This window comes from Collinsella sp. AF14-35 (assembly GCF_003464565.1).
In the GTDB taxonomy this organism is placed as follows: Bacteria; Actinomycetota; Coriobacteriia; order Coriobacteriales; family Coriobacteriaceae; genus Collinsella.
On record NZ_QRZD01000020.1, the window covers coordinates 1 to 42,281 of the forward strand.

Below are 42,281 nucleotides of genomic sequence, written 5' to 3' on the forward strand. Positions count from 1 at the left end.
TTACTATTTAACCAAATATCAATTCTTTGGTTAACCATATTTACGCATTTCAATTAACGAAACAGATTAAACATGTACTGTTTGAGTTGGCACTTGGGAAATCTCTCGCTGGGCAATCCGTTGCTACGGCTGAGGCCTCTTCGTCGAACCGACACCCCCGGCGAGCAACTTATGCCCGCCGGGCGCCTTGTTAAAAGAAGTGAAAGAAAGCAAAAGAAGTTAAAACTTGCAAAAGAAATTAAAGCGGGGGTGAGGGGCGTTTTTAGCTGTTTTGGGCCGCCGCGGCCAGCGGGGGCGGGTCGCGGCGGCCCAAACATCCTTGACGAGGGTGCCGGTGAAGTTACAGCAGCTCGCCGTGGCGGGCAATGTAGCGGCGCTTTGCCAGCTGGGTGAGCGCGATGTAGGCGGAGACGATGCCGATGAGCAGCGCGAAGAAGCTCGTCGGCAGCGGCATGAGGCCCAGTGCATCGGCGATGGGGCTTGCCGGCAGCCAGGTGACGAGCGCCAGGCCCAGTACGGTGAGAACGCACAGCGCCGGCGCGGCGTGGTCTCGCAGGCTCGGCAGGCGCGGGGAGCGCAGCATGTGGATCACGAGCGTCTGTGACCACATGGACTCGACAAACCAGCCGCTCTGGAAGAGCGCCGTAAAGGCCGTCATGCTTGTGACGTCGCCCGCGGCGGCAAGCTCGGACCAGCTTGCGCCCACGGCGGCGGGGCACACCACAAAGAAGAGCGCAGCAAAGGTTGCGATGTCAAACAGCGAGCTCACGGGGCCCAGCTCGAGCATAAAGCCCTTGATGGACGCAGCGTCCCAGGCGCGCGGGCAGGCGGTCCAGGCATCGTCGACGGTGTCCCATGGCAGCGCGATGCACACGATCTCGTAGACCAGCGACAGCAGCACCAGCTGCAGGGCGCTCATGGGCAAAAACGGCAAGAACAGGCTCGCGACGGTCACGGACAGCACGTTGCCAAAGTTGGAGCTCACTGTGGTCTTGAGGTACTTAAGCAAGTTGCCGTAGGTGCGGCGGCCTTCGATGATGCCGCGCTCGAGCACGCCCAGGTCCTTCTGAAGCAAGATGATATCGGCGGATTCCTTGGCAATGTCGACGGCCGAATCGACCGAGATGCCGCAATCGCTCGCACGCATGGCGGCGGCGTCGTTGATGCCGTCGCCCATAAAGCCCACGGTGTGGCCGAGCAACTCGCGCATGACGCGCACCAGGCGCGCCTTCTGCAGCGGCGAGAGCTTGGCGAAGAGGTGGGTGTTCTCGGCGCGCTCGGCAAGCTCGGCGTCGTCGAGCGCATCGATCTCGGAGCCCAGCAAGACGTTGCTTGCGTCGATGCCGATCTGCTCGCAGACGGTGGCGGCGACACGGTCATTGTCGCCGGTCAGGACCTTAACGGCGACGCCCTTGGCCTCGAGGGTGGCGACGGCGCCCGCGGCACTTGCTTTGGGCGGATCGAGGAAGGCCAAAAAGCCCATCAGCACCATGTCGCACTCGTCGGCGATGCCAAACTCGCCCACGCAGCGCGGATCGGTCTTCTGCGCCACAGCAATCACGCGCAGGCCCTCGGCGTTAAGCCCAGCGACCTGCTTGCGAATCTGGGCGAGCTTCTCGTCGGTGAGCGGCTGAGCGATGCCATCGACCTCGACAAAGGAGCAGATCTCGAGCATTTCCTCTGCAGCTCCCTTGGTGACCATCTGGGTTTTGCCTTGGACGTCGGCGACAACTACGCTCAGGCGACGGCGCGAGAAATCGAAGGGCACTTCGTCGACCTTGGTATAGCGGTCGCGCAGGCTCTGGCCCAGCATGGAATCGGGTGCTGCGGCCGAGGGCGTCACATCGGAGCGGTCGATGACGGCCAGGTCGATAAGGTTCTTGAGGCCGGTCTGGAAGAAGCTGTTCAAAAACGCATGGCGCAGCACGCGTGCGTCTTCGTTGCCGTCGGTGTTGAGGTAGCGCTCGAGCACGATGCGGTCTTCGGTGAGGGTGCCGGTCTTGTCGCAGCACAGGACGTCCATCGCGCCCAGGTTTTGGATTGCTGGCAGCTCCTTGACGATAACCTGGCGACGGGCGAGGTCCTTGGCGCCCTGCGACAGGCTCGTGGTCACGATGACGGGAAGCATCTGCGGCGTGATGCCCACGGCCACGCTCGTGGCGAACAACAGCGCATCGATGACGTTGCCCTTGGTGGCGGCGTTGATGGCAAAGACGGCCGGCGCCATAACGAGCATGAGGCGTACGAGCAACATGGAGACGCTCGAGACGCCGCGGTCAAACGCGCTCTTCTCGCCGCGCCCGTTGAGCATCTTGGCGATGCCGCCCAGGTAAGTGTCCGAGCCGGTGGCTACGACAAGTGCCATAGCGGTGCCGTTTTGCACGGAGGTGCCGGTAAAGACGATGTTTTTGCAGGCAGAGGGCGGCAGTGCGGAGTCGTCGGCGCCCTCGACGACGGTGATGGCAGCGGTCTTCTCGACAGCCTCACTCTCGCCGGTGAGTGCGGACTCGATCACAAACAGGTCGCGCGCGGTGATGATGCGGGCATCGGCCGGCACCATGTCGCCGGCAGAGAGGCGGATCACATCACCGGGGACGAGCTCGTCGAAGGGAATCTCGATGCGCTCGCCGCCGCGCAGGGCACAGCAGGTGTTGGAGACCAGGTCCTTGAGGGCCTCGGCCGCATTGCCGCTGCGGGCCTCCTGGATAAACTTCATGCCGCCCGATACCAGCAGCATGATGCCGATAACGATGACCGTGGAGGGGTCGCGCTGGGGCTCGGGCACGGCGAGCACGTCGATGTAGAGCGAGACCAGTGCGAGGGCGGCGAGGATGCCAGCGAAGGGATCGACGAACGCGTCGGCGATGCGGCGGGCGAGCGTCTTGGTCGGCGCTTCGATGGTGTTGGGGCCGACGGCGCTCAGGCGCTCGGCGTCGCGCTCGGCGGTGAGGCCGTTTGCCGTGGCGTCAAGCAGTACGAGAGTGTCCTCAGCACAATGGGTGGCGGCGAATATGGTGTTCTTGGGCAGGCCGGCGTGGGCGGCAGGGCGCGCCGTGCGGCGGCGCTTGGAGATAGCTTCGAGTACCGTAGCGGTTTTGAGCATCAGCATAGGGTCCTCCTTGTTGAAGGGAGTTAGCGTACGTGTCGTATTTGCTTCAAAAAACCTAGATGTCGCTCACGTCAAGCTCGCGAACCGCCACAAAGGGGACAGGCACCTTTGTGGCGGTTTTGACGATCGGTTCGTGACGCTTATGCGAATACGGAATCCTCGCGGCGTGCCGAGGGCGACATGCAGGTTTTTCGACTATGACTGCCTTCCATGGCACACCTCCTTATGGACGGGCGCAGCGCGCTTTGGGTATCTCGTACCCGTTTTAATCCGCTCGTATTCTTGATGAGGGGGTTTGTCGTGTCAACCCCTTTGTTTGGAAAACCATTGCCCCTGACAAAGCCTTTACAGAATGCCGAGGCCCCAAAGCGCGCCCGCAACGCGCCCTGCCTGCGCTAAACTGGAAGGCACGTACGCGATTACGAGAGGAGCCCGCATGGAGGCTTACAAGCAAGAGTTCATCAAGTTCATGGTCGAGTCCGACGTTCTTAAGTTCGGTAGCTTTACGCTCAAGAGTGGCCGTCAGTCCCCGTTCTTTATGAACGCTGGCGCTTACGTGACGGGCTATCAGCTCAAGAAGCTGGGCGAGTATTACGCCCAGGCCATCCACGATAACTTTGGCGACGACTTCGATGTGCTGTTTGGACCGGCCTACAAGGGTATTCCGCTGGCCGTCGTGACCGCAATTGCCTACCACGAGCTGTACGGCAAGGAGGTCAAGTACTGCTGCGACCGCAAGGAGGCCAAGGACCACGGCGCCGATAAGGGCAACCTGCTGGGCTATGAGCCCCAGGACGGCGACCGCGTGGTCATGGTCGAGGACGTCACCACCAGCGGTAAGTCCATCGACGAGACCTATCCCAAGGTTAAGGCTGCTGCCGATGTCGAGATCAAGGGCCTCATCGTGTCCCTCAACCGCATGGAGGTCGGCAAGGGTGGCGTGACCACCGCGCAGAAGGAGATCGAGGCCAAGTACGGTTTCCCCGTCGCGAGCATCGTTTCCATGGCCGAGGTCGTCGAGACTCTCTACAACCACGAGATCGACGGCAAGGTCGTCATCGATGACGAACTCAAGACCGCCATCGACGCCTACTACGAGCAGTACGGCGTCCGTTAGTTACGCGGTTTTACCAAACCGCGTAACGGCTCGACGCTGCGCGCCGCCCAGGGCGACAATTTGTCATTCAAAAGGCGAGGCATGACCAGAAGGTCAATGCCTCGCCTTTTTCATGCCAACTTGTTCGCCCTGGACGTCGCTCGCTGTCCGTCCTCTACATGCGGCGTTGTCTTGCTCCGGATGCGGTGGTCATTGGGGACGTTCTTAAATGACTGCTCGAGATGAGCGTCCAAAAAACCGCGCTCGTTCGATTGGCGCATGTCTACGCAGCGTAGGTTGTCGAGCCTGGCCTTCAAATGGATACTGACTGTCGAACCGGTTCACTCCATTTCTTCAATTTGATTGGACAGCCCATGAACCAGACACGGCAAACCAATGCCTCCCATACTTTTTTGGCAGCGCATGCCATCAAGCAGCTGCGCGAAGAGCGCGGCCTCACCCAGCGCGCCCTGGCGGAAAGCCTTGGCGTGACCGATAAAGCCGTCAGCAAGTGGGAATCCGGCCGCGGCCTTCCCGACATTTCCCTCGTTGAGCCTTTGGCCCAGAGACTCGGCATAAGCGTGGCTGAGCTTTTGGCTGGTGACATTCGGGCCAACGCCAACCGTGCAGGCAATATGCTCAAAGGCGTCTTTTACGTTTGCCCTATCTGCGGAAACGTTGTGCACGCGCTCGGAGAAGGCAGCTTTAGCTGCTGTGGCTCCACGATGTTTCCCCAGGAGGCCGAAGAGCCGGACGCGGACCACGCCTTTTCCATCGAGCGCATCGAGGACGATTGGTACGTCACGCTCGATCATCCCATGACCAAGGATCACTACATTAGCTTTGTGGCATATGCGACTATGGACGGCATCTGCTTTAAGAAGCTCTATCCAGAGCAATCGGTGCAGCCGCGCTTCCATATTACCGGGCGCGGCAGGATATATCTTTACTGCAACCAACACGGACTCTTTACGTCGCTGACGCCTCGCAAATAACGGCTGTCTATCCGCCCTCCTCACGCGTTCCCGGGGGACCCAAAATGAGCGTGGATAATCTCCCGGTTTTGGCCTGTGTGCGGGCTCAAAGTGGGAGATTATCCACGCTCGTTATCTGAGTGTCCAAAAATCCACGCTCGTCGCTACTTGAGCCCGGGGAGGCGAGTGTAGGGAAACGAGCGCTCTAAGAACTCGGAGCAGCGGGCGTAATCTTTGGCAAAGTAGCTGCTATAGAGCGAATCGAGTACGTATTGCACGGCGATATGGCTGGCGAACTGCGTGATGCGGTGCGTCATGCTCTCGTGGTCGCTCACGGTGAGATAGGCGGCAAAGCCGGGGTGAATGCGGGCACAGTATGGTGTGCCGATAACGATAACCGGGACATGCCGACTGCAGAGGATCGGCAAGATCTCCTTGAGGTTGGGGGCAAGGCCGCTGTAGGAGATAACGATTGCCACATGGTCGGGGCCCGAGGCGAGCGCCGTACGCACCTGGGCTTCGGCATTGTCGTGGCACGTCGCACTTTTACCGTCGGAGAGTAGGCGATCGCGGAACATTCCTGCTGGATAGAGGTTGTGCGAGCCCGTGAAAATATCGACCTGTCGGGCGTTCGCGATGAGCTTGGCGGCGTAGTCGAGCTGTGCGGGGTCGAGCAGCTCCTGCGTCTCGGCCAGCGTAGTCTGGTAGAGTCCTTCCATACGCTCCATGACCTGCGCGGGGGTGGACGTAGCATCGAATGGAAAGTCGATGTCCACGTCGCGACGGTTTCCCGCCTCAGTTGTCAAGCGAATAAGCTCGACCTTGAGATCCTTGAAGCCCTCGAGGCCGAGCTTTTTGCAAAAACGGTGCACGCTCGCAACGGAAACGTTGGTGCGCGCGGCAAATTCCTTAATAGAAAGCCCGCGGATGTCCTCGCCGATGGCAAGGGCCGCAATGCCGGGTTGTTGCTCGGTGGAGGTGAGGCCCTGCGCCTCGGTAATCTTGCGTTTGATATCCATGCGAACTCCCACACTTGCCAAACCTGGCAAAAAGGAACGGGTTTATTTTGGCACGTTTCGGTCGGTATCAGGAAGTGTCAGGGACGGGGCGGCGGCGGTCCGTGGGCGCGAAAAGAAGTGTCGGGTTTGGCGCGCCCGCTTCTGCCCGTTCCGTGCGCAGACGATACTCGGCTTATCGAGGGTTAATCGACAATATGAGAACCACTGGGGAAAAGGTTTTGGGAAGGGCTTGAAAGGGCTTGCGATTCGAGCCCTCGCCTTAGTATTTTGGCCATTTGGCACTATAATCACCATAGGCATGCGCATAACGTTGCGCTGAATCAAGAGGAGAAAACGTATGGGTCTGTTTGACATGTTCAAGAAGAAGGCTGAGCCCGCGGCTGCCGCTGCTCCGGCCTCCATCTCTGCTTCTGCCGGCGCCGACGTGCTGTGCTCGCCCGTCAAGGGCAAGGTCATCAAGATGGCCGACGTGCCCGATCCCGTCTTTGGTGGCGAGGTTCTGGGCAAGGGCTGCGCCGTGTGGCCCGAGGACGATCTGGTCTACGCTCCCTGCGACGGCAAGGTGACCGTCACCATGGGTCACGCCGTGGGCCTGCAGTCCGATAGCGGCATCGAGGTTCTGGTGCACGTTGGCGTCGATACCGTCAACATGAACGGCGACGGCTTCGAGGGCTTCGTCAAGGCCGACGATGTCGTTAAGGCTGGCCAGCCCATGCTCAAGATCGACCGCGCCAAGATCGCCGCTGCCGGCTACAAGGACTGCGTCGTCGTGGCTGTGTCCAACACCGCCGAGTTCGCCGACGTCGAGCTCGCCGTCGAGGCTGACTCCGCTGTCTCCGCTGGCGATGCCATCGTCAAGGTCGTCCGCAAGTAGTCTGCGGCAACATAAGGGTGTTTTGGGGTGGTCGGGTTATCCGGCCGCCTTTTTTTATTGCAATGCGGCGGAACGTTTTATTGCGCGTTGGGCGGACCGGTAAACCGTTCGGACGTTAAATCGAGCCGGCTGCGCCTTTGCTTTGCCGGGGGTGTTCGTTATCGGCTAGTATGGCCTTATTGTTACGACGCGCACCGCGTCGGGAAGCGCGGTGCCGCTTGTTGGGAGGAATGTCATGAAGAAGAAGCTGCTGCTTGCGCCCCTGATGGCTGTTCTGGTCGCGTGCGTGGTTGTGCTTTCCGGCTGCGGAGGTCCTTCGGTTGAGGAGCTCATCACCGAGGATCTTACGACGCAGTTTGACGAGGTCAAGAACGGCGGCGACGACTTCCTCGCCGGCCTGGAAGAGGCCTCGGGCGACGAGTTCGAGCAGCTGGGCATCGATCCCAAGGAGTACGCCAAGAGCTATCTCGAGGGTTTTGACTACAAGATCGGCGATGTGACGGTCGACGAGGACAAGGGCACCGCGACTGCCGATGTCACCATTACCTGCAAGTCCATGAACAAGATCGTTGAAGATTTCGCCACCCAGTATCAGGAGAAGATCGCGGCGCTCGATACGATGCCTTCCGAGGACGACCTGTACAAGATGGCCGGCCAGGTCATGGTCGACGTGACCAAGGCCGCTAAGACCAAGGACACCAAGGTTACCTTCAAGTACACCGCCAATGACGATGGCGAGTGGTATGCTGACGATTCCGCAACCACCGAGATGATGAATGCAATGATGAACTAGGGGAGTTACGCGGTAGTTCGTTGCGGCGTTTTACCAAACGCCGCAACTGCTCGACGCTGCAAACGCCCCTAAGCGGCAATCTGACGTTCAATTTCAAGGGCGCGACCAGAAGGTCAGCGCCCTTTCATTTCACGTCACCTTGCTCGCTTAGGGGCGTTTTCGCTGTCCGTCCTCTACCTGCGACGTTGCCATTGTTTGACCAGTCGTTTAAGAACGTCCCCAACGACTACTTTCCGCGCAACGGCATTGCGGCGGCTGGGTTGGGCAGCGCTGGCGTTACTCGCCCAGGATCAGCGCCGCGAGCTCTTCCTGCGTGTCAACCACGTAGTCGGCACCGGCTGCTTCGAGCTCTGCGCGGCCTCGGAAGCCCCAGCTGACGCCCGCACTCTTAAGGCCGGCGTTGTGGCCGGTCAGGATATCGACATTGGAATCGCCCACATAGAGCGTGGTTGCCGGATCGGCACCCAGCTCTTTCATCACATGCAGCGTAACAGGCGCCTCGGGCTTGGGAGGAAACGCATCGACGCGGCCCTGCGCCAGCGCAAAGCGCTCGGAACCAAAGTATTTCTCGATAAGCGGAACCGCCGAGACGTGGTCCTTGTTAGTGAGTACGGCAAGCTGCACGCCCGCGGCGCGCAGGCGGTCGAGCATCTCGATCGTGCCGGCGTAGGGGGCGGTGTGGTCTTCCTTGTGCTCGCCGTAATAAGCCCTAAACTCGGCAAGCGTCTGCTCAAACATACGGCCGTCGCCCGCATACTCGGCGGGCATAAAGCGCTCGACCAGCTTGAGCATGCCGTTTCCCACCTTGTAGCGGTACTCGTCTACGGCAAACGTGGGCCAGCCGTGCATCTCGCAGGTATGGTTGCCGGCGGCCGCCAGGTCCTCGAGCGTGTTGAGAATGGTGCCGTCCAGGTCAAAGATCACATGGGAAAAAGCTGCTGCCATGGGTGCTCCTGCCGCTTGAGTTGTAAAACGCACCCCATGATACTGGGCATGCGTGCCGGGCATGTTTGGAATCTGAATATCTTTAATAGCCCTGAGCCTTTGTCGTTAGCAAATCCTCGGCAGCTGCTCTCCTACGAGCATGTCGAGGATGCGGGTCGAGCCCCAGCCGGTGCGCACACGCACGGCGGGATGGGCGCCCTCGGCAAGTGGCAGCACGCGACCGATGATGGCGGCATTCTCGCCGTAGCGGGCGGCGCGCATGGCGGTTAGCGCGGCATCGGCTTGCTCGGCCGGTACCACGGCGACCATCTTGCCCTCGTTTGCCACCTGCAGCACATCGTAGCCGAGCATCTCGCAGGCGGCCTGCACGTCGGGACGCACGGGCACGGCATCCTCGTCGACCTCCATGGCAACACCGCTGGCCTGGGCAAACTCGTTGAGCGTGGACGCCAGGCCACCGCGCGTGGGGTCGCGAAAGCAACGCGTGCCGGGCGCTGCGGACAGCACGTCGGCAATCAGGTGGTTGAGCGGCGCGGCGTCGCTTTCGATGGTGCTCGAAAAGGCCAGACCCTCGCGTTGGCTCATGATGGCGATACCGTGGTCGCCGAGTGTACCCGACACCAGGATGACATCGCCGGGCTGGCAGTTGGCCCCGCTGAGCGCCACGCCCGCGGGCACTTCTCCCACGCCGGCGGTATTGATGTAGACACCGTCGGCCCCGCCGCGCTCGACCACTTTGGTGTCGCCGGTGATGATCGCCACGCCCGCCTCGCGCGCCGTCTCGGCCATCGTCTGCACAATCTGGCGGAGCTTATCCATGGGATAGCCCTCTTCGAGGATAAAACCGCACGACAGGTAGCGCACGTTGGCGCCCGAGGTCGCGACGTCGTTGACGGTTCCGCATACGGCGAGGCGGCCGATGTTGCCACCGGGGAAGAACTGCGGCGTTACCACAAAGCTGTCGGTCGACATGGCGATGCGCCCGCTCGCGGGCAGCGCGGCGACGCCGGCATCGTTGCCCTCGAGCAGCTCGGGCGACCCAAAGGCATCCAAAAAGACCTCATCGATGATGCGTTTCATCATCTGACCGCCAGAGCCGTGGCCCAACAGGACGGTGCTATCGGTGATGCTATGGGACATATCCAAAACTCCAATCGAGGACGGAATTGATAAAAATCGGACATGGCAGAATCGATGTTAGGTAAAAGCCAGCGAGCGCCATTCAGACGGAGTGAGTTGCCTTGAAAGAGGAGGCTGCTGGGCTTTTGCCCGCAGCCGACGATTGAAAGGCAAATCGCTCGCCTGAATGGCGCGCAGCGTCGACCGGTCCGCCGTTCGTTAGAACGGCGGAACCTAATAGTCGCGGTAGCGGTAGTACGCCGCGCAGCTGCCCTCGGAGCTCACCATGCACGGTCCGACGGGATGCTCGGGCGTGCAGGCGCGGCCAAAGAGCGGGCAGCTGCTCGGCGTAATGGCCCCGCGCAGCACGTCGCCGCAGCGGCACCCATGCGGCTCGACCGTCGGTTCAATGGGCACGTCAAAGCGGGCGCCGGCATCAAAACGCGCGAACTCGGGTCGGATGGAAAGACCCGAGTTGGCAATCGGTCCCAGTCCGCGCCACGTGGTGTCGCACGGCTCAAATACCTGCTCGACCAGCTGGCGCGCTACGGGATTGCCGTCTGCATTGACGCCACGCCGGTAGGCGTTGTCGATTGCGGGCCTGTGCTCGACAACCATCTGGACTAGCATGCAGATGCCCTGCAAGATATCGACCGGCTCAAATCCCGTGACTACGCCGGGGGTCTCGAACTCATCGACCAAAAACCCGAAGGGTGCCAGGCCTGTGATGGTAGCGACGTGACCAGGCAGGATAAAGCCGTCGATGGTCGTCTCGGGGTCGTTGGAGATCGCACGCAGAGCCGGCGGCGTAGTCTTGTGAGCACAGTAGACCGAGAAGTTCTGGAGCCCGCGCGCGTCGGCCTCCAGGATAGCGGCGGCAATGGTGGGCGTTGTGGTCTCAAAGCCGACGCCCATAAAGATGACCGGGCGTTCGGGATTTTGCTCGGCAATGTCGAGTGCGTCGAGCGGAGAGTAGACGATGCGGATGCCGCGCCCCACCGCCTTTTGCGCGGCAAGCGAGGTGGACGATCCGGGCACGCGCATCATGTCGCCAAAGGTGGTGATGATGGCGCCGTCCATGTTGGAAAGCGCGATTGCGTGATCGATGTCGCGGTTGGCGGTGACGCAAACGGGGCACCCCGGGCCGCTCAGCAGCTTGAGCCCCGTCGGCATAATGGAGCGAAAGCCATAGCGGCCAATGCTCACGGTATGCGTACCGCAGACTTCCATAAGGTTGATGCTGCGGTTGCCGACAAGCTCATGAATACGATCGATGAGCTCGCGGGCCAGCTTAGGGTCGCGAAATGCCGAAAAGTCGATACCGGAGCGAACCGGCTGCGCCGCCACCACTAGTATGCCTCGGCCGGGTTGGTGGCGAGCTGGTCCTCCTCGGCCAGCTCGATCATGGTATTGACGAGCTCGAGTGTCTCTTGGGCCTCCTGCTCGTCGACAATCTGAATGCCAAAGCCGGCGTGCACGAGAATATAGTCGCCTACCTGTGCCGTCGGCACGAGGCGCAGCGAAACGGGGCGCTCGATGCCCATCATGTCGACGGTCGCCTTAAGGTCGTCGTCGCGTTTGACCACTTTACCGGGAACGGCAAGGCACATAATGTTCCCCTTTTATACGTTTTGCGCTGGATAGGCGCCTAATTACCCATCAGTTGATGGTAGCGCTCGCGGGAGTCACGAGCAAACGCGTTACACCTGTGAGACGGCGGCGCGCAGGCTGGCAAAACAGCCTATCGCGATGCTGCCTGCGCGAGGCGAGCGCGAGCGCTGGCGGCCTGACCGTAGGCGATGCAGCCGTCGTTGACGGGCACGGCGTGGGGGACCAAGACGGCAAGACCGGCGTCTTTGAGTTCGTGGGTGAGGAGCCAAAGCAAAAGTCGGTTCATGAACACGCCGCCCGAGAGCGCGACGGTGCCGATGTTCTCGCGGGTGCAGATTTCGCTGGCGATGCGTGCCGTGGAGCGCGCAACGGAGACATGGAAGTCGAGTGCGAGCCTGTCGGCGGGCGCTTCGGCCTCAATTCCCTCCAAAAGTGCCTCAAAGAGTGCTTTCTGGTCCAACCACGATGGGTCAGATGTGAAATAGCCTGCGTTGTCGTCGGGAAAATGGGCGATTTCGCCGTCCAGTGCACGCCAGGCGGCGGCTTCGAGCTCGATGGCGGGTTCGCCCTCGTAGGTTGCCTGGCCACAAATGCCCAAAATCGCGGCTGCGGCATCAAACAGGCGACCCATGCTGCTGGTGCGCGGGCTGTTGATGCCGCGCTCGATCATCGTTGCCGTTATGCTGCGCGTTTGCTCGTCAAGGCTGTTCAAGAGCCCCACGGCTCCCGGGTGCTCGAGCAGGTCGAGCTCGCTGAGTAGGGCAAAGGCGTTGCGGCGGGCATCGTGTACGGATGCGGCGCCACCGGGAAGCGCCCAGGTGCGCAGATGCGCGACGCGCTCAAAATCGGCGAGACGGGCGATAAGAAACTCACCGCCCCATATGGTGCCATCGGTGCCGGCGCCCGTGCCATCGAAGGCGATGCCGAGGACGCGTGCATCGGGCGCAAGCCGGCCTGCGGCAATCGCCTCTGCCATCACGCTCGCGATGTGCGCATGATGGTGCTGGACTTCGATAAGCGGCAGATTGTGCTCCCGTGCCTGCTCGCGCGCCCATTGGCTCGACAGATAGCTGGGATGCATATCGCATGCCAGGGCGACAGGTGCCAGGTCAAAGAGATCTTCCAGGCGCGAGCGCGCGGCGCTCCAGGCATCGAAGGTCGCGCCGTTTTCGACATCGCCGATATGCTGCGACACAAAACAGACCACATGGCCGTCGGCGTCCTCGCGTGTGAGTGCGACCGTGGCTTTTTGCTGCGGCCCGCAGGCGAGCACGCAGGGCGTGGTGCCGTTGAGCGCCGGCAACGACAGCGGCTGCGGCGCATATCCGCGTGCGCGACGCACGGGCATGACGTCGCCGTCGACTACGCGTACCACGGAGTCGTCGTAGCGCGACAGAATTGCGCGGTCGTTGCCGAGCAGCGCGTCGGCGATGCCGGCGGCAACGAGATGTTCCCATGCAAGGGCATCGTCGGTCTCGATGGGCTCTTCGCTCAGGTTTCCGCTGGTCATGACGATTGCGTGCATACCGTGCGCTGCAGCCGCGGCGAGCAGCAAATGTTGAAGTGGGGTGTAGGGGAGCATGACGCCGAGCTCGGGCAAGTCGTGCGCGACGGATGGTGCGAGCTCAGGGGCGTCGGGGAAGCCGTAGGCGTCGTTGCCGGCCACGCGGCGACGCAGCAGCACGATGGGACGAACGCTGCCGGCCAGCAGGTCGCGCTCAACGCCATCGATGCGACACAGGCGCTCGGCGTCGGCAAGGCCGCGTACCATAACGGCAAGCGGCTTGTTGCTGCGACGCTTGCGACGGCGCAACTCGCACACCGCCTGTTCGTTTGTGGCATTGCAGGCCAGGTGGAATCCGCCCAGACCCTTGATGGCGACGATGCCGCCGCCTGCCAGCAGCTCGACGCAGCGTTCGATGATGGCGTCGCTGGTCTCGCGCGTGGAGCCGACGGCTGGCGTCGCGTCGACACCCGCTGGTGTAACGCCGCGATCGGCCTCACGCCACGTAATATGCGGTCCGCAATCAAAGCAGGCATCGGGTTGCGCGTGAAAGCGTCGATCGAGTGGGTCGGCATACTCTGCGGCGCAGGTGGGGCACATGGGAAAGCGATCCATCGAGGTGGCCGCTCGGTCATAGGGCAGCGAGCGGATGATGGTGAAGCGCGGTCCGCAGTTGGTGCAGTTGATAAAGGGATAATGAAAGCGTCGGTCGGCGGGGTCGAACAGCTCGCACAGACAGTCATCGCACGTGGCGATGTCGGGCGAGATGAGCGTCGTGTGGGCAGTTTGATCCTGCGACGCCACAATGCGAAAGCCCTGCTCGTTGGCGGCGTCCCAGTCGCCGGGTGCTAGGCCTACAACCTCGACACGCTCCACGCGAGACGCCGCAGGCGCATGCTCGGAAAGCGCGTCGACAAATTCGTCGAGTGCTTTGCCAAGGGCGTGCGCCTCGATATGCACGCCATCGCCCGCGTTGAGCACCCAGCCGCAAATGCCGTGCGCCATGGCCTCGCGATACACAAACGGTCGCATGCCGACGCCCTGCACAATGCCCGTTACATGGATATGCGCATGTCGCATGCGGCCCTCCTTCGTTGAAATGTGTGCTGTTACAGCCCCAAGCTCTGCTCGGTGGCGGCGCAGGTGAGCTCGCCGTGTTTAACGCCGCGCAGGCCCAGCAGGCGGTCAGCCAGCTCGTAGACGCGCTCGCCGCGACCCTTAAGCGCCAGAATCTCCAAGCAGTTGTGGTGATCCAGATGCACGTGCATGGTCGATACGATCTCGTCGGTGTAGTCGTGCTGCACCTCGTCCAGGCGGCGCGTCAGGTCGCCGGTGTGATGGTCGTAAATCATGGTGAGCGACCCGATGACCTGCTCGTCGGGTGTTCGCATCTGCTCCTTGGCAATGGAGGCGCGAATCAGGTCGCGCACTGCCTCGGAGCGGTTGGCCACGTCGCCGCGGCGCGCGATCTGCTCGTCAAAGCGGCGCAGCAGGTCGTCGGGCGCGGTGACTGAAAAACGGACCAGCTCTGAGGCGGAGCCGCTGCAACGGCAGCCCATGTCGCCGGTCGGCCCGTGCGGATGCTCGTGCTCGTGATCGCAGGCGTGCTCGTGCTCGGCCACGCTACACCAGCTTTACGGAGCCAACGGAGTTATGGTCGGCCTCGATGGCTTCCTCGTAGCCCTCGAGTGCGTCGTGCGCCTCGTGGAGTGCCGCCATGGCGGCCTCGAGCTTGGCGCCAATGCGTTCCATGTCAAAGTTCTCGGTCGCATGCAGCAGCTGATGGCTCCACTCGTGGGCGAGCTCGATCGTGTCGTCGACCTGCTTGACGCTCATGGCAAGCTGGCTCATGTTCATTCCGACGTCATGCATGGAAAGTCTCCTTTTGTACGGGTTTAATCAGTGGTTCAGATTCTACTACGCCCGCTTTGCGCATCGCCGCATAAGAAAACGGGTGCGAGTCCGTCTGACCCGCACCCGTTCACTGGGGGCTGTTTGCGATTACCATACTATCCGTGGTCGCGGTCGCAGCGCCCGGCTCTCCGGTGAGCGGCGCAAAACCGCTCATGGACGGCAGCACATGACCGGCGTATTACAGGTGCTTCTCAAGCAGCGCCTGCAGTCTGGCCTTGGGCAGCGCGCCAACGGAGCGGTCAATTTCCTCGCCGTTCTTAAAGACAACCAGCGTGGGGATGCTCATAACGCCAAACTTCATGGCCAGGTCCTGATTGTCGTCGACGTTGCACTTGGCAACGGCAAGCTTGCCGGCCAGCTCGTCGGCTACTTCGTCCACGATGGGCGAGAGCGATCGGCAGGGCCCGCACCACGGTGCCCAAAAATCAACCAGTACGGGAAGGTTGCCGCTAACGACGGAATCGAAGTTCTCGGGGGTAATCTGCTTAATGTCAGCCATGGTGACCTCCATAATGCGACGCGGCTCGGCCGCGTAAAACTCAGTACGACCGTGCTTATACCCAACGGCCCGCAATGCAACCACTCGCAGGCGGCTCTTTTATATAATGGTGGGCACGCAAACGATTGGAGAGCGCATGTCCACGTCACAAAGCCAGAAAAAAGAAGCTATCGCACAGGCCACCGAGCAGGAGCTCGCGTCGCTTGCGGCGCGTGGCGTGCGTGTCGCGGGCAATGCATGCTCGCCGATTGTGCTGGTCAAAGGCGATTTAGATGAGGCCGAGCGTTTGGGCGGCGAGCTTGCCGCCGGCGCGGATGGCGCCGCACTGCGCAAGGCACTCGGGGCCATCGGTTATGCGCCTGAGGATTTCTGCGTGCTGGCAAGCGTTGCCGGCGCGGACGACGGGACGGCCGCGGTGGGTGAGACCCTGCCGTGCGAGTTGTTCCGCGAGGCGCTCGAGACCCTGGACCCCGAGGCGGTGCTGCTGCTGGACAACAGCGCTGCCGATGTTATGCGTGAAACCTATGCCGATATGCTCGTGGCAATTGATGACTTTGACACCGCCATGCTCAAGCCAGGTCTGGTCGCCCATGTGCAGGGACGCCGCGTGCTGGCGCTCGACGGTTTTGAGGCGGCGCTCACTGACAAAGCCGCCAAGCAGCGTATGTGGGCATACATCAAACAGCTGACCCCGGCAGCCGCGCCGCTGTAGCGAGCCCGCGTCGACAAACGACCCCGAGCGGGCGAGCCGCGCCCGCGGAACGCAAATCCGTCGCGCCCGTGCCCTTACATCACAGCGCGCAGCTCAAACCGATCGCCGTTAATGCGGAACTGGCAGTTGCCGTTCATGCGTTCCACGGCGAACTTGATGCTCTTGGTGCCAAAGCCGTGGCCCGAATGCTGGGTCACGGGTATGCCGTCGACCATGCGTGGCGGCCGTCCAAAGATGCCTCCTGCGCTATCGAGAGCTCGACTATCCTTAACTTGTCAGTTCGAAAATGGGCCTGCCGCATGATTGAATCTTTATTTCAACTTTACACCTAGGTTTACAGCTGTCTTGTCAGCTGTAAACCTAGGTGTCATACTAAAGCCCCAAGATTTGCCAAAAGAGAGGGGCCTTGATGGCACAGAGCGCGAACATGGATGCATCGGAGCTTGCACGCGACATTGCGGCCGGCCTGGCATCGGCAACGACGGCAACGGAGCGCGCAGCACTGGTGCCCGCAGAGCTCGTCGAGGCCATTCAGCAACTAAAAACCCAACGTGACGCGGTGATCCTGGCGCACTACTATGTGGCGCCCGAGGTTCAAGCCGTTGCCGATTACGTCGGCGACAGCTTTTACCTGGCAAAGCTCGCCAAAAGCCTGCCGCAGCAGACCATCGTGCTGTGCGGCGTGGAGTTTATGGGCGAGAGCGCCAAGCTGCTCAACCCCACCAAGACCGTGCTGCTGCCCGAGCCGGGTGCGGACTGCCCCATGGCGCACATGGTCAAGCGCGAGACGGTCGATGCGGCGCGCGCCGAGTACGGCGACGACTTGGCTGTCGTCTGCTACGTCAACTCGACGGTCGAGATCAAGAGCTGGAGTGATGTGTGCGTCACCAGCTCCAACGCCGTCAAGATCGTGTCCGAGCTGCCGCAGCAGCACGTCCTGTTCATTCCCGATCAAAACCTGGGCCGCTTCGTAGCCGAGCAGGTGCCGCAAAAGCACGTCATTCTCAACAACGGCTACTGCCCGCGTCATCACATCATCACCGTCGAGCAGATTGTCGACGCGCAGGAGGCGCATCCCGACGCGCTCGTGCTGGCGCACCCCGAGTGCAAGGCCGACGTCCTTGCCGAGGCCGACTACATCGGCTCCACCGCTGGCATCATCAAGTATGCCGAGGAGTCGGACGCCAACGAGTTCATTATCGTGACGGTCCGCGGCGTGCTCTACGAGCTCGAGCGCCGCTGCCAGGGCACCGGCAAAAAGTTCTATTTCCCCGCGGTGCAGCCCACCTGCGTCAACATGGATCTCATCACGCTCGAAAAGCTCGTGCGCTGCCTGGAGACGGGTGAGAGCGAGGTGCAGATCGGCGTGTCGGACGAGGCCGCCGACCAGGCCAAGCTCACGCTCGACCGCATGCTCGAGTACGCGGCGCGCTAGAACAATGTGACATGAGGGGCGGTTCCCCAGTCACATCACAAGGGAGAGGATTCCTGTGGAAACCAAACAATACCCCGACATGGAGTGCGACGTTGTCATTGCCGGCTGCGGCGTGGCGGGCCTGTACGCGGCCCTCAATCTGCCGACGAGCACGCGCGTGGTCATGCTCTCCAAGGGCGCTGTCGACGAGTGCGACTCGATGCTCGCACAGGGCGGCATCTGCGTGCTGCCCGAAGGCTCAGACTACGATGTCTTCTTTGAGGACACCATGCACGCCGGTCATTACGAGAACCGCCGCGAGAGCGTCGACATCATGATTCGCTCGAGCCGCTCGGTCATCAACGACCTGCTAGCGATGGGCGTGGATTTTGAGCGCAAGGCGGATGGCAGCCTCGACTTTACCCGCGAGGGCGCACACAGCCGTCCGCGCATCGCCTTCCATGCCGACATTACGGGCAAGGAGATCACGACCAAGTTGCTCCAGGCCGTCCGCAAGCTGGACAACGTGCAGATTCTTGAGCACGTGGCCATGACCGACATCTTGACTGCCGGGCGTGACGGCGCCACGGTGTGCACCGGCGTCGTCGCCGTTGCCGTGGATGAGGGCGATTCGGTTCGTCCCGCCGACGAGCTGGCAAATGCCGATGAGGGCGTGCATGCCGGTAAGCCGTTTAAGATTCATGCTCGCCATACGCTGTGGGCGACGGGCGGCATCGGCGGCGTGTACGATCACTCCACCAACTACCCGCAGCTCACCGGCGACGCCTGCTACATCGCGCAGGAGCACGGCATTACGATGGAGCACCTGGACTACGTGCAGATTCACCCCACGGGTCTATTCTCGCCGCAGCCGGGCCGCACTTTCCTGATCAGCGAGAGCTGCCGCGGCGAGGGCGCGATTCTGCTCAACGCCACCGGCGAGCGCTTTACCGACGAACTGCAGCCGCGCGACGTGGTCGCCGCCGCTATTCGCGAGCAGATGAAGCAGGACGGCACCGAGCACGAGTGGCTGAGCTTTGCCCCCGTCGAGCGCGACGTGGTGACCGGGCACTTCGCCAACATCCGCGCGCGCTGCCTTGAGGACGGTCGCGACATCCTGGATGAGCCCATCCCCGTCACGCCCACGCAGCACTACTTTATGGGCGGCGTGTGGGTCGACAAGGACGGCCGCACCTCGATGCCCGAGCTCTACGCCGCCGGCGAGACGGCCTGCAACGGCGTTCACGGCAAGAATCGCCTAGCTTCCAACAGCTTGCTCGAATCCCTAGTCTGGGGTCGCCGCGCCGCGTGGCGTATGCGCACCGGCGAGTCGCTTGCCGTGGAGCAGGCGGGCGAGCCCGCGCTCGATGGCCGTCATCGCGCCCTGAGCGCCGACACCCTGGCAATCGATGATTTGGCCCGTGCCGCCGGTACGCAGGCCGTGGAGGAGTAGACCATGAATCCCATTACTATGAAACTCGTCGTCGATGATCTGATTCTGCAGGCTCTGCGCGAGGACATTACGTTTGAGGACGTGAGCACGGCGAGCGTGTGCCCCACGGCGCGCCCCGCCACGGTGGAGCTCATCGCCAAGGCCGACGGCATCATTGCCGGCCTGGATGTGTTCGCCCGCACCTTTGAGCTGCTGGATCCGCAGAGCTCCGTGTTGTTCGATGTCTCGGATGGCGACGAGGTGCACGCCGGCGACCACGTGGGCCAAGTGCGCGGCGACGCGCGCGTGCTGCTTTCGGGCGAGCGTGTGGCACTCAACTACCTGCAGCGCATGAGTGGTATCGCTACCTATACGCACCAGATGGCCGCGGTGCTCGAGGGTACCAAGACCGTGCTTGTCGACACGCGCAAGACCACGCCGGGCATGCGCGTCTTCGAGAAGGCTGCGGTCGAGATCGGCGGCGGCAGCAACCACCGTTACAACCTGTCGACGGCCGTCATGCTCAAGGACAACCACATCGACGCAGCCGGTGGCGTGACGCGTGCGATCGAGATGGCGCGCGCCCATGCATCGTTTACCACGACGGTCGAGATCGAGTGCGAGAACCTGGACATGGTACGCGAGGCCGTGGAGGCCGGCGCCGATATCATCATGCTCGACAACATGACCCACGACGACATGGCTGCTGCGATTGAGCTTATCGCCGGTCGCGCCAAGACCGAGTGCTCGGGCAACGTGGACGCCAACAATATCCGCGCGCTCGCCGACCTGGGCGTTGACTTTATTAGCTCGGGGGCGCTGACGCACTCTGCGCCGATCCTCGACCTCTCGCTTAAGCACCTGCGTCTGCTGGACGGTAAATAATGGACGCCCGCGAGCGTCGCCGTGCCATCATGGGCGTGCTCGAGGGAGCCAAGGAGCCCGTCTCGGGCAGCGCACTTGCCCGCGAGGTGGGTGTGAGCCGTCAGGTCGTGGTTCAGGATATTGCCCTGTTACGTGCCGATGGGCACGATGTCGTGGCGACCAACCGTGGTTATGTGCTGCAGGAGGCCCCCAGCAGCCCCGCCGTGCCCACACGCTTGGTCAAGGTTCGCCACAGCGTGGAGCAGGCAGGCGATGAGCTCACGAGTATCGTCGACGCCGGAGGCGCCGTGCTCAACGTGATCGTCAATCACCGCGTGTACGGTAAGATCACGGCCGACCTGGACATCCGCAATCGTCGCGATGTTGAGCGCTACCTGCACGATATCGAGAGCGGCAAGAGCTTTCCACTACTAACGGTGACGAGTGGCTACCACTTCCATCGCATTGCGGCGGAGGATGAGCAAACCCTCGACGAGATCGAGGCCATGCTCAAGGAAAAGGGCTACTTGGCAGACCTAATGCCCTACGAGGATGATCTTTCGTAGCCAACGCCATATCTATAAGTTGCGGTGAAATAGTTCCTAAAATGGGCATCGAAGCCATGAAACAGGAACTATTCCACCGCAACTGCCAAGAGCACGTCCCAAATTAGCTGCCCACACATGCAAAAGGAGGCCTCCGCGGCGATGCGGAGGCCTCCTTTTTGTTTGTGCACGGTGTACTTTTGAGTGTGCAGGTGGGGGAGTTGTTACTCCTCGACGATCTCGGTGATCGCGCCAGCGGGGCAAGCGTCCTGGCAAGCGCCACAGGCGACGCAGGAGTCCTCGTCAGCGACGGTAGCGACGTCCTGGAGCTCCAGAACGCCAGCGGGGCAGGAGTCGACGCAAACGCCACAAGCGATGCACTCGTCGGCATCAATTACGGGATGAGCCATGGTAGTTTCCTCTCTGTTGACCGACGCTACAGGCGATGCGCGTCGGTTTGATTCGGGCAAAAACATACCACGGGAGCGACCGTTTGCAATACCCTCTGGCCGGCATCTTCATACCGTTCGCCGAGTATGCCAAGGTTTACTAAAAAACGCGCAGGTGGGGCCGCTGAGCTGCGCAAATGTTAGCTAAAGGTGACTTGAAATATTGAGCTATTGAGCGCGCTTTGGAAAGCGCATCCCGGAACCGACGCTCAAAACGGGTCGCGCTTTCCTCGGGGGTGCCCCAAGATCGTTCCGTGTGGCTCCGGTCCAAACCTCAGCCATCTCTACATAGATCTCAATAGATCTGTCGAGAACTCAAACAGAGCATCTACCTGCGCATTTGAGAACCTAAACTCTCGGCAATAAGAAATCTTATATGAATTGACTTAGATTTTGTATATTCCGGCCCATAAGGGGATACACTACATCCTGAAAGACAAGCCGAAGCGCCGCGTGACAGACCGTCGAGGCGGCGCGAACGCAAAAGAGAGAGGGAATTTCTAATGGGCAAGATTCTTGGTATCGACCTTGGTACTACTAACTCCGCTATGGCCGTCCTCGAGGGCGGTTCTCCGACCATCATCGTGAACGCCGAGGGCGACCGCACCACCCCGTCCGTCGTGGGCTTCCGTGCCGACGGCGATCGCGTCGTGGGCAAGGCCGCTAAGAACCAGGCTGTCACCAACCCCAAGAACACCGTGTTCTCCATCAAGCGCTTTATGGGCCGCAAGTACTCCGAGTGCACCTCCGAGCTCAAGACCGTGCCGTATGAGGTCAAGGAGGGCCAGGGTGGCCGTGCCGTCGTCGACATCGAGGGCAAGGATTACACCGCCGAGCAGGTGAGCGCCATGGTGCTCGCAAAGATGAAGGCCGACGCCGAGAAATACCTGGGCGAGACCGTCACCGACGCCGTCATCACCGTCCCGGCCTACTTCAACGACGCGCAGCGCCAGGCCACCAAGGACGCCGGTAAGATCGCCGGCCTTAACGTCAAGCGTATCGTCAACGAGCCGACCGCTGCTGCTCTGGCCTATGGCCTGGACAAGCAGGGCTCCGACCAGCGCATCCTGGTCTTCGACCTGGGCGGCGGCACCTTCGACGTCTCCATCCTCGACCTCGCCGACGGCGTGTTTGAGGTTCTGTCCACCTCGGGCGACAACCACCTGGGCGGCGACGACTGGGATCAGCGCGTCATCGACTGGATGGCCGATAAGTTCCAGCAGGAGAACGGTGTCGACCTGCGTCAGGACCCCATGGCCCTGCAGCGTCTGAAGGAGGCCGCCGAGAACGCCAAGAAGGAGCTCTCCGCCGCCCAGCAGACCACCATCAACCTGCCGTTCATTACCATGAACCAGTCCGGTCCGCTGCACCTCAACTACACGCTGACCCGCGCCGAGTTCGAGAAGATCACCCGCGACCTGCTCGAGCGCTGCAAGCAGCCTGTAACCAATGCCCTGCGCGACGCCAAGCTTAAGCTCTCCGATCTGACCGAGGTCATCCTCGTCGGCGGCTCCACCCGTATGCCCGCCGTCCAGGAGCTCGTCAAGACCATGACCGGCAAGCAGCCCAACATGTCCGTGAACCCCGACGAGGTCGTTGCCGACGGCGCTGCCGTCCAGGGCGGCGTGCTCACCGGCGACGTCGAGGGCATCCTGCTGCTCGACGTTACCCCGCTGTCGCTGGGCGTCGAGACCATGGGCGGCATCATGACCAAGATGATCGACCGCAACACCACGATCCCGACCTCCAAGACCGAGGTCTACTCCACCGCTGCCGACAACCAGACCAGCGTCGAGATCAACGTGCTCCAGGGCGAGCGCGAGCTTGCCCGCGACAACAAGTCGCTCGGTAAGTTCCAGCTGACCGGCATCCCGGCTGCCCGCCGCGGCGTGCCGCAGATCGAGGTTACCTTCGACATCGACGCCAACGGCATCGTCAAGGTCTCCGCTAAGGACAAGGGCACCGGCAAGGAGCAGCAGATCACCATTTCCGGCTCCACTGCTCTGTCCGACGACGAAGTCGATCGTATGGTCAAGGACGCCGAGGCTCATGCCGAGGAGGACAAGAAGCAGAAGGAAGAGGTCGAGGTCCGCAACCAGACCGACAGCCTGTGCTATTCCACCGAGCAGACCCTCAACGAGCTGGGCGACAAGGTTTCCGCCGATGTGAAGTTCAAGGCCGAGGCCGCTATCGCCGACGCCAAGAAGGCGCTCGAGGGCTCTGACGTCGAGGCCATCAAGGCCGCCGGCGAGTCCCTGCAGTCTGTGGCCTACGAGCTGGCCCAGGTTGTCTACGCCGACGCTCAGCAGCAGACCGACGGTGCCGCCGGTGCCCAGCCTGCCGACGATGACGTTGTCGACGCCGACTACGAGGTTGTGGACGACGAGGACAAGTAATCATGTCCGCCCGTAAAGCTCGCACGGAGGCGGCTGCCGCTGGCGCCGCCCCCGTTGACTCTGAGGAGAAGGACGTGAAGATTCCCGTAGAGGCCGTCGACGATACTGAGGTCAACGAGGCCCCGGCCGCCGAGGCTGCCGAGAACCAGGTAGAGGATTCCAACAAGGAGGCGACGATGACCGAGGACGAGATGGTGGAAGCCGCTATCCGCGCCGGTGAGGAAGCCGCCGACAACGACTTTAAGCTCAAGTTCGAGCAGGCCCAAAAGGAGCTTGCCGACGTGCGCCGTGAGCTCGATGCTGCGGCAGAGGCTCAGAAGGCCGCCGAGGACAAGGCGAAGGACGCTACCGAGCGCACCGCCCGTCTGCAGGCCGACTGGGAGAACTTCCGTCGCCGCACTGCCAACGAGCGCATCGCCGAGCGCGAGCGCGCGACCGAGAAGCTTGTCACCGCGCTGTTGCCGGTGATCGACGATATCGAGCGCGCGATCGACCATGCCCGCAGCCAGGAGCTCGCCGACGACTTTAAGCAGTTCGTCGACGGCGTTGACGCGGTGCATGCCAAGCTGCTCGATGTGTTTGCTCACGAGGGCGTTGAGCCCATCGACCCCAAGGGCGAGGCGTTCGATCCGCTCGAGCACCAGGCCGTGGGGCGTGTCGAGGACGCATCGCAGTACGACGAGACCGTCAACGACGTGTACCAGAAGGGCTACCGCATGGCGGACCGCATCCTGCGTTCCGCGATGGTGACGGTGACCTACGGTGGCGAGAAGCGCCCCGCACCGGAGCCCGAAGCGGCGCCCGAGGATGCCGCGGCCGATACGGCCGAGAGCACCGAGGAGTAATTGAGAAGGGCCCCGGGGCAACACCCGGGGCCCTTTCTGGCCAAGTGCCATATGACAGTATGAGCCGCCGTCCGCAGGGGCGGCGGATGTAACAGGAGAGGAGCTACGATGGCTGCAGGCAAAACCTTCTATGACATCCTGGGCGTATCCAAGAGCGCCTCCGACAAAGAGATCAAGAGCGCGTTTCGCAAGCTCGCGCAAAAATATCACCCCGATGCCGGCGGCGACGAGGCCAAGTTTAAGGAGATCAGCGAGGCCTACGAGACGCTTTCGGACGAGAAGAAGCGCAAAGAGTACGACCAGATGCTCATGTTTGGCGGCATGCCGGGCGCGGGCGGCGCGTATGGCGGCGGCTACGGTGCCGGCGCGGGCGCCAGCGGCTGGGGCGATATCTTCGACAGCATCTTTAGCGGCAACGGCGCCTGGGGCAGCGATTGGGGCTCGGGCTTTGCCGGGGCTGCAGGCAATGCCGGTGCCGGCGCGGGTCGCAGTCGCGCTCGCAAGGGCGGCGACCTGTCGTTGACCGTCGATGTGACGGCCGAGGACGCGTTTCGTGGCGTGACGCACAAGGTCACCTACCGCATTCCCTCGACGGGCGAACAGCAGACCATTACGGTCTCGGTGCCCGCGGGCGCGGTCGACGGCGGCAAGCTGCGCTACAAACGTCGCGGCGAGTATGGCGTTGCCGGTGGCGAGCGCGGCGACCTGGTCGTGACCACACATGTGGAGGAGCACCCGCTGTTTAAGCGCAAAGGCGCCGACGTGACCATGGAGGTACCGGTCTCGGTCTACGAGGCGGCGCTCGGCTGCACGGTGGACGTGCCCACGCCCGGCGGTGCGACGGTTCGTTTGAAAGTGCCTGCGGGCACCCAGACGGGCAAGAAGTTCCGCTTTAAGGAGATGGGTGCGCCCGACGTCAAGCACCGTGGCCGCACAGGCGCGCTGCTCGTCGAGATTAAGGTGCAGGTTCCCACGAACCTGTCCGATGACGAGCGCGATGCCATGACCAAGCTGCGCGAGGCCGACACGCGCGACTATCGCGAGAAGGTCAACCGTTACAAGGCGACGTACTAGGGCGGTCGCGGCACACGCCCACGCCCGCGGGCTTATGATGGACGATAACGAGACGGAAAGGGGTCAGGTAGCATGGCCGAGGACAATAGGAACAAACCGCTGTACATGATCAGCGTGGCAGCCGAGCTGACCGGCATGCATCCGCAGACTCTGCGCGTCTACGAGTCCAAGGGCCTGGTGAACCCCCAGCGCTCGGGCGGCAACACGCGTCTGTATTCGCGTGCCGATATCGAGCGCCTGGAGCTCATCAACCAGCTGACCGATGAGGGCATCAACCTTGCCGGCGTGGTGCGCATTCTCGATATGAAGGAGCGTGCCGAGGAGCGCGAGCGCGAGAACGAGAAGCTCCGCGCCCGCGTTCGCCAGCTCGAGGACGAGCTACACGAGTACAAGATGCAGAAGAAGATCACCGCCCTGGCTCCGCGCGACGGCTCGGTTAACCCCGAACAGGTCATGCGCAAGCTACTGGGCGCCGGCGGGGATCTGTAGGTTACGCCGTTCTGCCGAACGGCGTAACGGCTCGACGCTGCGCGACGTCCAGAGCGACAATTTGTCATTCAAAAGGCAAGGCATGACCAGAAGGTCTATGCCTTGCCTTTTTCATGCCAACTTGTTCGCTCTGGACGTCGCTCGCTGCCCGTCCTCTACCTGCGGCGTTGCCTTGCTCCGGATGCGGTAGTCATTGGGAATGTTCTTAAATGACTACCCGAAAGATTGCCAACCTGGCAGTTAGGGACGTTCCTTTTGTGCCGGCACTTTGGGACATTCCTTGTCAAGAGATTGGTGCAAGATGCTCGTCCTTTACTTTACCGAGATAAAGTGAACGTGCAGATTCGTAACCCACTCGCAACCGTTCTATGGCACGATATTGAACGAATGTATGCTATGCGCCCAAATCTTTTGGGCAGAGTGGGAGACAGTATGGTCAAGCTGTACGAGGACGGCATTTACCTGCGCGGCGGCAGCGAGGTTGTGCCTGCGGCCGAGGCTGCCGAGCGCGGTATTACGCAGACGCCCGAGGATGCTAAGCGCGGCACCATCGCGTATTCGATCCTCCAGGCACACAATACGTCCGGAGATCCCGAGGCGCTCAAGATTCGCTTCGACGCTATGGCGAGCCACGACATCACCTTTGTCGGCATCATCCAGACGGCGCGCGCCTCGGGCATGGAGCAGTTTCCGCTGCCCTACGTGCTCACCAACTGCCATAACTCGCTGTGCGCCGTGGGCGGCACCATCAACGAGGACGATCACGTCTTTGGCCTTTCCGCGGCCAAGAAGTACGGCGGCATCTTCGTTCCGCCGCACATCGCCGTCATCCACTCCTTTATGCGTGAGAACTTCGCCGGCTGCGGCAAGATGATCCTGGGTTCCGACTCGCACACCCGCTATGGTGCCCTGGGTACCATGGCCGTGGGCGAGGGCGGCGGCGAGTTGGCAAAGCAGCTGCTGCGCGACACCTACGATGTCGCCTATCCCGGCGTCGTGGCCATCTACCTCACGGGCGCCCCGCGCCCCGGCGTCGGCCCGCACGATGTGGCGCTCGCCATCATTCGCGCCGTCTTTGCCAAGGGCTACGTCAAGAACAAGGTCATGGAGTTTGTGGGCCCCGGAATCGCGAGCATGACGACCGATTACCGCAACGGCGTTGACGTCATGACCACCGAGACCACCTGCCTGTCGAGCATTTGGGCCACCGACGAGGACACGCATGCGTTTTTGGCCATGCACGGCCGCGGCGACGACTACCGCGAGCTCAAGCCCGCCGATGTCGCCTACTATGACGGTTGCGTCGAGGTCGACCTGTCGAGCATCAAGCCCATGATCGCGCTGCCGTTCCATCCTTCCAATGGCTTTGAGATCGACGAGCTCAACGAGAACCTCGAGGACATCCTGCATGAGGTGGAGCTCGAGGCTGCCAAGATCGGCGAGGGCAAGACGCACTTTAGCCTGCTCGACAAGATCGTCGACGGCAAGCTGCACGTACAGCAGGGCGTTATCGCCGGCTGCTCGGGCGGCAACTACGACTCCGTGGTCCAGGCTGCCCGCGTGCTCAAGGGCGCCAACACCGGCTGCGGCGAGTTCTCGCTGTCGGTCTATCCCACAAGCCAGCCCGTGGCGCTCGAACTTACGCGCCGTGGCTATATCTATGACCTCATTGAGGCCGGTGCGATCGTGCGCACGGCGTTCTGCGGTCCGTGCTTTGGCGCTGGCGACACGCCTGCCAACAACGGCCTTTCGATCCGCCACACTACGCGCAACTTCCCCAACCGCGAGGGTTCCAAGCCGGGTAATGGCCAGCTGAGCGCCGTGGCCCTGATGGATGCTCGCTCCATTGCGGCAACGGCTGCCAACGGTGGCGTCCTGACGCCGGCGACCGACCTGCCCGAGGAGACTTGGGACGAGGCCTGCGAGTACACCTTTGACGACGCGCCGTACAAGAAGCGCGTGTACTGGGGCTTTGGCAAGGCGGAGCCTGCCGATGTGCTGGTCGAAGGCCCCAACATCAAGCCGTGGCCCGCGATGGAGCCTCTCGGCGACGATATCCTGCTCAAGGTTTGCTCCAAGATCATGGACACGGTCACTACGACCGACGAGCTCATTCCCTCGGGCGAGACGAGCTCCTTCCGCTCCAACCCGCTGGGTCTGGCCGAGTTTACGCTGAGCCGTCGCGACCCGGCGTACGTGGGTCGCAGCAAAGAGGTCGACGCTGTGGAGAAGCGTCGCGTTGCCGGCGAGTCCGCGGGCGACCTGGCCGCGCTCGATGCCGAGCTTGCCGGTGTGTTCGAGGCGCTGGCTGGTGCGGGCGTCGCGGCAGATGCCAAGGCGACCGAGTACGGTTCCATGCTCTATGCCAAGAAGCCCGGTGACGGTTCTGCCCGCGAGCAGGCCGCGAGCTGCCAGCGCGTGATCGGCGGCCTGGCCAACATCGTCCACGAATACGCCACCAAGCGCTATCGCTCCAACGTGATGAACTGGGGCATGGTGCCCTTCCAGATGGAGGCCGAGCCCAGCTTTGAGGTGGGCGACTACGTCTTTGTGCCGGGGATTCGCACTGCGCTCGATGGCGACCTAAAGGACATCGCCGCCTACGTGGTGCGCGCCGACGGTGCGGTCGAGCAGATTGAGCTCTACATTGCCGATATGACGGCCGAGGAGCGTGCCATCGTCAAGGCCGGCTGCCTGATCAACTACAACAAGTTCAAGGCCGCTGCCGAGTAACGCACTTAATTGTCCGCCCGGGGCCACCCTTTCCCGCCCGCTCACGCGCTTCGCGAGGGTCGCGTTCGGCAAAGGGTGGCCCCGGGCTACGTTTCTGCGTTCTCGTTGGGTCTTGAGGGACGCTAATAAATAGACTTGCTTGATGCCGCCTCTGTTATCGGGGCGGCTTCTTTTTGTTGAAAACCACCACAAAGGGGGCAGGCACCTTTGTGGTGGTGGGGACGAGCTCGATGCTGTTGTGATCGTTGAGCGGCATGTTAATGGGCGGCTCTACAGAATTTCATCTGGGCTGGCGGGTTTGGTTGTTTTGGGGATGCCGAGTTTGGATGACGCGAAATCGTCAACATTGTCCTTAATTCCGTCTTTGGTGTAGACAGTGACCATATAGGTGCTGTGTCCGAATTCGCCCTTGTCGCGTGTTGCCCAGGCATCCCAGTAGGCGGCCCCGTTTCGCCCTTTGATTTTTCCGACACGGCGGAGTTCTGTTCGCTTTAATTTCTGGTTGCTATAGATGGTTCGACCGGCCTCCTCGGTGAGCCCGCACTGTCCAAGCATCTTGTCGAGGACTTGGTTCATGTGGCGCTCATCGGTGTTTGGTGCGTAGTCGTAGGCGAGGGTGATGAAGTCGAGTGGCTGGTCGTCGATTAGATAGTTTAGCGTCTGAGGTCCAAGGCAGAAATAGGGGGAGCATCCGTCGATCTGACCGAGCAGTGGCAACTTTGACTGCCAACTTCCGGTGGGAATTCCATCTTCGTAAAACACGCCGCGACAGATAAAGGAGAGCGAGGTGGCACGCGAGCCGGCGTCGACCATTCCGCATAAATCGAAGGGCGAGGTGATACCAAGGGAAAAGGGCGTGATGACGATAAGGAAGAGCATCACGATGGGTATGGCGAGAATGGCGATGACGTTGCGACCGGTGGAATGAGGCGGCTTCATATGCGCTCCTCGAGACAAAGATCTGTTGAGGATAGGCAGAAATGGATATGTTCAGAGAACAATTCAAGTTTAATCTCATTGCGCGAGATGGTCGACCGTTAGCGTCGAAAACCACCACAAAGGTGCCTGTCCCCTTTGTGGTGGTGAGGAGCGCGCGGCTTCTTTTGGTAATAGTGTTAGCTGGCGGTATCATTAGTGCAGGTGGCGAAGGTTTGCATTGTGGGGTGTTTTGCCGTGAGCCGTTCTGCCCGTATTGGATTGATTGTTTTGGCGCTTGCGATTACCGTGGTTGGCGCGGGCGTTGTCGGCATGGCATTTCTACCTGCTGCGGTGACGGAGTCGGTGGTCAAGCCTGTGACTCAATCTGTCGAACTTCTGACCGGCGACGACAAGCCCGAGACCATTGCCGTTGATTTTGATGAGCAGCCGGCTGTGCTGGGTATTAGCAATTATCCGCGTATTCAGCTTGGGGCCATGCGCTATACCACGGATACAAGCCTGATCGATAGGGCGTCCGAGCTACTCAAGGGCAAAACATTTAAGCGTTGGTACGGATATGCGTCCTATCGGGCAAAAGCGAACGACATGGTTGGCGGATGCCACTCTTCCATCGAGCTGGACACTGCAAACGGCGCAAAGTTATGTGATGTCTCGTACGATCCGGGCTACGAGGGCAATGAGGGTCCGGGCATCTACATCATGGACGGCGATGTCGCCTATGTCATGGAGGGCGACCAGACCGAGCTCAACGATTTTATGGGTCAGTGTATCCAAGATGCCTATAAACAGACCTGCTTGCCTGACCCGCAGACTGCACGCGATAGTGGGTCTGCCCGTACATGGCTGTTCGAGGATGAGATGCCCTGGACCGTCGAATCGGGAAGTACGGGTTCGGCGAAGGAGTAGAGACCGCGACCACCACAAAGGTGCCTGTCCTCTTTGTGGTGGTTTTCGGTCTGTCTCGATCTGTAACATCTAGGATCAAAAATGGCTGCTAGATGTTACAGATCGAGACGGTAGCGCGCCTGGGCAGCGGCGGGCTGACATCTCAGTACCCTATCCGTAATTCACTCAGAAAATCTTATATATAGAGACTTAGATTTGTGTATAAGATCGCGTAAAGCTGGCAACAATACTTCTCGAACAACGTGAAGCCGCCCCGTAGGGCGGCCGCCCCAAGAGAGGTGATTCCATGAGAATCGATAAGCTAGCAATGACGTCGCGCGAGGCGCTGCAGACCGCCATGAGCACGGCTGCCGATGCACAGGCCGGCGCGGTGGAGCCGATCCACCTGCTGTCTGCCCTGCTCGGTGCCGGCGAGCGCAATATCTCCGTGATCATCGAGCGCATCGGTGCCGACCCGGCTCAGCTCGCACGCTCCACACAAGATGCCATCGACCATGCGCCCAAGGTGTCGGGCGAGGGTCAGCAGATGGGCCTGTCCAACGAGCTCGTTCGCGTGATCGAGAAGGCCGAGAAAAAGGCCACCAAGATGGGCGACAGCTTTGTGGTGACCGAGCATCTGCTGATGGCACTTGCCGAGGACAAGGGTGAGGCGGGTCGCGTGCTGCGTGACGCCGGCGTGACCAAGGAGCGCATCGAGCAAGTCTACGAGGAACTGCGCGGCGATGACCGCGTGACGTCTGCCGAGGACAAGACGCAGTTTGAGGCGTTGGAGCAGTACGGTCGCAACATCTGCGATCTGGCTCGCGCCGGCAAGCTCGACCCGGTCATCGGCCGTACCGACGAGATCCGTCGTACTATTCAGGTTCTGTCCCGCCGCACCAAGAACAACCCCGTGCTTATCGGCGAGCCGGGCGTCGGCAAGACGGCCATCGTCGAGGGCATTGCTCAGCGAATCGTGGCCGGCGACGTACCGAGCACCCTGCGCGACCGCGACCTCATCGAGCTCGACATGAGCGCGCTGGTCGCCGGCGCCAAGTACCGCGGCGAGTTCGAGGACCGCTTGAAGGCCGTGCTCAAGGAAGTGCAAAAATCCGAAGGCAAGGTCATCCTGTTCATCGATGAGCTCCATACCATCGTGGGCGCGGGTGCCACCGAGGGCTCCATGGACGCCGGCAACATCCTCAAACCGGCGCTCGCTCGTGGCGACCTGCACGCGATCGGCGCGACCACGCTCGACGAGTACCGCAAGTACATCGAGAAGGACGCGGCGCTCGCCCGTCGTTTCCAGACCGTGATGGTCAGCGAGCCTACCGTCGAGGACACCATTTCAATCCTGCGTGGCCTGAAGGAGAAGTACGAGATCTTCCACGGCGTGCATATCACCGATAGCGCGCTCGTGGCTGCCGCCGACCTCTCCGACCGCTACATTGCCGACCGCTTCCTGCCCGACAAGGCTATCGACCTGGTCGATGAGGCCGCGAGCCGCCTGCGCATGGAACTCGACAGCATGCCGGTCGAGATCGACGCCACCACGCGTCAGCTCACCCAGCTGCAGATCGAGGAACAGGCGCTCATGAAAGAGACCGACGACGCCTCTAAGGAGCGTTTGGAGGCTCTGCGCCAAGAGATTGCCGAAGTCCAGGAAAAGCTCAACGTGCAAAAGGCCGGCTGGCTCAACCAAAAGAACGCCATCGACCACGTGCAGGAGCTTAAGGGCCAGCTTGACGCGGCCAAGAGCGAAGAGGAGCGCGCGACGCGCAACGGCGATCTGGGCCGTGCGTCCGAGCTTCGCTATTCTGTGATCCCGGGTCTGCAGCAGCAGATTCAGGATTCCGAGGCTGCGCTCGAGGCGCAAAAGCAGCAGGACGGCGAGGGCCTCAACGAACAGGTGACCTCCGATGAGATCGCCGAGGTCGTGAGCGCCTGGACCGGTGTGCCCGTGTCCAAGATGATGCAGGGCGAGCTCGACAAGTTGAAGGGCTTGGAGGGCGAGCTGCATAAGCGCGTTATCGGTCAGGACGAGGCCGTCTCCGCTGTAGCCGCGGCCGTGCGTCGCAGCCGTGCGGGTCTCTCCGACCCAGACAAGCCCATCGGCAGCTTCTTCTTCCTGGGCCCCACCGGCGTAGGCAAGACCGAGCTCGCCAAGGCGCTGGCCGAGTGCCTGTTCGATGACGAGCGCGCGCTCGTGCGTATCGACATGTCCGAGTATATGGAGAAGTTCAGCGTCCAGCGTCTGATCGGTGCGCCCCCGGGATACGTGGGCTATGACGAGGGCGGCCAGCTCACCGAGGCCGTGCGCCGTCGTCCCTACTCCGTGATCTTGCTCGACGAGATGGAGAAGGCTCATCCGGATGTCTTTAACGTGCTGCTGCAGGTGCTCGACGACGGCCGTTTGACCGACGGTCAGGGTCGCCAAGTGTCCTTCAAGAACACGATTATCATCATGACGTCCAACGTGGGCTCCAAGGCTATCGCCGATCTGTCCGGCAAGGACGAGGAGGAGATGCGCCATCAGGTTGACGGGGCCATGGCTCAAACCTTCCGCCCCGAGTTCCTCAACCGTATCGACGATATCGTGGTGTTCCATCCGCTCGGCATGGCGCAGATCGAGAAGATCGTCGACATCCAGCTCGCCGACGTCCGCGCGCGTCTGGCCAAGGAGCGCATGACGCTTGCCATCACCCCGGCGGCCAAGCAGATGCTCGCCGTGGGCGGCCTGGACCCGGTCTTTGGCGCCCGTCCGCTCAAGCGTCTGGTTCAGCGCGAGGTCGTGGATGCCATCGCCGCCGCTATCATCGACGGCACGGTGCGCGAGGGCGATCAGGTGACAGTCGATGTCGACAAGGACGGCGGCTTTACCGTCGTGTGCGATAACACGCCGGCGGCCACCTACGAGGTCCCCGACGCCGAGTAGATTTTTGGGATATGCCTTAAAATCTACCAGCCGTCTCTAAACGCCAAGGGCGGCGGATCCATTGGGTCCGCCGCCCTTTTTCGTGCGACAATCGATGATGCCGAACGGATGCGATGTAAGGAGCTATGCAGATGAAAGACGAGATCAAGACAAGCGCGCCGGCGCCCAGGCCCACGTCCAAGCCGGCGCCCAAGCCGCGCGACCCCTACATCCGTGCCGAGAACGAGGACGATGACGGCTACGATCCCTACAGCGATCGCCGCCCCGAGCGCGAGCCCCTCTTCGAAGCTGACCCCTGGCGTTAAGTAGCTCATTTGGGACGGGGCTTTTTTAGCTACTTTGTTTTCGGCTAGAGGCGTTCATGCCTGCCCCCCTCGGCCGCTCGATATCCTCCGGGAGGGGCCACTAATAGAAAACTTGCTTATCCATTAATCAAGATACGCACAATCTTGCTCTCCTGCCAATCAAGAATCGTTATAATCTTGATTAGCAGGAGAGCAAGATTGGAGAATTATGGCATTCAACGACTTGGTGGCTCAAAAAATAAAGGACTTTGAGCAACAGGGGATTCCGCAGGTCTTTGAGCGCGACCTTGATCTGGGCAACCCGCAGGAGCCAAAGCGCGACAACATCGTATATGTGATTGTGGGCGCCCGTCGTTGTGGAAAGACGTATCGCCTGTATCAGGAGATGCGGCGGCTTCAGAGCCGGGGCGTCGAGCTTGACCGGATGCTTTACTTCAATTTTGAGGATGAGCGCTTGCGCCCGTATGAGCCATCGCTGCTGGCGGACGTGCTCGACACGTTCTATGCGCTGTATCCTGCTGCTCGAACCGAGGGCGCTTACATTTTCTTTGACGAGATCCAAGAAATTCCCGAATGGGGTGCGTTTCTGCGGCGTGTAGTCGATACGGAGAAAGCGACCGTCTATGTGACGGGATCTTCTTCTAAGATGCTGTCCTCGGAACTTAAGAGCGAGTTCAGGGGTCGTTCTCTTGTGCGAGAGCTTTTTCCGTTGAGTTTTTCGGAATACGTTCGATATAAGACGGGGAGCGTTCCCGAGCCAGATGCGACCTTTTCCCCGAGCGATGCAGCGCTGCTTCGACATCATCTGATCGGGTATCTTGAACAAGGGGGATTCATCGCGACACTTGAGCAGACGCCTGCAGACGCGATTCAGCTGCTACAGGAATATGCTTCGCGAACGGTCGCCATGGACGTCGTTGAACGTTACGACGTCAAGAACCCTCGCCTGGCATCGCTGTTCTTGACGCGGTGTATGGCATCTTCGGGACGAGAGCTGTCAGTGAACAAAGTGTACAACGAGTTCAAGAGCAGACAGATACCCGTCAGTCGTAATTCGCTCAGCGATTTACTTGAGTATTATGAGGACGCCTACCTGTTATTTTCTGTGCCGGAGTTCACGCGTTCACTGGCAAATAACATGCGGTCTGCGTCTAAGGTCTACGCTGTCGACCCTGCGATGTTTGGAGCATTCTCTCCCGCATCGGCATTGGACCAGGGCCAGAGGCTCGAGACTGCGGTGTTCAATGCGCTCAGAAGAAGGACTCCTGCGGTGCGGGTCGGTTCGGTCTGCCGCCTACTGGTCAAGGAGAAGAATAAAAGCCATGAGGTTGACTTTGTGGCTGGGGATGCACTTCTCATGCAGGCTTATAGCCTGACTCAGGTGAGTGTGGATATGGCAAGCGAGAAAACGCGCGAACGCGAAATTGCAGCCCTCGATGCCTCGATGGCCCAGTTTGATCTTGGCGAGTCGGTAATCGTTACTATGGATGAACAGGCCGATATTCCATGTGAACACGGTGTGGTACACGCTGTGCCCGCATGGAAGTGGCTCCTTGCCTGATCATCTACGGATCTGTGGGGCCAGGACCTCCTGGCCCCTTCATCACGGTTGGGGAGTACCATGATGCGCCCGGCTAGTCCTGGGCCTTGATGCTCGGCAGCAGAATCTGGGCGATGTAGTCGCATTCGAGCTTGGTGGCAGCGTCGGCCTTGCCGTCTTTGCCGACCAGCACGCTCTTGATCTGGCTGTAGGTGTAGCGGTTGCCGGTCGTAAGCTCGACAAGCTCAATGGCCGTGTCCATGGGGTAGGTTGACACGGGATTCTGGGTGCGCCCGTTGATAGTCTGGGGCACCACGTACGGATAGACGGGGCCGCTGGCATAGACGGTATAACCGTTGCCCAGGCTGACCGTGCCCAAAACCGTATCGCCCTCATCGGGCGTAAAGGTCTCGCCATCGCGCACGGCGACGAGCGTCACGAGCGGCGTATTGGCGTCGTCGCCCAGATAGATGCATAGCGTGCTGCCGTTTTGCCAAGTTGCGACCTTGCCGTACCACTCGACGGGAATATCGAGCTGGTAGAGGTCGGTTGCCTTGTGGCGAGCGTCAGCATCACGGGATGCCTGTGCCTTTTGCGCGCTCACGGCATTGACGGCGGCGTCGCGCCGCGCGGTTGCTGCCTGCTGGAGCACTTTGGCAGCCGCGGCGGAGCTCGCACCGCCCTCCTCGGCATACTTGGCGGCGGCATCGATTTGATCGTCAGTCACCGTGTCGGCCGAAGGCACCTTGAGCTTAAAGGTGGCCTGGGCACTTAAATCCTGTCCATCGCTCTTAACGGTGACCTGCGTCTTGGTGGTCGGGACGGTATAGATGGTGCCGTCGGCCGCGATGGGGGAGGCAGCGATGGAGAGCGTGTAATCGCCGGGCAGCAGTTTGATGCCGCGGCCGTGCTCGTCAACATAGAGCGTTTCGCTCACGGAGGAGCCATCAGCGTCTTGACCGCTCACCTGTACGGGAATCTTGGAGCCGGTGGAACAGTCGAGGCCCGCGGCATGCACGCCAATCTGCACTGACATCATCGTGTGGGCATTGGCGGCGACAGCGGCAGCCTGCTCTTGCTGATATCCGTTCCAGGCAGCATAGCCTGCACCGCCGGCGACGAGCGCGACGGCCACGACACCGGCGACCATCAGATTGCGGCGCTTGGGCGACATCTTGCGATGGCGAACCTCGGCTTCGTGTGCCGAGGGAACGGACGGCAGGGGAATATCGCCCATGGCGATGGTCTCGTCCACGGCTGGTGCGGAACCCAGGCCAGGAAGCTCGCGGGTCAGCGAATCCTCGGCCGGCAAGCTGTCGAGCAAGACGGTTTCCTCGCCCGTGTCGGATCCGGGCTGGTCGTCGGCCTCGCTTTCGGTGTCTTCGTGATCTGCCTCATCTTCGGCAGGCTCAACATCGTCTGCATCCTGATCATCGGACTGCGCCTCGGCTTCCGGCTCATCCTGCACATCAACGCCCGAATCGTCAAACGCAATCTCATCGAGTGAAATTCGGTCTAAGCTCTCCAAGGCCTCAGCGCAAGCTTCTGCATCTTGGGCCGCATCCTCTTGACCCATCGTCTCATCTTTCATATATCCCCCAAGCTCAATATCGGGACAACACTGTACCCAAAAACGGGAGCCCATAGAGCCGCCGTATGATTTGAAATCCGATTTTATATATGCGCATGTTTTTGAATAGATGAATAAGACGCAACGACAAAAGCCCCCGGAAAGCGAGTGAAACGCTTTCCGGGGGCTCTGCGAGACATTGGATTGAAAATCCTGGCGGGCGGGCCTATGCTCAAGTGCCAACAGCGACCAGCGCGTTACTCGGCGTGTGCGTAATCCACCTTGGCGCGGCGAGCGGTAGCCTTCTCCCAATCGCTGGTGCCCTCAAAGACATCCTGCTTGTAGGGATTGCGGCCGAGCTTCTTGGCGCGGTAGGCGATGTAGATGATCGCGGCGATGTTGGCGACCAGTGCGGCGATCGAGACCGCAGTAGCGGCGCTGGGGTCGAGCGTGGAGTGGGTCACAAAGATGGACTCCTCCTGGAAGTACGGGAACACCTGGGCAAACATGCACCAAATAGCCAGCGTAAAGGCGCGGTTCTGGATCCAGCCGCCCTTGTTCCAGATAAAGGCGGCGACGGTGGGCGCCAGCAGCAGTGCAAAGCCGCAGAACCAGGAGTGGGTGGGCAGGCAGTTGTAGGTGTAGCAGAAGTTCCAGATGTCGTAGGCGATGATGTAGACCCAGGTCATGTCGGGCCACAGCATGTCGGTCTTGTCCTCAGAGGCGTAGACACTCCACCAACCGGTCATGCAGAAGATGTTGATGATACCGGCGATGCCGTTGAACACGTTGTTCCAGCCGGCGAGCTGCGTGGCGCCCTCGGAGGTGACCCAGGTGGACTTGCCCAGGACAAAGAAGTGATAGGCGCTCTCAAAGTCGGACACGACGGCGATCATGATGTTGATGGCGACGATCACAAACGGCCACGCGCGGAACCAATGCGCCTTGCCGATCTTGCCCCACTGGTACTTAATGGCAATGAAGCCCCAGCAACCGGCCAGCGCCGCGTATACCTTGGCGTAGTGGAACCAGCTGTTCTGGTACACATGGGTGGGGTTGGTGAGCGCCCACTCGGCACCCTGTGAGACGCCGATGGCGATAGCGACGCAGTAGATGGTCATGGCCAGCGGAGCCACGCCAAAGATGATGGCCGCGCCCAGCTTGGTGCGGCGGCCGACCTCGTTGAGCACGATCAGGCCAATAAAGACCATGGCCCAGCCGGCCCAGTGGATAAGGGTATTGCTACCCCAAACATCGAACAGCATGCTGCTCTCCTTTCACAAGCCCGCGGCCCCTCTTCTGATCGCGGGCAGTTTGGCCAAATGTCGTCAGTTCTGGGGCTTGCGCTCCTGATACTTGGCGGTATAGCCCTCGATATGGAGCGTCGAGGCGATGATTTCCTTGACTGTCTCGTCGGGCACATCGGGGTGCGTGCGGATATACATCAGCAGCCCCATGATGAGGGTGTAGAACGTCTCGTAGACATGGTCGATGCGTAGCTCGTGATGGGCGACAAAATCCACCACGGTGGTATCGCAGATATACTGCGCCACGCGCTGGACCACGTTGTGCAAAAAGCCGCCGTAGAGCGCGCCGCTGCTCGAGGTGAGCGTGCTCGGCAACTCGTGGCCGCTCACGACCAGGCGCTTAAAGAGCGGAGCAACGGTGTCGAGTGCGCCTTCGATGTCGCCAACCGTGCGGCTGGCGTTCCACTGCTCGAGCTCGGCGATAAAGCCGTCGATTGCCTCGTCCATAACGGCGGTGACGGCGGCATCCATATCGGCAAAGTAGTGGTAGAACAGCGAACGCGTGCAGCCAGCCCGCTTGGTCACGGCCGATACCGAAAGATGGGACACACCAAGCTCGGCGCTCACGGCGCGCACAGCGGCGAGGATCTCGCGACGGCGCTCGTCGCCCGTCAGGCGTTTTGCCGCGCTATCGGATGCGGGGACGGCATCGACCACAGAGATATCTGCTGCGTTGTTGCCCATGTTTTGCCGCCTTTCATCCTCTTTTGCCTGACCGTTAGCCTAACAGTCTTGAATATTGTTGACGGTTCGTCAATACTATTTTTGACACAATATCAACAATGGCGGGTGAAAGGCATGGGGGCATGCCCGGCCTGCAAAAAAAGAGGGGCGCTGCGGTCTCGCCGGGCTGTGGCAAGAGAAGGGACGACTATGATTCTCAACGGACCGGGGATTAGCTATACCGAGCCCGATATCGGCGCGGAGTTCGTGCCGCCGATACCGGAGCATCCGCGCGAGGCCATCGTCAAACTGTGTGAGCACTGCACCAACCGCCTGCTGCACCGCGACGAGCTGCTGGGCTACGAGTACTGGTCGTTTGCCGAGGCCGCAACCGACGAGCAGGCCGAAGTGCTCTGCAAGATGAAGATGCGCCGTCCCTATACGCTGCCCGAGATGGTCAAGCTCACCGGCATGCCCGAAGCCGATATCGAGAAGATGCTCGACGACATGAGCTACACGGGTCTGCTCGAGTACAACTGGGAAAACCCCGAGCGCGCCAAGCAGTGGGTGCTGCCCATGCTGGTGCCGGGTTCTGCCGAGTTCCTCAACATGCGCGTGAGCCAGCTCGAGGAACACCCGGTCTATGCCAAGTTCTTTGAGCAGGCGTCCAAGGGACCGCTGTCCAAGGCCACGCCGATGGTGCCGCCCGGCGGTGCCGGCATCGGCATGCATGTCATTCCGGTCGAGAAGGCCATCGATGCCGCGAGCACCTCGGTGCCGATCGAGCATATCGAGCATTGGCTCGACAAATACGATGGCAAATATGCCGCTAGCACCTGCAGCTGCCGCGCGAGCCGTCGCGTGATGGGAGAGGGCTGCGCCGACGACCCGGCCGATTGGTGCATCGCCGTGGGCGATATGGCCGACTACGTGGTCGAGACCGACCGCGGCCATTATGTGACGCGCGAGGAGGTCTACGACATCCTGCGCCAGGCCGAGGACAACGGCTTTGTGCACCAGATCACCAACATCGACGGTGAGAACAAAATCTTCGCCATCTGCAACTGCAACGTCAACGTGTGCTACGCCCTGCGCACTTCGCAGCTGTTCAACACGCCCAACCTGTCGCGCTCAGCCTATGTCGCCAAGGTCGAGAAAGACAAGTGCGTGGCCTGCGGTCGCTGCGTTGAGGTGTGTCCGGCCGGCGCCGCCAAACTGGGCCAGAAGCTCTGCAGCAAAAAGGCCGGCGGCCGCGTGCCCGAGTATCCGCGCCAGGAGCTGCCCGATGCCACCAAGTGGGATCACACCAAGTGGTCGCCCAACTACCGCAACGACAACCGCATCGAGACGCACGAGTCTGGCACCGCGCCCTGCAAGACGGCTTGCCCCGCTCACGTTGCCGTTCAGGGCTACTTAAAGCTTGCGGCGCAGGGCCGCTGCGACGAGGCTCTGGCGCTCATCAAGCGCGAGAACCCGCTGCCCGCTATCTGCGGCCGTGTGTGCAACCGCCGCTGCGAGGATGCCTGCACCCGCGGCCGTGTGGACGCCGCCGTGGCTATCGACGAGGTCAAGAAGTTTATCGCCCAGCGCGATCTGGATGCCGCGACTCGCTATGTCCCACCTGTGGTGACCCCGACGCGTGCCGGCGGCTTCGACCAGAAGATCGCCATCATCGGCGCCGGTCCGGCCGGTCTGTCCTGCGCCTTCTATCTGGCCGAGAAGGGCTACAAGCCCGTCGTGTTCGAGAAAAACGAGCGCCCGGGCGGCATGCTCACCTACGGCATTCCCAGCTTTAAGCTGCAGAAGGATGTTATCGAGGCCGAGGTCGAGGTCATTCGCCTGATGGGTGCCGAGTTCCGCTATGGCGTGGAAGTCGGTCGCGACGTGACGCTCGACGAGCTGCGCGCGCAGGGCTTTAAGGCCTTCTACGTGGCCATTGGCTGCCAGGGCGGCCGCCTTGCCGGCATTCCGGGCGAGGATGCCGAGGATGTGACCGTGGCCGTCGACTTCCTTCGCGAGGTTAACAGCGGCAAGATCGACGCGCTGCCCGGGCGCACCATCGTGGTGGGCGGCGGCAACGTGGCCATCGACGTCGCGCGCAACGCCTGCCGTCTGGGTTCCGAGCACGTTGAGATGTTCTGCCTGGAGAGCGAGGCCCAGATGCCTGCCAGCGAGGAGGAGCGTCGCGAGGCCATTGAGGACGGCGCGCACATTAGCTGCGGCTGGGGCCCCAAGGAGATTCACCTGGACGAGGCCGGTCGTGTGTGCGGTATCACCTTCAAGCGCTGCACGCGTGTCTTTGACGACGAGGGCCGTTTTGCGCCCGAGTATGACGAGAACGACTTGCGCCGTGTCGATGCCGACCGTGTCGTCATGTCCATTGGCCAGTCCATTGTGTGGGGCGACCTGCTGGCTGGCTCCAAGGTGGAGCTCGGCCGCGGCCAGGGTGCCCTTGCCGATCCGCAGACGTACCAGACCGCCGAGCCCGACATCTTTGTGGGCGGCGACGTCTACACTGGCCCCAGCTTTGCCATCGATGCCATTGCCGCCGGTCACGAGGCCGCGGTGTCCATCCATCGCTTTGTGCAGCCGGGCTCCACGCTCACCATCGGCCGCAACCAGCGCCGCTACACCGCGCTTGACCGCGACGATGCCGTGATCGAAAGCTACGACAACGCGAGCCGCGAGGTTGCGCATGTGGACCGCGAACGCGAGAAGGCCGCGCCGTTTAGCGAGTACGTCGAGACCTTTACCGAGGAACAGGTGCGCGCCGAGACCGCTCGCTGCCTGGGCTGCGGCGCCTCGATCGTCGACCCCAACAAGTGTATTGGCTGCGGTCTGTGCACCACCAAGTGCGCGTTCGACGCCATCCATCTGGATCGCGACCGCCCCGAGTGCTCAACGATGGTCAAATACGAGCAAAAGCTCCCAAGCCTGGGCAAGTACGCGCTCAAGCGCGCCATTAAGATCAAATTCGGGAAGAAGTAATGAGGTTCCGCCGTTCTAACGAACGGCGGAACTGCCGACGCTGCGCGGCACCCAGGTACCCCATCTTGCCCCTCAACTGCGGCGCCGCGGGCAAAAGCCCAGCGGACGCCTTGTTTCGGGGCAACCTGGGGTACCTGGGCGCCGCTCGCTGACGTTGAATTGACATCGCATCGACCTCTGTCGAAAGGTTTTATCTTGCATGAATTGGGAATCGTTTACCACATCATTCGCGATGTTGAGAATGTGGCGCGCGCCAATGGCGTGCGTCGCGTTTCGAGCGTGACGTTGCTGCTGGGCGAGGTCTCGGGCGTCGTTCCCGACTTGTTGCTCGACGCTTGGCGCTGGGCGGCGGATAAAAAGCCTATCACGCAGGGCGCGGAGCTTATCGTGGAGCCCGTCGAGGCCGTGACGCATTGCGAGGCGTGCGGCTGCGACTACGCGACGGTCGAGCACGGCAAGACCTGCCCCCATTGCGGCAGCGGCGAGACATACCTGTTGCAGGGCCAGGAGGTCATGATCAAGCAGATCGAGACCCCCGACGAGGACCCGGCAGACACTGCTCCTGGCGACCTCTCCGACGCCCCCGATGCCGTCGACGCCGCCAACCCCCTCCATATCGCCTAACTTAGACATTGGGGACGTTCTTAAACGACTAGTCGTAAAAGAACGTCCCCAATGACTAGTCATTTAGAAACGTCCATTACAGTCGAAATTGTCAGCCCGGGACCGTCTCGGGCTA

At 61.4% G+C, this 42,281-nt stretch carries 36 protein-coding genes; 20 read left to right on the plus strand and 16 right to left on the minus strand.

Features of this window, described 5'->3' with window-relative positions:
- Window positions 1–340 precede the first annotated feature (340 nt).
- On the minus strand, window positions 341–3,109 hold the full coding sequence (gene mgtA, locus DWW12_RS07180) for a magnesium-translocating P-type ATPase (protein WP_117855597.1): 2,769 nt from the start codon (window positions 3,107–3,109) through the stop codon (window positions 341–343).
- Window positions 3,110–3,545: 436 nt separating this feature from the next.
- Between mgtA and pyrE the strand changes: the two genes are divergently transcribed.
- Together pyrE and DWW12_RS07190 are read left to right on the plus strand one after the other, a co-directional pair.
- Window positions 3,546–4,226: an orotate phosphoribosyltransferase gene (pyrE, locus tag DWW12_RS07185; protein ID WP_117640525.1), complete on the plus strand. Its 681-nt coding sequence runs from the start codon at window positions 3,546–3,548 to the stop codon at window positions 4,224–4,226.
- Between the two features lie 353 nt (window positions 4,227–4,579).
- A complete protein-coding gene (locus DWW12_RS07190; RefSeq protein WP_055250846.1) occupies window positions 4,580–5,200 on the plus strand; it encodes a helix-turn-helix domain-containing protein in 621 nt (206 codons plus the stop codon).
- 143 nt (window positions 5,201–5,343) lie between these two features.
- Here the strand turns inward: DWW12_RS07190 and DWW12_RS07195 are convergent, their stop codons facing one another.
- Window positions 5,344–6,198: a MurR/RpiR family transcriptional regulator gene (locus DWW12_RS07195; protein WP_117855598.1), complete on the minus strand. Its 855-nt coding sequence runs from the start codon at window positions 6,196–6,198 to the stop codon at window positions 5,344–5,346.
- Window positions 6,199–6,535: 337 nt separating this feature from the next.
- Between DWW12_RS07195 and DWW12_RS07200 the strand changes: the two genes are divergently transcribed.
- Window positions 6,536–7,072 (plus strand): PTS glucose transporter subunit IIA, encoded by a 537-nt coding sequence (locus tag DWW12_RS07200; protein ID WP_117629667.1) that lies wholly within the window; start codon window positions 6,536–6,538, stop codon window positions 7,070–7,072.
- Window positions 7,073–7,307: 235 nt separating this feature from the next.
- The gene (locus DWW12_RS07205; RefSeq protein ID WP_117629668.1) at window positions 7,308–7,865 is read left to right on the plus strand and encodes a hypothetical protein; all 558 of its coding nucleotides are present in this window, start codon (window positions 7,308–7,310) and stop codon (window positions 7,863–7,865) included.
- A gap of 276 nt (window positions 7,866–8,141) precedes the next feature.
- Here DWW12_RS07205 and DWW12_RS07210 read toward each other — a convergent pair whose 3' ends face one another.
- The 8 genes from DWW12_RS07210 to trxA all read right to left on the minus strand — a co-directional run bounded on the left by DWW12_RS07210 (window position 8,142) and on the right by trxA (window position 15,457).
- On the minus strand, window positions 8,142–8,810 hold the full coding sequence (locus tag DWW12_RS07210) for an HAD family hydrolase (RefSeq protein ID WP_117640721.1): 669 nt from the start codon (window positions 8,808–8,810) through the stop codon (window positions 8,142–8,144).
- A 105-nt stretch (window positions 8,811–8,915) separates the two neighbouring features.
- Complete coding sequence (gene hypE / locus DWW12_RS07215; protein WP_117640722.1) at window positions 8,916–9,950, minus strand: hydrogenase expression/formation protein HypE; 1,035 nt, start codon at window positions 9,948–9,950, stop codon at window positions 8,916–8,918.
- Window positions 9,951–10,163: 213 nt separating this feature from the next.
- Window positions 10,164–11,279, minus strand: a complete 1,116-nt coding sequence (hypD, locus tag DWW12_RS07220) for a hydrogenase formation protein HypD (protein WP_233524959.1) — start codon at window positions 11,277–11,279, stop codon at window positions 10,164–10,166.
- Window positions 11,279–11,539, minus strand: coding sequence for a HypC/HybG/HupF family hydrogenase formation chaperone (locus tag DWW12_RS07225; protein WP_117640723.1), 261 nt, complete (start codon window positions 11,537–11,539; stop codon window positions 11,279–11,281). The genes hypD and DWW12_RS07225 overlap by 1 nt, the downstream gene beginning before the upstream one ends.
- A 131-nt stretch (window positions 11,540–11,670) precedes the next feature.
- Window positions 11,671–14,124 (minus strand): carbamoyltransferase HypF, encoded by a 2,454-nt coding sequence (gene hypF, locus DWW12_RS07230; RefSeq protein ID WP_117855599.1) that lies wholly within the window; start codon window positions 14,122–14,124, stop codon window positions 11,671–11,673.
- A gap of 29 nt (window positions 14,125–14,153) precedes the next feature.
- Complete coding sequence (gene nikR, locus DWW12_RS07235; RefSeq protein ID WP_233503204.1) at window positions 14,154–14,666, minus strand: nickel-responsive transcriptional regulator NikR; 513 nt, start codon at window positions 14,664–14,666, stop codon at window positions 14,154–14,156.
- Between the two features lies 1 nt (window position 14,667).
- Window positions 14,668–14,916: a hypothetical protein gene (locus DWW12_RS07240; protein ID WP_006235225.1), complete on the minus strand. Its 249-nt coding sequence runs from the start codon at window positions 14,914–14,916 to the stop codon at window positions 14,668–14,670.
- A 220-nt stretch (window positions 14,917–15,136) separates the two neighbouring features.
- Window positions 15,137–15,457, minus strand: coding sequence for a thioredoxin (gene trxA, locus DWW12_RS07245; protein WP_117855610.1), 321 nt, complete (start codon window positions 15,455–15,457; stop codon window positions 15,137–15,139).
- 136 nt (window positions 15,458–15,593) lie between these two features.
- Here trxA and DWW12_RS07250 point away from each other — a divergent pair, with 136 nt between their 5' ends.
- On the plus strand, window positions 15,594–16,169 hold the full coding sequence (locus tag DWW12_RS07250; RefSeq protein ID WP_117855611.1) for a hypothetical protein: 576 nt from the start codon (window positions 15,594–15,596) through the stop codon (window positions 16,167–16,169).
- 74 nt (window positions 16,170–16,243) lie between these two features.
- On the opposite strand, the gene DWW12_RS07255 is transcribed toward DWW12_RS07250, so the two are convergent.
- Window positions 16,244–16,384: a GHKL domain-containing protein gene (locus tag DWW12_RS07255; RefSeq protein WP_117855600.1), complete on the minus strand. Its 141-nt coding sequence runs from the start codon at window positions 16,382–16,384 to the stop codon at window positions 16,244–16,246.
- Window positions 16,385–16,578: 194 nt separating this feature from the next.
- Here DWW12_RS07255 and nadA point away from each other — a divergent pair, with 194 nt between their 5' ends.
- From nadA to DWW12_RS07275, 4 genes are read left to right on the plus strand one after another with little or no spacing between them, the layout of a single operon-like run.
- Entirely contained in the window at window positions 16,579–17,604 is a 1,026-nt protein-coding gene (nadA, locus tag DWW12_RS07260; protein ID WP_117855601.1) for a quinolinate synthase NadA, read from the plus strand.
- Window positions 17,605–17,659: 55 nt separating this feature from the next.
- A complete protein-coding gene (locus DWW12_RS07265; protein WP_233544258.1) occupies window positions 17,660–19,036 on the plus strand; it encodes an L-aspartate oxidase in 1,377 nt (458 codons plus the stop codon).
- A gap of 3 nt (window positions 19,037–19,039) precedes the next feature.
- The gene (gene nadC, locus DWW12_RS07270) at window positions 19,040–19,900 is read left to right on the plus strand and encodes a carboxylating nicotinate-nucleotide diphosphorylase (RefSeq protein WP_117855603.1); all 861 of its coding nucleotides are present in this window, start codon (window positions 19,040–19,042) and stop codon (window positions 19,898–19,900) included.
- On the plus strand, window positions 19,900–20,445 hold the full coding sequence (locus DWW12_RS07275) for a transcription repressor NadR (protein WP_117855604.1): 546 nt from the start codon (window positions 19,900–19,902) through the stop codon (window positions 20,443–20,445). The genes nadC and DWW12_RS07275 overlap by 1 nt, the downstream gene beginning before the upstream one ends.
- A 203-nt stretch (window positions 20,446–20,648) precedes the next feature.
- Here the strand turns inward: DWW12_RS07275 and DWW12_RS07280 are convergent, their stop codons facing one another.
- Entirely contained in the window at window positions 20,649–20,834 is a 186-nt protein-coding gene (locus tag DWW12_RS07280; RefSeq protein ID WP_006235216.1) for a DUF362 domain-containing protein, read from the minus strand.
- A gap of 542 nt (window positions 20,835–21,376) precedes the next feature.
- Between DWW12_RS07280 and dnaK the strand changes: the two genes are divergently transcribed.
- The 5 genes from dnaK (at window position 21,377) to DWW12_RS07305 (ending at window position 28,410) form a co-directional block, all read left to right on the plus strand.
- Complete coding sequence (gene dnaK / locus DWW12_RS07285) at window positions 21,377–23,269, plus strand: molecular chaperone DnaK (RefSeq protein ID WP_117855605.1); 1,893 nt, start codon at window positions 21,377–21,379, stop codon at window positions 23,267–23,269.
- A gap of 2 nt (window positions 23,270–23,271) precedes the next feature.
- Complete coding sequence (locus tag DWW12_RS07290) at window positions 23,272–24,114, plus strand: nucleotide exchange factor GrpE (RefSeq protein ID WP_117855606.1); 843 nt, start codon at window positions 23,272–23,274, stop codon at window positions 24,112–24,114.
- A 108-nt stretch (window positions 24,115–24,222) separates the two neighbouring features.
- Window positions 24,223–25,188 carry a DnaJ C-terminal domain-containing protein gene (locus DWW12_RS07295; RefSeq protein ID WP_117855607.1) on the plus strand — a complete coding sequence of 322 codons (966 nt, stop codon included), beginning with the start codon at window positions 24,223–24,225 and terminating at the stop codon, window positions 25,186–25,188.
- 72 nt (window positions 25,189–25,260) lie between these two features.
- A complete protein-coding gene (locus DWW12_RS07300; RefSeq protein ID WP_006235210.1) occupies window positions 25,261–25,677 on the plus strand; it encodes a heat shock protein transcriptional repressor HspR in 417 nt (138 codons plus the stop codon).
- 432 nt (window positions 25,678–26,109) lie between these two features.
- The gene (locus DWW12_RS07305; protein WP_117855608.1) at window positions 26,110–28,410 is read left to right on the plus strand and encodes a hydratase; all 2,301 of its coding nucleotides are present in this window, start codon (window positions 26,110–26,112) and stop codon (window positions 28,408–28,410) included.
- A 270-nt stretch (window positions 28,411–28,680) separates the two neighbouring features.
- On the opposite strand, the gene DWW12_RS07310 is transcribed toward DWW12_RS07305, so the two are convergent.
- The gene (locus DWW12_RS07310; RefSeq protein WP_117583635.1) at window positions 28,681–29,349 is read right to left on the minus strand and encodes a hypothetical protein; all 669 of its coding nucleotides are present in this window, start codon (window positions 29,347–29,349) and stop codon (window positions 28,681–28,683) included.
- A gap of 219 nt (window positions 29,350–29,568) precedes the next feature.
- Here DWW12_RS07310 and DWW12_RS07315 point away from each other — a divergent pair, with 219 nt between their 5' ends.
- The 4 genes from DWW12_RS07315 (at window position 29,569) to DWW12_RS07330 (ending at window position 35,035) form a co-directional block, all read left to right on the plus strand.
- Window positions 29,569–30,255 (plus strand): hypothetical protein, encoded by a 687-nt coding sequence (locus DWW12_RS07315; RefSeq protein ID WP_117855609.1) that lies wholly within the window; start codon window positions 29,569–29,571, stop codon window positions 30,253–30,255.
- 286 nt (window positions 30,256–30,541) lie between these two features.
- Complete coding sequence (gene clpB, locus DWW12_RS07320; protein ID WP_117583633.1) at window positions 30,542–33,169, plus strand: ATP-dependent chaperone ClpB; 2,628 nt, start codon at window positions 30,542–30,544, stop codon at window positions 33,167–33,169.
- A 131-nt stretch (window positions 33,170–33,300) separates the two neighbouring features.
- Window positions 33,301–33,474: a hypothetical protein gene (locus DWW12_RS09945; protein ID WP_192934549.1), complete on the plus strand. Its 174-nt coding sequence runs from the start codon at window positions 33,301–33,303 to the stop codon at window positions 33,472–33,474.
- Between the two features lie 208 nt (window positions 33,475–33,682).
- Window positions 33,683–35,035, plus strand: coding sequence for an ATP-binding protein (locus tag DWW12_RS07330; protein WP_117640736.1), 1,353 nt, complete (start codon window positions 33,683–33,685; stop codon window positions 35,033–35,035).
- 73 nt (window positions 35,036–35,108) lie between these two features.
- Here DWW12_RS07330 and DWW12_RS07335 read toward each other — a convergent pair whose 3' ends face one another.
- The 3 genes from DWW12_RS07335 to DWW12_RS07345 all read right to left on the minus strand — a co-directional run bounded on the left by DWW12_RS07335 (window position 35,109) and on the right by DWW12_RS07345 (window position 38,575).
- Complete coding sequence (locus tag DWW12_RS07335) at window positions 35,109–36,590, minus strand: hypothetical protein (protein ID WP_117640737.1); 1,482 nt, start codon at window positions 36,588–36,590, stop codon at window positions 35,109–35,111.
- A gap of 251 nt (window positions 36,591–36,841) precedes the next feature.
- On the minus strand, window positions 36,842–37,849 hold the full coding sequence (locus tag DWW12_RS07340) for a DUF5692 family protein (protein WP_117640738.1): 1,008 nt from the start codon (window positions 37,847–37,849) through the stop codon (window positions 36,842–36,844).
- Between the two features lie 63 nt (window positions 37,850–37,912).
- The gene (locus tag DWW12_RS07345; protein WP_117583630.1) at window positions 37,913–38,575 is read right to left on the minus strand and encodes a TetR/AcrR family transcriptional regulator; all 663 of its coding nucleotides are present in this window, start codon (window positions 38,573–38,575) and stop codon (window positions 37,913–37,915) included.
- A 189-nt stretch (window positions 38,576–38,764) separates the two neighbouring features.
- On the opposite strand from DWW12_RS07345, the gene DWW12_RS07350 reads away from it, so the two are divergent.
- Window positions 38,765–41,542: an FAD-dependent oxidoreductase gene (locus tag DWW12_RS07350; protein ID WP_199570746.1), complete on the plus strand. Its 2,778-nt coding sequence runs from the start codon at window positions 38,765–38,767 to the stop codon at window positions 41,540–41,542.
- A gap of 195 nt (window positions 41,543–41,737) precedes the next feature.
- Window positions 41,738–42,166, plus strand: coding sequence for a hydrogenase maturation nickel metallochaperone HypA (locus DWW12_RS07355; RefSeq protein ID WP_117564560.1), 429 nt, complete (start codon window positions 41,738–41,740; stop codon window positions 42,164–42,166).
- Window positions 42,167–42,281: the final 115 nt, after the last annotated feature.

Bases quoted from the DNA above. Each gene is read 5' to 3' on its own strand.
- DWW12_RS07290 (WP_117855606.1), top strand. From the start codon at position 23,272: ATGTCCGCCCGTAAAGCTCGCACGGAGGCGGCTGCCGCTGGCGCCGCC.
- DWW12_RS07225 (WP_117640723.1), bottom strand. From the start codon at position 11,539: ATGTGCCTTGCCGTTCCCGGTAAAGTGGTCAAACGCGACGACGACCTT.
- DWW12_RS07305 (WP_117855608.1), top strand. From the start codon at position 26,110: ATGGTCAAGCTGTACGAGGACGGCATTTACCTGCGCGGCGGCAGCGAG.
- DWW12_RS07250 (WP_117855611.1), top strand. From the start codon at position 15,594: ATGTCCACGTCACAAAGCCAGAAAAAAGAAGCTATCGCACAGGCCACC.
- DWW12_RS07280 (WP_006235216.1), bottom strand. From the start codon at position 20,834: ATGGCTCATCCCGTAATTGATGCCGACGAGTGCATCGCTTGTGGCGTT.
- DWW12_RS07295 (WP_117855607.1), top strand. From the start codon at position 24,223: ATGGCTGCAGGCAAAACCTTCTATGACATCCTGGGCGTATCCAAGAGC.
- DWW12_RS07335 (WP_117640737.1), bottom strand. From the start codon at position 36,590: ATGGGTCAAGAGGATGCGGCCCAAGATGCAGAAGCTTGCGCTGAGGCC.
- DWW12_RS07330 (WP_117640736.1), top strand. From the start codon at position 33,683: ATGGCATTCAACGACTTGGTGGCTCAAAAAATAAAGGACTTTGAGCAA.
- DWW12_RS07205 (WP_117629668.1), top strand. From the start codon at position 7,308: ATGAAGAAGAAGCTGCTGCTTGCGCCCCTGATGGCTGTTCTGGTCGCG.
- DWW12_RS07240 (WP_006235225.1), bottom strand. From the start codon at position 14,916: ATGCATGACGTCGGAATGAACATGAGCCAGCTTGCCATGAGCGTCAAG.
- DWW12_RS07200 (WP_117629667.1), top strand. From the start codon at position 6,536: ATGGGTCTGTTTGACATGTTCAAGAAGAAGGCTGAGCCCGCGGCTGCC.
- DWW12_RS07255 (WP_117855600.1), bottom strand. From the start codon at position 16,384: ATGGTCGACGGCATACCCGTGACCCAGCATTCGGGCCACGGCTTTGGC.
- DWW12_RS07195 (WP_117855598.1), bottom strand. From the start codon at position 6,198: ATGGATATCAAACGCAAGATTACCGAGGCGCAGGGCCTCACCTCCACC.
- DWW12_RS07345 (WP_117583630.1), bottom strand. From the start codon at position 38,575: ATGGGCAACAACGCAGCAGATATCTCTGTGGTCGATGCCGTCCCCGCA.
- hypF (WP_117855599.1), bottom strand. From the start codon at position 14,124: ATGCGACATGCGCATATCCATGTAACGGGCATTGTGCAGGGCGTCGGC.
- pyrE (WP_117640525.1), top strand. From the start codon at position 3,546: ATGGAGGCTTACAAGCAAGAGTTCATCAAGTTCATGGTCGAGTCCGAC.
- DWW12_RS07340 (WP_117640738.1), bottom strand. From the start codon at position 37,849: ATGCTGTTCGATGTTTGGGGTAGCAATACCCTTATCCACTGGGCCGGC.
- DWW12_RS07350 (WP_199570746.1), top strand. From the start codon at position 38,765: ATGATTCTCAACGGACCGGGGATTAGCTATACCGAGCCCGATATCGGC.
- nadA (WP_117855601.1), top strand. From the start codon at position 16,579: ATGGCACAGAGCGCGAACATGGATGCATCGGAGCTTGCACGCGACATT.
- hypE (WP_117640722.1), bottom strand. From the start codon at position 9,950: ATGTCCCATAGCATCACCGATAGCACCGTCCTGTTGGGCCACGGCTCT.
- clpB (WP_117583633.1), top strand. From the start codon at position 30,542: ATGAGAATCGATAAGCTAGCAATGACGTCGCGCGAGGCGCTGCAGACC.
- DWW12_RS09945 (WP_192934549.1), top strand. From the start codon at position 33,301: ATGAAAGACGAGATCAAGACAAGCGCGCCGGCGCCCAGGCCCACGTCC.
- nadC (WP_117855603.1), top strand. From the start codon at position 19,040: ATGAATCCCATTACTATGAAACTCGTCGTCGATGATCTGATTCTGCAG.
- mgtA (WP_117855597.1), bottom strand. From the start codon at position 3,109: ATGCTGATGCTCAAAACCGCTACGGTACTCGAAGCTATCTCCAAGCGC.
- trxA (WP_117855610.1), bottom strand. From the start codon at position 15,457: ATGGCTGACATTAAGCAGATTACCCCCGAGAACTTCGATTCCGTCGTT.
- DWW12_RS07310 (WP_117583635.1), bottom strand. From the start codon at position 29,349: ATGAAGCCGCCTCATTCCACCGGTCGCAACGTCATCGCCATTCTCGCC.
- dnaK (WP_117855605.1), top strand. From the start codon at position 21,377: ATGGGCAAGATTCTTGGTATCGACCTTGGTACTACTAACTCCGCTATG.
- DWW12_RS07210 (WP_117640721.1), bottom strand. From the start codon at position 8,810: ATGGCAGCAGCTTTTTCCCATGTGATCTTTGACCTGGACGGCACCATT.
- DWW12_RS07190 (WP_055250846.1), top strand. From the start codon at position 4,580: ATGAACCAGACACGGCAAACCAATGCCTCCCATACTTTTTTGGCAGCG.
- DWW12_RS07300 (WP_006235210.1), top strand. From the start codon at position 25,261: ATGGCCGAGGACAATAGGAACAAACCGCTGTACATGATCAGCGTGGCA.
- DWW12_RS07275 (WP_117855604.1), top strand. From the start codon at position 19,900: ATGGACGCCCGCGAGCGTCGCCGTGCCATCATGGGCGTGCTCGAGGGA.